Origin of the sequence: Pigmentiphaga litoralis (genome assembly GCF_048632615.1) — a bacterium.
GTDB classification, from domain to species: Bacteria; Pseudomonadota; Gammaproteobacteria; order Burkholderiales; family Burkholderiaceae_B; genus Pigmentiphaga; species Pigmentiphaga litoralis_B.
Map to the genome: position 1 here is coordinate 5,454,635 of NZ_CP184479.1, position 56,160 is coordinate 5,510,794.

Consider the following 56,160-nt stretch of genomic DNA (forward strand, 5'->3'; position numbering starts at 1 on the left):
CGCCTTGCTGCTGAACCTGCTCGGGTTCTTTGGCGGGCTGGTGATGTCGGCGATCAAACGGGATCGCGGCGTGAAGGACTGGGGCCACATGATCGAAGGTCACGGCGGCATGCTGGACCGCCTGGACTCAGTGTGTTTTGCCGCCCCGATCTTCTTCAATGTGGTCCGGTACTGGTGGACATGAGGCCGGCTGGCGTGTCTAGGGTGCGGGGATGCACGACGGCGTAACCGCCCAACTGCGTGACATGCGCACGCAGCAGGTCAGTTCGGCGCCATGGTTGCGGACGTGACTGTGTAGCTTGTCGCGGTCGCTTGATCACGTGCGATCGGGCAGTCAGGTGTGGCCGTGAGCATGACCATGATCGGAACCGTGATCATGGTCATGATCGTGATCGTGATCGTGCCCCGCATGATTGCGCTCATGCGCCTCGAACACCAGATGCGCCATGCCGTCCTCGGTCGCGATACCGACGCGTTCGCCCACCGGCAAGGTTGCCTTGGTCTTGACATGCCCGAAAGGCAGGTCGGTCACTACCGGCACCTTGACTTCGCGGCGCAACCACGCGTGTACCGACGCCATGTCGTATCCGCCATCCAGCGGAGACAGCTTGTAGTCGGTAAAGCTGCCCAGCACGATCGCCTTTTGCTTGGCGAGCACGCCGGCCTGATGCAATTGCAGCAGCATCCGTTCGACCCGGTACGGGTGCTCGTTGACGTCTTCCAGGAACAGCACGCCGCCTTTGATCTTGGGCAGGTAAGGCGTGCCGATCAAGGACACCAGCATGGCAAGGTTGCCGCCCCACAGCACACCGCGGGCATCGACCGGATCCGAGTCCGGGCTGTCGAAACTCAGGACTTCCAGTTCGCCGCGCAGGGTTTCGCCGAACAATGCCGCGGTCAGGTCGTCCACGCGCTTGCCGCCAAAGTCGAAGACAGCCATCGGCCCGGCATAACTGACGGCGCCAGTCTTGGCGAGCAAAGCCAGCTGGAAAGCCGTGAAATCGCTGTGCCCGATAAAGGTCTTGCCGCTGTCGGCCATCGCTTTCCAGTCGATCCGGTCCAGCAGCCGCGACATGCCATAACCGCCGCGCGTGGCCATCACGAAGGACGACTTTTGCCTGGCGGCGCGTTGCAACCCAGCCAGGCGCTGCGCGTCGGTGCCCGCGAACCGCTCGTGACGCAGTGATGCGCCACGGTCCATCGATACTGTGAAGCCTTCGGCGGTCAGATGGGTCTTGGCTCGCATGAGCGTGTCCGGATCGAGCACCGCGCCCGATGGCGACACCAGGTAGATGCCAGGCCGGGCAGGCGCACGGCGGCGCGGGGGTCGCAGCGGCGGCGTTGGCGTCGGGGGCATCGCAGAGGGGGCAGACAGGCATGAGGGAGGCGGTCCAAAGGCAGAAAAAGGCAGCCGCATTGTCGCCCGGAACGGCGGCGTGGCCAAACGCGCGCGACGGGCCAGAGCGTCAGGTAACTGAGGGAGTCAGATCATGCATCAGGAACGCCCCGCGGCGGAGACGTCCCGTCCGCACCCGCTTCAGGCAATTGCAGCACCGGAGCACTGCCCTCGCGTTCCGCCAGTCGCCGCGCCTTCACGGCATCCCGCCTTGCCCTGAAGAACGCGCGCAACACCTCCGCGCATTCCGCTGCCAGCACGCCGCCTTCCACCACCGTCTGGTGATTGAGCTGCGTCACGGCAGGCAGGTTGATCGTGCCCCCGCACACCCCCGTCTTGGGATCCGGCGCGCCGAACACGACGCGCGCCAGCCGCGTGTGCAGCATCGCACCCATGCACATCGCGCAAGGTTCCAGCGTCACGTACAGCGTCGCGCCGGGCAGCCGGTAATTGCCCGCGGCGGCGCAGGCGCTGCGCAAGGCAACGATCTCGGCATGGGCAGTGGGGTCACTATTGCCGATCGGACGATTGGACCCTTCGCCCAGCACGCGGCCATCGGCCGCGACCACCACCGCGCCCACGGGCACTTCGCCACGGTCCCATGCCTGCCCGGCCAGCACCAGCGCCCGCGCCATATGATGGCGATCGATGGCGGTGGCATCGCCCGCCAGGCCCGCTGTTCCAGTCTGCGGCCGGGCTTGTGCCCTGACCGCCGAGCCGATCACCGCGTCGCCCCTCTTCTCCTGCCCCGCCACCCCTATTTCTCCACCGGATGCCCGGCGGCGATCCACGCTTCGATGCCGCCTGTCAGCGGACGGACGCGCTGAAAACCCTGTCTGCGCAATTGCGACGCCAGTTGCGCCGCCGAGATCTCGTTCGGACACGCGCAATACACAATTACTTCGTCGTCGGGCCGGCCTTCCAGCACGAAACCTTTCATGCCCTCGATCGGCACCGCGATCGCGCCGGGGATGCGTCCTTGCTGCTGCAGCAGCGGCGTGCGCACGTCCAGCACCGTTGGTGTCAGTCCCTGGTCGTGCAGCGCTTTCCATTCCGCCACCGTCACGCGCGCCATGTGCAGCGACCGCAGCAGGGTGTGCCGCTGCCACAGTTTTTTCCCGATAAAGACGGCGAACAACGCAGCGACCAGCAGAAGGCCCCATTTGCCGAGTTCGGTCAGGGCGATCAGGAGTTCGTCGATGCCGCTGCTGAAGATGGAACCCAGCGCAATGGCCGACCCCGCCCACAGCGCGGCGCCCAGCCCGTCGAACAGCACGAAGGTGCGGCGCGGCGTGCCCACCATGCCGGCCAGGGCGCTGGCGAGGGACGCAAAGCCCGGAATGAACTTGGCGACCAGCAAGGACCACGCGCCCCACCGCGCATACACCGACGCCGTCTGGCGCACACAGGTATCGGGCGAAATGGAAATGCGGCACAGCGTCGACATCACGCGTCCGCCATATCGCTTGCCAGCCTCGTACCACAGGGTGTCCGCAAGCAGGGCCGACACGATCGCCACGCCCAGCAGCAGCGGCGCGGACAGTTCACCCCGCCCCAGCATGGCGCCGGTGATCACAAGCGTCGGATACGCGGGAATAGGCGCGCCGAGCTGTTCCACGAAAACGTTCGCGAACACGATCAGCAGGCCATATTGCTCGATGAGATGGAAAAGGAAGGACATGACGCGGGGATTCCTTGCGCGCGTGCTGGCGCGGTCAGGACCCGGCGGCAGCAGCCGAGGGGCATTCTACTCCTGCCCCCGGCTGCCCGGACCCGCGCAATCAGCGTGTGGCGATCATGCCGCCAGATCGAAATACAGCACTTCGGCGTTCTGGCCGCCTTCGAACACGACTTCGCGTTCGTCGGCCACCTTCAGGGCATCGCCGGCCTTGAGCGCGTGTCCGTTCACCGTCAGGGCGCCGCGCGCCACATGCACGTAGCCCTTGCGGCTTGGGTCGATGGCCTGGACCACCCGTTCACTGCCATCCAGCAGGCCGGCATACAACGTTGCGTCCTGGTTCACCGTCAGCGAACCGTCACGGCCATCGGGCGACACCACCACACGCAGACGCCCCCGCTTTTCGGCCGCGTCGAATTGGCGTTCCTGATAGCTGGGACGCACGCCCTTGAACTTGGGCAAGATCCAGATCTGCAGAAAGTTGACCGTATCGGTACGCGAATGGTTGAACTCGCTGTGCCGCACCCCGGTGCCGGCGCTCATGAGCTGCACGTCTCCCGGCCGGATCACCGACCCGGTGCCCATCGAGTCCTTGTGTTCCAGCGCGCCGTCCAGCACGTAGGAAATGATTTCCATGTCGCGATGGCCGTGTTCGCCAAAGCCTTGCCCCGGCGCCACCGTGTCGTCATTGATCACGCGCAGGTCGCTCCAGCCCATTTCCTTGGGGTTGTGGTATTCGGCGAAGGAAAACGTGTGATGGCTGTTCAGCCATCCGTGTGCGGCGTGACCCCGATCTTCAGCTTTGCGTACAAGGTTCATGATGTGGCTCCTGTCAGGACCGTGTCGGTCGTTGTTGGCATGGAGTGAACTTTACGCCGTGTTTATCCGATCGATAAGCGCAAAGATCTGGCTGATTTGATCGGATAATCCGATATATTGTCGGCATTACTGTCAGCAAGCTCACCCACTCCAATGCGCATCCCCCGAACGACTCTTGAACAGTGGGCCGTGCTGCAGGCCATCGTCGATCACGGCGGTTTTGCCCAGGCGGCCGAACATCTGCATCGCAGCCAGTCATCGGTCAGCTACATGGTGTCGCGCCTGCAGGAACAGGTAGGCGTCGACTTGCTGGTCATGGTTGGACGCAAAGCGCAATTGACCGACCATGGCAAGGCCTTGCTGCGCAGCGCGTCCGAACTGCTTGCGGGTGCGCACCGGCTGGAGCACACGGCAGCCAGCCTGCGGCAAGGCTGGGAATCCGAGATCGGACTGGCGGTGGACGTGGCCTTTCCCAAACCCTTGCTGCTTCGCGCGCTGGCGCGTTTTACCCAATCGGTCACGCAGACCCGCGTGCAGTTGCGCGAGGTGGTGCTGTCGGGCGCGGACGAAGCCCTTCTCGACCAGGGCGCGGATATCGTGATCGGCACCCGCGTGCCGTCGCAGTTCCTGGGCAAGCTGCTGATCGATGTGGAATTCATCGCCGTGGCCCACCCCGACCACGCCCTCTTCCACTTGGGGCGCGCGCTGACCATGGACGATCTGCGCCTGGAATTGCAGATCGTGGCTCGCGATTCCGGTACCAGCAAGCCACGCGATGATGGGTGGCTGGGCGCCGCGCAGCGCTGGACGGTAACGAGCATGGAAACATCGGCAGACATGGTGGCCAGCGGGCTGGGATTTGCGTGGCTGCCCCGTCATGTGATCCAGCCCATGCTGGACACCGGCCGCGTGGCGCCGCTGCCGCTGACTGAAGGCGGCACTCGGCGCGTGCCGCTGTATCTGGTGTCGGGCAAGCCTGGGCAGATTGGCCCGGCGGCCCGCGAACTGTCGGAAATCCTGCAGGACTGCGTGCGGGGCGTCAGTGTTCCCTATCCCGCCTCAGCAGCGGCGTCTTGATGGCCTGTGCCACCACCACCCCCAGCAAGGTCACCGCGCCGCCGATCACGTCGTACGCATGCAGCGTCTCGCCCAGAAACGCCATGGCAATCGCCACGGTGAACACCGGCAGCAGGTTCATGAGCGCTGTCGCGCGCATGGGTCCCAGGCGGGTGATGCCCAGCATCCAAAGAAACGGCGCCAACACCGAAGCCGGAATGCCGGCATACAGCACCAGAGGCAGGCCCGCTTGCGTGATGGGCGGCGCGCCGTTGAACAGGTAGTAGACGAACAGCACCGGGACCGCGCACCAGGTCTGCACTGTCAGCGATTGCCAGTTGCCCAGGGGCAGCTTCCATTTCTTCAGCAGCACCGCGTAGGCGGCATAGGCCAGGCTGGCGAGCAGCATCAGTCCGTCGCCCAGGCGCACGCCGGCGGTCAGCAGTGCGGCCGGATCGCCATGACTGAGCAGGTACGCCAGGCCGGCCATCGACAGCAGGCCGCCCAGGACGGCGCCTAGGGTAATGACCTCGCGTAATAGCAGCACGCTCAGCACCATCGCCAGCAACGGCATCAGCGAAATGACGATTCCCATATTCGTCGCGGTGGTGGTGCTGGCAGCCAGGTAGGCCAGGCATTGGTACAGCACCATGCCCAGCATGCTCAATACGAACAGCTTGGGCAACAGACCCACGACCCGAGCGCGCACACGCCACACCGAACGGCCGAACACGAGACCGAGCAGGCCTCCGGCCAGCACCCAGCGGTAGAGCGAGATGGCGGCCGGGTCGATCACCCCGGCAGCGAGCTTGCTGACAATCGTGTTGATCGCCCAGATCATCACCGCCAGCAGGGGCGCCAGTACATGCCCGACGGTCATGAACGACGCTCGCTGACGGACACGCGCTGCGATGGCTGGCTGCCAAATGCAATCACGGCCAGAAGGACGACCTGCAACGGCAGACGCCATAGCAAGGCAGCGGGCGGGATCCGCGGAAACAGTTCCGGGTGCAGCCACATGTAGATATTGGCCGGCGTCACGCAGACCGTCAGCGCGATGAGGCCCCAGCCCGCAGCCCGTCGGCTGGGCGGCCACATCAGGCCGACCGCGCCCAGCAGTTCCAAGGCGCCAGTGATATAGACCGCCTGCAGCGCCCAGGGAAGAAACGGCGGAATCGTGGAGGCGAATAGATCGGCCGCCACGAAATGCGCGACGCCGCCAATGCCGAACCAGAGAACGACGACCACCATGGCGGCGGTGCGCCAGAAGCCTGGACCGGTAGAGGGCACGGGTACGGATGACTGAGGCAAGGTTGACGGGGGCAAGGGTGAATGGAGCAAGGTTGAACGGAGCAAGGCTGACTGAGACAGCCACCAAGGGTACGACATATCGCCTGGCGCGGCGGCTGCCCACCTGGCACCCCGGCGCGCTTGTGGCATCATGCCGGCCCCACTGCATCGCCGACCCGCAACTTGGCGGAAACTGCCGCGCTCGGGACCAATCCGGATTGACAACTTGAAATACTGTGAAGCGTCCGAATGGCTGAGTTGCGGTTAAGTTATCGACACTTCATCTGTAAGGAAGAGGCCTACATGGTCGATATCATCATCACTGAAACCCACCCGGTGCTCCAGCGTGGGTTGCAGCAGATTCTCACCGAAGTCGATCCAACCTGGGTGCCTATTCCCCGTTCGACGCACGACCTGCGTCACCCCCAAGCCTACGCAGGCGCCGACATGATCCTGTTCTCGCTTCCGACCGAGACGGATGCGCTTGCCCGCGACGTCGCGATTGCCGCGTCTATCGTGCGTCCCAACATCCTGTTCCTGTCCCCTGATCCGATTGTGGTCACCCCCATGCTGCCCGCGGCGTCCAATGTACGCGGCTGTGTGGACAGTGGCGCCTCGGTAGAGGTGCTGGTGGCGTCGATCCGGCTGGTCCGGGTGGGCGGCCGCTGCTTTCCGGCGGTGCAGCAGCCCGTGTCTCCGGGCCTGACGTCCCGTCTGGTCAAGCCGCTGGATCCGCCCGGTCAGCAGCAGAATGCCGACATGGAATTGCTTGGCATCACTGCCAGACAGTACGAAGTGCTGGTCGCCTTGGCCAGGGGCCACTCGATCCAGGCGGTGGGCGAACTGCTCAACATCTCGATCTCAACCGCCAAATCTCACGCTTACGCACTCTATCGACGGCTTGGCGTGAACAGCAAATCCGAAGCGGTGTATGAAGCGTCCCGGCGCGGCGCCAGCTTCGATTGGGACGCCCCCACTGTGGTAGCGGCGCCCGACGTGTTTCATCATGTATCCCGCTCGACAGTAACCGACACACCTTTCAGTAACGCCGCGCCAGACGACGACTTCGAATTCGATACCGCCCCACCCGACCTGGTCCGGTGGTGGCCCACAGGGAAGTAAGCCTTCCCTGCCCTCAGACCGGGAAGCAGACCTTCCCGACCGCTCGCCGGCAAGTCAGCCTTGGCCGGGAGCTCAGGAAGCCGCCTCCTGCTCCGCGGCTTCCTTGTCCCGCAAAGCCTGCGCCGCCTCCGGGTTCAGCGCCCGCCCCGGCCCCTTGGGTTCGGTCAATGGCGCAGGCATCGGGAACCGCCCGCGGTCCACGCTGCGGCCCGCCAGCAGCCCGCCGGCAATCTGCAGTTCAAGACGCTCTTCATCCCGCCGCCGTACTTCGGTCATCAGCGTGACGACGTCATCGTCCGTCACGCCAAGGCCGCGCAGCGCCGCTTCGCCCATGGCCATGGCGGATTCGAATGTTTCGCGGATCTGGTAGTCGACGCCCTTGCCGATCAACGCCAGGGCGTGACGCCGGTCGTACGAACGCACGTACAGCTGCGAACGGGGAAGTTGTGCTGTACCAGTTCGACGATGCGATCAGTGGTTTTCTCGTCGTCGACGCAGACCAGGATCGCGCGCGCACTGGCCGCACCCGATGTGCGCAGATCTTCGAGCCGCGACCCGTCGCCATAGAACACCTGGAAGCCGAAATTGCCGGCCGACCGGATCATGTCGGGATCGTTTTCGATAATGGTGATGTTGATGCCGCGGGCCAGCAGTGCCTGGCTGGCGACCTGCGAAAAGCGGCCGAAACCGATGATCAGCACTTCGCCCTCGGCGCTGGACGCCCGCTCGATCCCTTCCATCGACACTTCTTTCCGGTTCGGGAACAGCTTGCGCGCGGCGATCAGCGCGAGAGGCGTCAGCGCCATCGACAGGATGACGATGGCCGTGAAGATGGCGCTGGTGTTGACGTCAAGAATGCCCGCGGCGCCCGCGGCCGAATAGAGCACGAAGGCAAATTCGCCGCCTTGGGCGAGCACGGCGGCGCGGCGGATCGCTTCGATGTGCGAGCCCTTGAACGCGCGCGCCACGGCGTAGATGCCGATGGCTTTGAGGGACATGTACCCCGCCACCCCCGCCACGATCACCTGCCATTCGCGGGCAAAGATCGACAGGTCCAGTGACATGCCGACCCCCATGAAGAACAGCCCGAGCAGAATGCCGCGAAACGGTTCGATGTCGGCTTCCAGCTGGTGCCGGAAGCTGGATTCCGACAGCAGCACGCCGGCCACGAAGGCGCCCAGCGCCATCGACAACCCGCCCAGTTCCATGGCCAGCGCGGCGCCCAGCACGACCAGCAAGGCGGCCGCCGTCATGACTTCGCGCGCGCGGGCGCCCGCCAGAATGCGGAACATGGGGTTGAGCAGCCACCGCCCCGCAGCCAGCAAGGCCGCCAGCGATCCGATCGCAATGCCGACCGTCACCCAGCGTGATGCATCGTCACTGTCGGAGGTTGCCGGACCGACGAAGGCGACCAGCGCCAGCAGGGGCACGATCGCCAGGTCTTCCAGCAACAGAATGGACACGATGCGCTGCCCATACGGGGTGGACGTCTTGCCCTGTTCGTCCAGCACCTGTACCGCGATGGCGGTGGATGACAGCACGAAGCCCATGGCGCCGACGAAGGCCACCGCATGCGGCAGCCCGGCCAGGATGCCGACACCCGTCAGTATGGCGCCGCAGACGACGACCTGGGCGACGCCAAGGCCGAAGATCTCCTTGCGCAGGCTCCAGAGATGCGACGGCTGCATCTCGAGCCCGATGACGAACAGGAACATGACCACGCCAAGCTCGGCAATGTGCAGCACCGAGTCGGGATCACCGAACAGGTCGAAGCCAAACGGGCCCATGACCAGCCCGGCTGCCAGGTAGCCCAGCACCGAGCCCAGGCCCAGGCGCTTGAACAAGGGCACCGCCACCACGCCCGCTGCAAGCAGCGCCACCACGGGCACCAGCTCTTTTGCGTATCCTTCCACCGCCATCCGAAATCACCCGTCTTGTAAGTTGGGCATCATTCTGCATGGCGGCGGTCGCGGTGGACAGCTTTTTATGCCTTGCGGCGGCCTGGCGTGGGTCCTGGCGGGCCTAGCGCGTCGCGGGCACCACGGTGCGATGTTCACGGATGACGCCGCCGCCTTCCACGCTCCCGCTGGTGGTGCCCTGCTTCATGCGGGCCACGCATTCCGCCCTGTCATTGGCAGGCAGCGCGTCGCAGCGCGCCAGGGCGTTCTTCTGGTATTGGTCACCGGCCCCATCGGCCAGCCGATTGCGGCGCGCTTCGTCGCGCGCGGCGCCGGCTTCGCGGATGCAGGTGGCGCGGTCCTGGTGGGACGTGCCACTGGTGCACGCCGCCATTTCCTTCTTGTACTGCGCCTCGATGTCGGCCGATGCGCTGGCCGCCAGGGCGGCCGACGACAAAGCCAGCGCGCCCATGACGCCAGCTGCAAGATGGCAAAGGCGCATTGCCGGCAGGTATCGGGTTGAAGAAGACAGGCTCATGGTCAAACTCCCTTTTTATGGTTGTGGGGAACATCGGAAACTGAGGTATCGGGACTGCCGCCGCTGCGCTGCTGCCGCATCGGCATCTGATCGATGGTGCCGAATAGCGTCCGCGCATCGATGACGCCTTCTTCGCGCATCTTGACGCCGCCATCCAGGCCGACCAGCAGCACGGTGGCGGGCGCATCGGCCGCCACGTCCAGGGCGTTGCGGATCGCGCGGGCCTGTTCCGCCGACAGCCACGCGTCGTTGCGCCGGGCGCGGTCGCCCACCACCACGTACAAGACCATCTGGCGTTCATTGAAAGCGGCCTGATTGGCGGGCGTCTGCAGAACGTCCTGCATCTTGACCAGCGTGGGGTCGGTCGCGGACGGCGCGACGATGACAAGCGGACGGGTATTCCACCGCTCCGCCATTAACGGGTTGGCCTCGCTGGCCGGGGTGCCTGCCGGCGCCGCGGCGGCGCTGTGCGGAAGCGCCAGCAACGCGGCGCAGGCCAGGCCCGTGCCAAGCAGTAGGCCCAACAGACCGTGCCGCGACGTGCTCCAGGGCGACCGCCATCCGGTCGTCATGATGTCATCCTTGCAGTCGGGGCAACGCATTCGCTGCATCGACCGGTTCGCGGATATACCGGGATGGGCATGGGCATCGGCATGGACCGTCACGTCTGCGGGGGCTGACCGTTGGACGCCGACAGGCCGCCATCCACCGGCAGGTTCACGCCGGTAATGAAACGGGCGTCGTCGCTGCCCAGGAAGGCAATCACGTCGGCGATGTCCTCGGCTTCGGCCGCCCGGCCTAATGGAATGCGTTCCATGAACTTGGCCATCAGCGCCTGGTTGGCGAACATGTCGTCCGTCATCTCGCTACGGGTCAGGCTGGGGCAGACGGCGTTGACCCGTACCCCGTCGCGGCCATGGTCCATGGCCAGTGCGCGGGTGAAGTTGGTGACGGCGCCCTTGGCCGCGTTGTACACGCTCATGCCCCAGTCGCCGCCCAGGCCGGACACCGACGACGTGTTGACGATGGCTCCCTTGGTCTTGATCAGTTCCGGCAACGCGGCGCGGCATCCATAGAACACGCCGTCCAGATCCGTGGCCATGACCTTGCGCCAGTCATCGGCGGACACTTCGGTGATCTTGCCCTCGACCACGGTGCCGGCATTATTGACCAGCACGTCCAGCCGGCCGAAGCGCGCCACGGCGTCCCGTACCAGGCCTTCCACGTCGGACAGGTCCGCCACGTCGGTCGGGCGCACCAGGACCTTGTCACCGTTGCCCAGTGTCTTGGCGACTTCGTCCAGCTTCTCGCGGGTGCGGCCGGCCAGCACCACGGACGCGCCCTCGTTGGCGAATCGCCGCGCCGTCGCAGCGCCGATACCCGATCCGGCCCCCGTGACGATCACTACCTTGTTCGTATACCGTTCCATCTTCAACTCCTAAAGTGACGCGTTGTGGTCGCAACCTTCGCACGGTGGCCGTGGCGCCTGCTGTCGCGACGGCATTCAGAATGCCTCTTCCTTATGGCACCTGCATCGTTTCATTAGTGCTATAGTCGGTCGCCCCCGCGGGCGCTGTCCCGGCGAAACGCGGCAGCCTTTAGCTAATCAAAGAACGGGTGAACCGGGCAATGGGAGATGCGCAACCAAGCATGACGGATGCATCCACTTCGACCCGGCGGGCGCACGCAGCGGGACGGCCCGCCCGCGATCAAGCCAGCGCGCGCGCCGATCACATCGCCAATGCGGCTCCCTCCTGATCGCCAAAAACGGTTACCAAGCCAACAGCGCCGATGCCACTGATCGCGAAACCGGCATGGCAAGACCGACGCAGCCATGGCGCGACGACAGGCGGGCGCCGGCAACCAGGTCGGCGCAGCGAATCTCGTCGACCTCGGCAAACACTTTCCGCCACGGAAGCGCAGCATGAATGCGCAGCCCTTGCCCCCAGCGGCTTCCATGCCGGACGCCCCGCTCGCCAACAACGCCTTCCTGACCGTCGATACCACGTCGTCACCACCCCGCGTGCGCCTGTCGGGCGACTGGACCCTGGCCCACTATCCCGCACTGCTGCGCCTGGCGCGCCAACACAGCTTTGTCGGCCAGACTGCGCCGCAGCTGGACCTGAGCGGCATCGGCGCGCTGGATACGGCAGGCGCGTCGGCCATCGTGGAACTGCTCGGTCCGCATCTGCTCGACCTGGTGTCGCGGCCTGACACGCTGGCCGCCCAGGGCCTTGCCCCCAACCGCCAGGCCTTGCTGCGCACGGTGGCCGACGCGATGTGCACCCGTTGCCGCGCCGCGCCGGTGCCGCCCACGTCGGCGCTGATGGACGTGATCGAACACATCGGCAGGGCCATGGCCCGCTGCTGGCAACTTGCCACCTATCTGTTCGGCTTCATTGGACTGACGCTGGAAGCCCTGGCTCGCAATCTGTTCCGGCCGCGCCGCTGGCGTGTCACCGCGGTCGTCGCGCAGATCGAGCAGACCGGCCTGGACGCCGTTCCCATCGTGGCGCTGCTCACCTTCATGGTCGGCGCCGTGATCGCGTTCCTGGGCGCCACCGTGCTGGATGCCTTCGGCGCCAGCATCTACACCGTGGACCTGGTGGCTTTTGCCTTCCTGCGCGAATTCGCCGTGCTGCTGACCGCCATCCTGATGGCCGGCCGAACCGCCAGCGCGTTTACCGCGCAGATCGGGTCCATGAAGGCGAACGAAGAAATCGATGCCATCCGCGCCCTCGGCATGAACCCGGTCGACCTGCTGGTGCTGCCTCGGGTGCTGGCCCTGCTGATCTCATTGCCGGCCCTGACCTTCATTGCCATGATCGCCGGCATTACGGGCGGCGCCATCGTGTGCGCGCTCAGCCTGGACATTTCGCCCAGCATGTTCCTGTCCATCCTCCACCAGAACCTGGAGGCGCGGCATTTCCTGCTGGGCATGGCCAAGGCGCCCGTCTTCGCATTCCTGATCGCTATCGTCGGCTGCCTGGAAGGCTTCAAGGTCAGCGGCAGTGCGCAATCGGTGGGCGAGCACACGACGTCGGCCGTCGTGCAATGCATCTTCATCGTGATCCTGATGGATGCGGTCGCGGCCCTGTTCTATATGGAAATGGGATGGTGACGCCAGCCGACAGCATTATTGCCGTGCGCGGCGTGACCAACCGCTTCGGCGCGCAAACCGTGCACCAGGACCTGGATCTGGACGTGCGGCGCGGCGAAGTGCTGGGCGTGGTAGGCGGGTCCGGCACGGGCAAGTCGGTGCTGCTGCGAACGATCATCGGCCTGCAGCAGCCGGTATCGGGCAGCGTCCATGTACTGGGCGGCGACCTGATGACACTGGACGCCGACGCACGCTCGCGCATCGAACGACGCTTTGGCGTGCTGTTCCAGCGGGGGCGCTGTTCTCGTCGCTGACCGTGGCCGAGAACGTGGCCCTGCCCCTGATCGAATATGCCGGGCTATCGCGCAATGACGCCGAGCACCTGGCCGAGGTCAAGCTCGCCCTGGCTGGCCTGCCACCCGAGGCGGGCGCCAAGATGCCGGCGGAACTGTCCGGCGGGATGGTCAAACGCGCCGCCCTGGCGCGCGCGCTGGCGCTGGACCCGGACATTCTTTTTCTGGATGAACCGACGGCGGGCCTGGACCCGATCGGCGCGGCCGCCTTCGACCGGCTGATCGCGACCCTGCGCGACGCGCTTGGCCTGACCGTATTCCTGGTCACGCATGACCTGGACACCCTGTACGCGATCTGCGACCGCGTGGCCGTGCTGTCCAACCGGAAAGTGCTGGTGAACGATCGCATCGATGCCGTGGCGGCAACCGCCGACGCCTGGATCCAGGCCTACTTCCATGGCCCTCGCGGCCGGGCTGCGCGCCCCCTTCCCCACCCGCCGACCCTTCGGAGCAACGCTGATGGAAACCCGAGCGCACCACGTGCTGATCGGCTTCTTTACCGTGGCCGTCGCCGCCGCCGCCCTGGCCTTTGGACTGTGGCTGAGCAAGTCCCACCGGGATCGCGAGATCCACTACTACAGCATCGTGTTCAACGAAGCGGTCAATGGCCTGACGCGCGGCAGTTCGGTGCTGTATAGCGGCATCACCATCGGCGACGTGGTCCGGCTGACGCTGGATCCCAAGCGATCCGCGCCGCGTGCTGGCTCGCGTGCGCATTGAAGGCGACGTGCCGATCAAGCAGGACACCCGGGCGCGTCTGGCGCTGACTGGCATTACCGGCACGTCGGTGATCCAGCTGAGCAATGGATCGCCTGAAAGCCCGCGCCTGGAAGGCACGGATGGCGAAGACCCGATCATCGTTGCCGTTCCCTCGCCCATCAACCAGTTCCTGACCAGCGGCGAAGACCTGTTGATCAGCGTGAACGAACTGCTGGCCAGCGCCCAGACCCTGCTGTCCGAAGAAAACGGCAGGCGGGTCAGCCACATCCTGGAAAACATCGACAAGGCGTCCAACACCATGACGGCGCAAGGCGACAGCCTGCGCGAGCTGGTGGAGCAAATGACTCTGGCCAGCCGCCAGGCCACCGCTTCGCTGGCGCAAGCCGGCACCCTGGTCAACAACGCCAACACACTGGTGACGCAGGACGGCGCGCGCACCTTGGGCAGTGCGGAAAAGGCCATGCAGTCGTTGGAACGCACCGGCGCCACGCTGGAGCACCTGTTGACGCAAAACCGCGACGCGCTGACCGGCGGCGCGCAAGGCCTGGCCGAACTGGGGCCGGCCATTGCGGAACTGCGCACGACGCTGGCCTCGCTGCGCGGAATTTCGCGCCGGCTTGAAGACAACCCCGCAAACTACTTGCTGGGCCGCGAAAACATTCGGGAGTTCCAACCATGAGGATGGCGATGAGCGGCGTGTCGGCACTGGCGACAGCGTTTCAGCGGATGGCGTCTCGATCCACGTCGGGCGGGTCGTCGTCGGCTGGGCGGGCAGCCCGTTCCGGCTTTTTGGGAGCGATGGTGGTGGCCGTGCTGGGCGCGTGTTCCGTGCTGCCCGATGCCGAGCCGGTCACGATGTACCAGTTGCCGACAGCGCGGCCGTCAATCCCGGCGGGTACAGGCCCGGATGCGGCGAGCACCGCCCGCAGCCGCGCGGACTGGTCGCTGCGCGTGGTCAAGCCCGCCAGCAGCGCCGTGACCGACAGCCCCCGCATTCTGGTGCTGCGCGAGTCAAATCAGGTGAACGCCTACCAGGCCGTGCGCTGGAGCGATCCGGCTCCCGCCCTGTGGCGCAACCGGCTCACGGCTGCCTTTGTCGATGACGGGCGCATCGGCGCCCTGAGCACGGACGACGCGCCTGCCCATGCAGACCTGGAACTGGCCGGCGACCTGCGCTCGTTCCAGGTGGAATACCAGGGCGCGCAACCCGTCGTGGCCTTGCGGCTGGATGCACGCCTGGTGCGCACGGGCACCCGGCGCATCGTCGCATCGCGCAGCTTCATGGTCATGCAGCCAGTCAGTGGCAGCAAGGTGCCGGAGGTAGTGACCGCCTTCGGCCAGGCGGCTGACGCCCTGTCGGCACAAGTCGTGGACTGGACGCTGACCCAGGCCCCGGTGCGGTAGGTCCGGCGAGCCGCTTACGGCTTGAAGAACGGCGCCTGCGTCATCAGGCGGTTTTCCTGCGAGATCAGATAGCCAGCCTCGCCACTCTTTTCCTGGTAGGCATGCCAGGCCGGATCGGCCTGCATCGCGGCGCGGCGTGCGGCGCGGTCGGCGGCGTCCAGGTACACCCAGATGTGCAGGAAGCTGTTCACATTGCCGGTCTCGGTGACCGCGTACAGCAGCGGCTGGCCAAGGTGCTTGCTCTGCACGGGAAAGCCCAGGCTTTCATACAGGGCCAGATGCTTCTTGATGGTGCCGGGTTTGCAGGTGTAGGTGCGAACGTCGTAGAGCATGAAGAGTCCTTGTTTGGGTGAGTGGCGGCCGGTGGACGCGGGAGGGAATCGGTACAAGCGGGTACAGGCGGGTGCAAGCCGGTGCAAGCGGCGCCGACGGATGCGGGCTATTGCGTAAGCAGCACGCCAGCCGGCATCCTACAGCACGATCAGAAAGACCAACGCGCCCAGGCCCAGCAGCACGAGAGGATTGAGCCGGGTCAGCATCAGGGCCAGGGTGGACCCGCCCGCCACCGCCCAGGCCCACGCGCCCCCTTCGGCCGCGCGTAGCACGGTGCACGACGCCGCGAGCACCATGCCAGCGGCAACCGGCACCAGCCCCGCTTCGATCGCCCGTATCCAGGGCCGGCCAGCGTGCCGCGTCCATACGTGCGCCAGGCCGTAAACGAGCACGGACGACGGCACGAAGATCGCGAGCGAGGCCACCAAGGCACCGGCCAGTCCGGACACTTGCCACCCCACCAGGGTCACCAGCAGCGAACCCGGTCCGGGTGCGAGCCGCGACAGCGCAAACAGGTCCAGGAATTGCGCGTTGCTCATCCACCCGTACACGTCAACGGACTGCCGGTGAATGTCGGCAACGACGCTTTGACCGCCGCCAACGGTCAGGAACGACAGCGGCAGGAACACGCGGAGCAGTTCAAGAAGGGCGCGGCCCATTACGGACCGGCCTTGCCACGCAGCCGCAGATAGGCCGTGGCGATGGATACCGGTGCAAGCGCGCCCACGACCCACAACAGGGGCAGGCGTAGTACGAAGATCGCCAGGAAGGTCGCAACCATGAACATAAGCGGCAACACGCCACGCGCCGCGCGCGCGCCGCCCGCAGGCCGGTTTGCAAGGACAGGCCGACTGCGGCCGCCGCAATGCCGGCCAGCGCCACATGTACCGCATGGACGTGCGTGACCTGGGCAAACACACCCGCCAGCACCAGCACCACCGCCATCGGCGGAACCACCAGACCCAGCGCCGCCGCCAGTGCGCCCTGCCCGCCCTTCAGCCGAAAGCCAAGCCAGATCGCCAGATTGACAACGTTGACACCCGGGAAGGCCTGCGCCAGGGCCAGGCCGCTCAAAAAGTCGGCTTCGGTCAGCCAGCCGCGGCGCTGGACGATTTCGCGCATCATCCAGCCGCTCAGCCCGCCCCCGAAGCTGGTGAGTCCTATCAAGGCAAACACCTTGAACAGGTCGCGGGCGCCAGGCGGACCCTCGGGCGGCGTGTCGGCAGGGCGGTCCATGAACGGCTGGTCAGATTGCGGTATCGCTTTCCGTCGCCTTCAGTTGCGCCTGCAGGTAGTTTTCCAGGCCGATCATATCGATCTGGCGCAGCTGCTGCTCCAGCCAGTACGCATGGTCTTCTTCGGTATCGCCCAGCTGCGCGAGCAGGATGTCACGTGTCACGAAGTCGCGCACGCGTTCGCAGATCACGATGCCTTCGCGCAAGGCGGTGCGCACCTCTTCTTCCACATCCAGATCAAAGCGCAGCATTTCCGGCACCGTCTTGCCGACGCGCACCGCGGCCACCCGCATATCCGGCGTGCCATCGAGCATCAGAATGCGGCGGATCAGGGCATCCGCATGCATCGTCTCGTCGGCCATCTCGTGATTGATGCGCTCGTACAGCTTCTTGTACGACCATTCGTCGTACATGCGCGAGTGGATGAAATATTGGTCCCGCGCGCCCAGCTCACCCGCCAGCAGCGTATTCAGATAGTCGATGACTTCGGTATTGCCCAGCATGGCCTACATCCTTCAAGAGCGCCGCGGAACCATCCGCGAATCGGCCATTGTACGGGCTGCGGTCAGCCAGGCGTGGCGAGCGAGGGGTCTCAAGTGCCGCCAAGGCCAACCAGATCTCGACACGCCGATGTGTCAATGACAGCTGACGTTTATGATGGCTCGCACAGCCCAATGCTTCCGCTGTCCGACGTCCCGGCTTCCACGATTAATGCAGGCAGCATCCCGAGCAGTTCAGGCAATGCTTTATGCACGCTTTCCCACACAATATCCAGGTTGGTGTCGAAGTAGGCGTGAGCAATGCGGTTGCGCATGCCGCGCATATTCTTCCATGGCACTTGGCCATGTGCAGCAATGAAATTGGGATAACGATCCACAAGCTTCGTCGCCGATTCACCAATGATAAAGAGACTCATCAGAACGGCTTGCTGAGTTCGCTTGTCTTCGAAGAACTGCTCTTTGACCATACCCGCGACGAACTCGCATGCATCCGAAGCCGCTTGTTCCATGTGCTCGAGGTAGTCCGCCAGGCGATAGCCGCTCACAAAGGCTGCGCCTCGGCAAGGACCTTCGCCCGAAACTTGATCGGCAAGTCGCCCGGAGTCAGCACATCGACATGGATCCCCAAAAGTGACTCCAGTTCGTCCTGGAGACCTCCCAAGTCGAATAGCGTCGCTCCAGGCAAAGCGTCTACCAAGAGATCGACGTCACTGCCGTCGCGATCGGTGCCATGCAGCACTGAACCAAACACACGGGGGTTGGTGGTTCGAAAGCGAGCAACGGCCTCACGTACAACGCTTCGTTTCATATCGAGCACAATGGACGGTCGCATAGGGATCCTTTGGGGACTGACGTGGCGGCAGGCTGAGCAATCCGCACGACTGACTCGGCCATCCAACGCGTAAGCCCATTATCACCTAGTCAAGCACGCCTGCACCACCGCTCCTGTCCGCAGCCAGGACGAACTCGTCCTAGGGCTTGAAGAACGGCGTGGGCGTCATCAGGCGGTTTTCCTGCGAAATGAGCCAGCCGGCTTCGGCGCTCTTGGCCATATAGGCATGCCAGGCCGGGTCGGCTTGCAACGCGGCGCGGCGCGTGGCGCGGTCGGCGGCGTCTTTGTAGACCCAGATGTGCAGGTAGCTGTTCACGTTGCCTGTTTCGGTCTGCGCGTAGACCACCGGGTCGCCCAGATGCTTGCGCTGCGTGTCAAAGCCGTGTTCGGCGTACATGGCCAGGTGCTTCTTGATGGTGCCCGGATGGCAGGTATAGGTGCGGACGTCATAGAACATGGGAATCCCTTGCTGAAGAAGGTGTTGGAAATCGGAAAGCGGAAACAGGGAAAGCCTTACTCCGCCGACGCGCCGGACTTCTCGACCAGCCCGCCCCAGCGCGTGACCTCCTGCGCCACATAGGCCTGGAAGGCGTCGTGCTTGTCGCCGATGGGCTCGGCGCCCAGTTCCTTCAGGCGCGCCTGCACGGCCGGGTCGCGCACCGACGCGGCGATTTCGTTGGACAGCAGCGCCACGATGGCGGGCGGCGTCGAGGCAGGCGCGAACAGGCCGAACCACGATTTGGCGTCCAGCGCCGGATAGCCGGTCTGGGCAAACGTGGGCACGTCGGGCAGGCTGGCGTGGCGTGTGGCGCCCGTCAACGCCAGGGGCGCAGCCGGCCGGCGCTGACCTGGGGAAGCACTTCGGGCAGATTGGCGAACATGGCCTGGACCTGACCGCCGATCAGGTCGTTCTGGGCCTGGGAACCGCCTTTGTAAGGCACATGCGCCATCTTGACGCCGGCCAGGGTGTTGAACTGTTCACCGGCCAGGTGGGCCGCCGTGCCCGTACCCCCTGATGCAAAATTGACCTGGGCGCCCGGGCGCTGCGCAAACGCGGCAAGCTCTTTGGGCGTCTTGGCCGGCACGGTGGGATTGACCACCAGCAGCAGCGGCACCGATGCCAGGTTGGACAAGGCGGCAAAGTCGGTAATGCGGTAGTCCAGCTTGCGATACAGGGTCTGGTTAATGGCGTGTGCCGACGTGGCCATCAGCAGGGTGTAGCCGTCGGCTTCTGAGCGCGCGACCTGCGCGGCGCCGATGTTGCCGTTCGCACCTGCCTTGTTTTCCACGACCACGGCCTGCCCCATCCGCTCGGCCATCTTCTGGGCCACGGTGCGGGCAATGATGTCGGTGGCGCCGCCCGGCGCGAAGGGCACGACGATGCGCAGCGGGCGGTTCGGGAAGTCGCCGCGGCCTTGTTGAGCGTGGCTGGCCGCGATCGGCAGCGCGCACAGCGACGTCAGCAGCGCCGCGCACACGGCCCGGCGTGTCATCCCGCCGCGGGTGGACGTCAGGTCGGCACACGAAGCCGTGGCGAAAGAAGCAAGGGCGCGGGCGCGCGGGAGGTGGGGCATGTCTCGTCTCCGGTCTTGGAAGTCCGGCGCTGCGGCGGGCCGCGCGTCGGTGTGTGCCCAGACTGTACGAAATCCCGACGCACGGGCGTTAGGACGAAAACGAGAATGTTCGGTACTTTTCCACGAAGGTGGATCGACGCGGCGCGGGAGCCCGTGAAAGCGAACAGGCGCGCTGCCTTCGCAGGGAAGCCTCCAACAGCGATACCGCCGCAGTGCTTAAGCCGCCCCGGCGTCCACCGGCCGGGCATGCCGCTTACGAAAGTCCCCGGGCGTCGTCTGCGTGTGCCGCTTGAAGAAGCGGCAGAAATACGCCAGGTCGTCGTAGCCCAGCTGATAGGCCACCTCGGCGATGCCCATGTCCGTGAGCGACAGCAGCCGCTTGGCTTCCAGCAGCACCCGCTGCTGAATGACCTGCCCCGCCGTCTTGCCGGTGGCGCGTTTGACGGCGTCGTTCAATTGCCTTTCCGTCACATGCAATTGGCCGGCATAGGCCGGCACGGGCAGGCATTCCAGGAAGTGCTGTTCCACCCGCTGCCGGAACCGCCGCGCCAGGTGGACGCCTTGCGCGGACACGCCGTCCTGGCTCGCGGGGGCGGCGCCAGGCGGCGCAACCGGGTCAGCAGAATCAGAAGATAGGCGCGGACGATATCCAGGCGGCCGTCGCCCGTCCCCAAATATTCCGCTTCGATCGCCTCGACCAGGGGCAGCAGTTCGTCATGCTGGGCCGCCGTCAGATACAGCGCAGGCTGGCCGCTGCCTACATCGAAGAAGGGAAACTGCGCGGCCAGATCGGCGCGCGGGAACATCTGCAGGAACAGGTCGGCGCTGATGTTCATGACGAAGCCGCGCGGCGGCACGGACGACGTCCACGAATGGATCTGGGCCGGGCTGACGAAAAATACCGTGCACGGCTGCACCGGATGCGGCACGAAGTCGAGCAGATGCACACCCTGCGCCTGCGTCATCCACAACAGGTGATAGTAGTTGTGCCGGTGGGCGAACGCGCGCGGGATGTCGGCACGGTCCTGCAGACGGACCATGTCGAAGTAGAACGAAGCGTCGTCACCCCCGAACGCCGACGTATCGAAGGTCGGCAGGTCCGGGACGGCCGCGGCCACCATGGCGCGCCCTGCCGTTGTCAGTCGATGCCGTGGAACGGCGCGTCATCGACGCCCACGTACGTCGGCGGGCGCCAGCTGGCGTCGCGCATCGAATGCTGCAGCTGGTTCTCGACACCCAGCAGCACCGCAAAGATCGCCATCCGCACCGGAATGCCGTTATCGGTCTGGCGGAAGATGGCCAGACGCGAATCCTGGTTCAGGTCGGTGCTCAAGTCGTTGGCGCCTTCGCGGCTGTCGCGGGGCAAGGGGTGCATGACCAGCGTGTCGGGTCCGCACACCGTCTCGACCAAGGCCTGGTTGATCTGAAAGTCCGGCTTGTAGCCTTCGAACGATTCATTCACGAAGCGTTCTTTCTGGATGCGCGTCGCGTAGACCACGTCCGCGCCCTTCAGCCCTTGCGTCAGCGAGTCGGTCTGCTCGATCACGTGACCGTTGCGGGAAATCTGATCGATGATGTAGCTCGGCATTTCGAGTGCAGCCGGGGCGATCAGCGTCAGTTTCAGGCCGCGATAGAGCGCCAGCAGCTTAACCAGCGAATGCACGGTGCGGCCGTATTTCAGGTCGCCGACCAGGGCGATGTGCGCGCCATCCACGATCTTGCCGAGGCGCGCGAATTCTTTCTGGATGGTGTACAGGTCAAGCAGCGCCTGGCTGGGATGTTCGCCCGGCCCGTCGCCGCCGTTGATCACCGGGATATTGGTGGCGCGGGCGAATTCGGCCACCGATCCCTGGTCCGGATGCCGCACGACCATGGCGTCGACATAACCCGCCATGACGCGGCTGGTGTCGTAGATCGACTCGCCCTTGGCCATGGACGAAAAGGTAAAGCCCGTGGTGTCGCACACCGAGCCACCCAGGCGGCAGAAGGCGGCGCCAAAGCTGACCCGGGTCCGCGTGCTGGCTTCGAAAAACAGGTTGCCCAACACGGCGCCCTCCAGCACCCGCGACACCTTCTGGCGACGAGCGATGGGCTGGACCACGTCAGCCACCCGGAACAGTCCTTCGACCGATTCCCGGGTGAATTGATCGACGGACAGCAGCTGTGGCCGGCCTTCGAACAGCATGCGGTCCCGCAACGCGCCGGTATGTACGCTAGGCGTAGAGTCGGCGGACAACTCGGCACTGCTCAGGATCTCGGCCGTGAAGCGCTGCACGATCTCGGGCATCTGACGGCTTTCCTGCGAATCCTCGGGCAGCAGCCAGGTGTCGAGCGCCCGGCGGCTGACGCCGATCCGGGTGGCGAACGCGTCGCGCGTCATGTTGAGGCGACGCATCGCGTCACGCAGGAAGGTCTGCTGTTGGAGATCCATGGGGCACCCGGAAGAATGTACGCAGTGCGCAGATTCTATAGGAAGCGCTGACGCTTTGCACAACGGTTTATTGCCCGTCGGCCCAGCTTGCGTGTGCCGGCCTTTCCTCTTGCTTGTAAGGGGCCACCGTTCTTCAGACGGCAGCGCGCCATTGGTCTTAAGCACATAACGCGAGAGGCACTGGCTAGATCCGCCGCCTGCCACGCACGAACAACAGCAACCCGGCCACGAAGGCAATTGCGCCATAGACCGCCCACTGCATCTGGCCGGTCATGAAACTACCGGGCAGCACATTGATGCCCTGCAGGAACCAGATCAGGCCCAGCGCCATCAGCACCACACCGGCGACCACCAATACGATACGCATTAACCCGACTCCATCAAAAGCAAGGACCGGCACGGCCCCTGCGCTGAACTGCTAAAAGTTGGACTGCGCAACTGTTGAAGTGCGCAACTGTTGAATGGCACAACTACGCGACCACAGGCGCTGCCTGCCGACCGCGCCGCCGCCACAACTGCCAGGCCAGGAACACAACCACCACGACGTTGAACGCCAGCACGACAAAGTTGATGACGGACGGATGGGCGATGAAGTGCCGGAGTTCAAACGGCACGTAGATCCCGCCAGACACGGCGCCCAGCCATTCGGCCCAGGCCCGGTCTCGCCACAACCCGAAGGCTTCCACGAAGCGGATCAGGATGTACGCGGCGACGATCGCCATGACGGTGCGAAGGTTGGCGTCTTCCAGCACGTCGGCATAGTGAAGGAAGATGGCCGGATAGCGCCCCGCCGGATTCCAGCCGAAGTGGCCGACCAGTTCATTCGCCAGATGGCGGACGTCGTAGTGGACCAGACTGAGCAGGCCCAGGCCGCCCGCGAACGCGGCTGCGCCCTTGGCCGCTTCGAACAGCGCGATGGCACGCCGCGCGCGGCGTTCGCCGGAGCGTGTGTCGTCATGCGGCGGCGCAGCCCCTGCCCGGCGGCCGCACCGGCGGCAGTCGGCTCACCGCGCGGCGTCGCCGTACCGGTATTCATGGGTGATGTCATCGAGCCGCGCTTTCAGCGCCGGGTCCAGCGTCATGTCGGCCGCGGCAAGGGTGGCGTCCAATTGTTCTGGCCGGCTCGCGCCAAGGATCGCCGACGTGATGGTGGGATTGGCCAGCACCCAGGCCACCGAGGCCGTCGTCAACGACACGCCGGCGTCGGCCGCGGCATCGCTCAGCTTGCCCACGGTCTCGAATTCTTTCTCGTGCCAGTAGCGTTCCTGATAGCGCTCGGCCGCGGTACCCAGCGTAAAGCGGCTGCCTTCGGTCGGGCCGGTGTCGAAGCGGTGCTTGCCCGTCAGCAGGCCGCCGGCCAGCGGGTTGTACGACAGCACGCCCAGCTTTTCTTCGGCGCACAGCGGCAGCAGTTCACGTTCGATTTCACGGAACAGCAGGCTGTAGCGCGGTTGCACGGACACGAAGCGCGTCAGCCATTTCACGTCGGCTCGTCCCAATGCGCGCGCCAGACGGTAGGCCAGGAAGTTGGACACGCCGATGTAGCGGGCCTTGCCGTGCTTGACGATGATGTCGAGCGCTTCCAGGGTTTCGTCCAGCGGCGTGTCGGCATCGTCCGAATGCAATTGATAGAGATCGACGTAATCGGTGTTCAGGCGGCGCAGCGAATCGTTGATGGCGTCAAGCAAGTGCTTGCGGGACGCACCTTGTTGCCATGGCGCGGCGCCCATCTTGCCCACCGCCTTGGTCGCGACGATGAACTGGTCGCGGCGCCCTTCCAGCCATTGGCCCACGATCTCTTCGGTCTTTCCGACGGTGCGCAGTCCCCCGCCCAGCGGATACACGTCGGCGGTGTCAATGAAATTGACCCCCGCCCCGGCAGCCTTGTCGAGGATCGAATGGGCAACGGCGGCTTCGGTCTGAAGGCCGAAGGTCATGGTGCCCAGGCACAGGCGCGAGACGGTCAGACCGGTCGCGCCGAGTCGGGTGGTTTGCATGGTGGGAGCGCTCCGAGTGGCATGAGAAGACTAGCCCCGTACGTTAAATCAGTGCGCCGCGTATTGGGAAGAGCGGCCATGCGTGCTTACACCTGGCCGCATCGTGGCGCCGGTCAGGCCTGCGAGCCGCCCGCAATGCCGTTCAGCTCGTCGACAGCATCGGCCGGCAACACCAGGCGACCGGCCTTCAGGTTGTCGTGCAGGTGCGCCACGGACGACGTGCCGGGAATCAGCAGGATGTTCGGCGACCGTTGCAGCAGCCACGCCAGCGCGACCTGCAAGGGCGACGCGCCCACGCGTTCCGCTACCGCACTCAACGTGCCGGACTGCAGCGGCGAAAATCCGCCCAGCGGAAAGAACGGCACGTAGGCGATCCCGTCGGCAGCCAGCGCATCGATCATGGCGTCGTCATTGCGATGCGCCAGGTTGTAGTGATTCTGCACGCAGACGATGTTGCAGATGCCGCGGCCCTCGGTCAGTTGCGCCGGCGTGATGTTGCTCAGGCCGATGTGCCTGACCAAGCCCTGGCGTTGCAGTTCGGCCAGCGCGGTCAGCGGTGCTTCGATCGATCCTTCCGCCGGGCCGTGCGTGTCGAACATGATGCGCAGGTTGACCACTTCCATGGTGTCCAGCCCCAGGTTCCGCAGGTTGTCATGAACGGCGGCGGTCAGCGCTTCGGGCGAATACGCAGGCAGCCAGGCGCCCTTGTCATCGCGGCGCGCGCCGATCTTGGTCACGATGACAAGGTCATCCGGATAAGGATGGAGGGCTTCGCGAATCAGTTGATTGGTGATGTGCGGGCCATAGAAATCGCTGGTGTCGATATGGTTCACCCCTTGCGCAATGGCCTCGCGCAGCACGGCAAGGGCCGCCGCGCGATCGCGAGGCGGGCCGAACACACCCGGCCCGGCCAGTTGCATGGCGCCGTACCCAACACGGCCGACCAGGCGGCCACCCAAAGAAAATTGCGACGCGTTCGAAACAGAAAACGAGGACGTGGATGTCATGGCGCACTCCAGAAAGGGGCAAGCGGTTCGGTTGGTTGTCGGGCGAAAGCCAGGCAGGACCAAACGATAGCGGCGCACGCGCCGTTTGATAATCCAACACAGTCCGCACGGGCTGTGCGATATTCCGGACAATGAAAATCGACCTGAACGATCTGGCCGCCCTGGCCGCCGTCGCACGCGCCGGCGGCTTTCGCGAAGCGGCGCGCACGCTCAATACCAGCGCGTCGGCATTGAGCGATGCGGTGCGCCGGCTCGAAGAACGTCTTGGCGTGCGCCTGCTGAATCGCACTACCCGCAGCGTGGCCCCTACCGAAAGCGGCGCGGCGCTGATCGGGCGGCTCGGTCCGGCATTGTCCGAACTCGAAGCCGCGGTCGATGCGGTCAAGGAGCTTCAAGGCCGTCCCGCTGGCACCTTGCGCCTGAACGTGCCGATCAGCGCCGCGCGGCTTGTGCTGCCCGCCATCGTGCCGCGCTTTCTGGCCGCCTACCCCGCGGTCAAGCTCGATGTGGTGGTCGATGACAGCTTCGTCGACCTGCTGCAGGAAGGGTGCGATGCCGGCATCCGCTACGACGAAAGCCTGGCGCAGGACATGATTGCCGTGCCGATCGGACCGCGAGTGCAGAAACTGGCCACGGCCGCGTCCCCGGCATATCTGGACCGTCGCGGCCGGCCCGGGCATCCCCATGACCTGATGCGGCACGATTGCCTGCTCGGCCGATTTCCGAGCGGGTCCATGCCGGCCTGGCAATTCGAGAAAGACGGCAAGGTCGTGCGAGTTCAACCGACCGGGCCGCTGACCGTGCGCATCGGCGCGGCCGTGGATCTGGCGGTCGATGCCGCGATCGCGGGCAGCGGCATCGTGTATCTGTTCGAAGACTGGCTGCGGCCGCACATCGACAGCGGCGCGCTGGAACCGGTGCTCGAGCACTGGTGGCAGCCGTTTTCCGGGCCCTTCCTGTACTACCCCGGACGACGATTGGTGCCCGCTCCGTTGCGCGCCTTCATCGACTTCATCAAGGCCGAGCCAGACCCGTTAACAAAATAAACCTTTTGAGTTGCATACGATTTAGGCGCAGGATTTCGTAGTCAGTCTGCCTTCCCTATTCCCTTTTCAAGGTCATGGTCATGTGGATACTGCTTCTCCTTCCGTTCATCGGTCTGCTATGGGTGCCCTTTTATAACCACGAGCTGCCCACCCTATTCGGCTTCCCTTTCTTCTATTGGTACCAATTGGCGTGGGTGCCCATTACCGCATTCATCACCTGGCTGCTGTATCGCCGCCATATCCAGAAGGAAGGTGAATGATGGACGCCCAGATCAATTGGACTGCGCTGTGGGTCTTCCTGTTTTTTTCGTGCTGGTGACCGTGCTGGGTTTTGGCGCATCGCGGTGGCAACGAGGCACGAACTCCCATCAGCATCTCGATGAATGGGGCCTGGGCGGCCGGCGCTTCGGCACCTGGATCACCTGGTTCCTGGTGGGGGGCGATTTCTATACGGCCTATACCGTCATCGCCGTGCCTGCCCTGGTCTATGCGGTCGGGGCGTATGGCTTCTTTGCCCTGCCCTATACGATTCTGGTCTATCCGATCGTGTTCCTGATCATGCCGCGGCTCTGGACCGTCGCGCAGAAAGCCGGGCATGTGACCGCGGCCGACGTGGTGTACGGCAAGTTCAAGTCGCGCCCGCTGGAACTGGCCATTGCGGTGACCGGCGTGGTCGCCACCATGCCCTACATTGCGCTGCAGCTGGTCGGCATGGAAGTGGTGATCAAGGCGTTGGGGCTGACTGGCGAATTCCCGCTGGCCGCGGCCTTCGTGATCCTGGCGCTGTACACCTATTCCGCCGGCCTGCGCGCGCCCGCGCTGATTGCGTTCGTCAAAGACCTGATGATCTACATCGTGGTGCTGGTGGCAATCGTGCTGGTGCCTGCCAAGCTGGGGGGTTACGGCGCCGTATTCTCATCCGCCAGCAACGCCTTTGCCGCCAAGGGCGGCGCGACCGGCCTCTTCCTGCAGCCACAACAGTTCCTGCCATACGCCACCCTGGCGTTGGGCTCGGCATTGGCCGCGTTCATGTACCCGCACACGCTGACCGGCATTTTTGCCGCAAAAAGCGCGAACACGATCCGCAAGAACGCCGTCTTCCTGCCTGCGTACACGTTGCTGCTGGGCCTGATCGCGTTGCTGGGCTACATGGCGCACGCCGCGAACCTGAAGGTTCAGACCAACAACGACGTGGTGCCGGCGCTGTTCAACGCGCTGTTCCCGCCGTGGTTCGCGGGCTTTGCGTTTGCCGCCATCGCCATCGGCGCACTGGTGCCCGCTGCCGTGATGTCCATCGGTGCGGCCAACCTGTTCACCCGCAACTTCTGGAAAGCCTACGTCAATCCGCAGGTGACACCCGAAGGAGAAGCCAAGGTGGCCAAGCTGGTGTCGCTGGTCGTCAAAGTGGGGGCGCTGGTCTTCATCCTGTTCCTGCCGACGCAGTTCGCGCTGGACCTGCAACTGCTGGGCGGCTTGTGGATCCTGCAGACCTTCCCGTCCGTGGTGCTCGGTCTGTTCATGAACCGCTTCCGCAGCACGGCATTGCTGTGCGGGTGGATCGTAGGCCTGGCGGGCGGCAGCTGGCTGGTGTTCAAGGATGGCATCAAGCCCGTACACACGTTCGTGATCGGCGGCGATCCGTACACGATGTACACGGGGCTGCTCGCGCTGATCGTCAACCTGATCGTCGTGGTGATCGTGCAGTTCATTCATGATCGCGTGTCACCGGTCAAGGTGACGGCGCCGATCGGAACCTGATTTCCGTCATCTGACCCCGTCGATCGGTGAACGATGGGCGGGTAAAAACACAACGGGGACAGGCCTGATGGGCTGTCCCCGTTGTGTTCGCTGCGGACCGGTAGGCGAAGTGGAAACTCCTCCGTCACGCTGTTCCGGACATCAAGCTTTCGACAACTTGATCGCCGACGGCGCCGCCGTCAGGTAACCCACCGCACTGCCGAAACGGTCCTTGTAGTTTGCACGGACCAAGGGATCCAGCGTCGGCTTGACCTTGTCATGCAGGCCCGCTTCCCAATCGCCTACGTGCTGGAAGTTGCTCATGATGTAGGTAAAGCCGTTGATCGAATCCACCGCGTGCAGGCCCGTCGACTCCGCGCCCGACGGGCAGGACAGCACTCGCGCCAGCACCTTGGTGTCCACGTTGTAGGCCCACAGGAAGTTGTTCACGTGCATGCTGCTGTCCTCGCCGATGAACAGCGTGCGCAGCGTTTCCGAGAACTTCAGGTTGTCCGGATTGCCCAGCTTGTCGGGATTGGCCAAGTTGCCGAGTGCATCCGCGGCAGCCAGGTCTTCGCCGACCAGTGCGGCTGGGGCGGCCATGTCCACCGGCACCCAGGCGCTGTCGATCGCGGCGCCGACCGTGTCCTTCTGGCCCGACGTCATGTTCAACGCATACACCGCGCCGGCGCTGATCGCCTTGTCCACCGCCACGTCCGTCGACGCCGCATTGCCTTTCACCATCGACTTTTCCACGCGCGACATGGCCGAGTACAGCACCTTGTCCTTGATGTTCACCGTCGTGCCTTCCAGCTTCGTGAAGCCCATGCTGCCGCCGGCCAAGGCCGCGTAGCGATGCGTCTCCAGGTAAGCCGCGGCCTTCGTCATGCCCGGCTTGATCCGGATCCAGTTGAAGGTACCGTTGAAGTTGATCTTGGTGAACGTCGTGTCGGCCGGATCCGCCGTGCGGATGTCCATGATGTCTGTCGACTTCAGGCTCTTGGCCATGGCTTCGATCTCGGCACTCGTGGCGTTGCCAAGCTTGATCCAGCTCAGTCTGGCCGACCCGGCGCCCGCCGACGACGTCTGCGTCCACTTCGCGACATACAGCGCGCCCGACGACAGATCGGCCGCCTTGTCGGCGATGAACATGAACAGGCCGCCATTGGTGGCATCGTCGCCCATCAGCACGGTGCGCTGGTCAGGCATGACCTGCACCAGTTCGTGCGAGATACGGCCCAGGCAATAGTGCTTCTTGATCGTACCGGTGCCGTCGGGGTTCACCGTCACTTCCGGAAGATGGCCATAGTTGTAGGGATTGGCCGTCGTCTCATTGCCATACAGGCTCTTGCTGAACGCCTTGAACTGCGCGTTCGTCGCGATCGTGCTGGCGTCAGGTTCGTACTCTTCGCTGGAAAGATGCGTGTTCCATGGCGACAGGCTGGCGCCACAGGTAATCCACAGACCGTTGACCTTGGATGTGTCGACATTGTGGTACTTGACCAGCGTCAGCGCGCCGGTGGTCTTGTCCTGGTCCAGCGTCAGCACCGCGATCGGCGACGGCAATTGACCATAGACCGAGGCCAGGCTCTGGTCCCGCGTCGTGTACTCGAACTGCACCACCGCGAACACCGTGTTGCCCTTCACGCCCGGCACGGCCGGGTTGGCCAGCGTCAGCAGCGAACTGCCATCGGGCGAGTCCGAAAAGAACTGGCGTTCCTTGCCGGCCACCGAGCGGTCGATGATCGGCTGGTTGTTGATGTCCACATACCCGCCGCTCAGGATCGTGCCGCCCGCGCCGTTGGGCACCAGGTCACCGGTCACGAAGAAGGGCTGATAGGACAGCGCATAGGTCTGCGACGTGCCGTCGCTGTACGTGACCTTGAGGCTCGAGCCCACGGTCGTCGTGGCCATTTGCGCGGCATTGGCCAGCGACGGCGCCGCCATGGGCGTGAATGCGGCGGACTGGAACGTCACGCCCGGCGCCGGGGTGAAGTCATTGTCATCGCCGCCCCCACAGGCAGCCAGCAGCGACGCCGCCGACACGGAGCCGGCCAGCGGCAAGACGGGCGCACCGGCCAGGGCCTTGAGCAGATTGCGGCGGGAAAGATTCAGGGTATCGACCATCGTTACGTTCCTTGGTGAAAGCGGAAGGCTTTGAACGGAACGAAGTCTATGGAGCCCGTATGACAGTTTTGGGAATATGAGACGTCGCACAAAATTCACTTGAAATTTGCGCGAAACCGACATTCAGGTAGTCGTCAGATTGTGTTCAGGACGCTGTCAGTGGGGTAGCGGTAGGTAGGCCATACCCGCCCCCTCACCCCTCCGGCAACGACCACCCTCCCCCCAGCGCCCGAATCAGGTCCACGGCGGACCGTGCCCGCTCCCCATCCAGCTGCGCCGACGTGCGACGCTGCAGCAGCACCGTTCGATCCGCGTCGATCACGTCCAGGTAGCTGACCGACCCTTCCCGGTACTGCAGCTGCGCCAGCCGGGCCGCGCGGGTCGACCCTTCCACGGCCGCATCCTGCTCGCGCGTCTGCTGCGCCAGCAGGCGCAGGTTGGCCAGGTTGTCCTCCACTTCGCGAAAGGCGTTCAGCACCGTCTGGCGATACTTGGCGACGTCTTCTTCGTACATCGCACGGGCATTGGCCAGGCCGGCTTCGCGGCGGCCGCCGTCGAAGATCGGGATCGACAACGCGGTGCCGACCAGCGGGCCGAGCAGGAAGGCGCGGCTGGACCACTGGAACAGGTCGCCGAGTTGCGCCGATTCGTAGCCCAGGGCGCCCGTCAGGTTCAGGCGCGGGAAGAACGCGGCGCGGGCGGCCCCGATGCGGGCATTGGCGGCCGCCATGGCGCGTTCGGCGGCGGCGATGTCGGGCCGGCGTTCGAGCAGGGACGACGGCAGGCCGGCGGGTACGCCCACCGAGACGCGCGTCAGCGGCTGCGGCGCCAAGGTGAATTCGGCGGGTGTCTTGCCCAGCAGGATCGCCAGCGCATGTTCGGACGAAGCGCGCAGCCGTTCGATGCCAAGCGCGTCGGCGCGGGCCGATGCCAGCTCGCTGCGGGCGCGGGCCAGGTCCAGTTCGCTGATGTCGCCTTCGTCGTACCGGCGCTGGATCAGTTTCAGGCTCTGTTCGCGCAAGGCCACCGTGCCCGCGTACAGCGCCTGTTCGGCGTCGCGCTCGCGGATCTGGAAGTAGGCTTGGGCCACGTCGGCCTGCAGCACCAGCCGCACCGACTGGAACAGGGCTTCGCTTTGTTGCGCGTCAGCGGTGGCCGCATTGACGTTCGATGCAACGCGGCCGAACAGGTCGGCTTCGTACGCGACGCTTGCCTGCGCCCGCCACAAGGTGGTGGCGCGGGTGTCGGCATCTTCGCCCAGGCCGCGCGAAGCGGGCGACGGCCGCTGACGCGTCGGGCCGAAGCCGGCGTCGACCGACGGCAGGCGGTCGGCCTGGGCATTGCGCTGCAGCGCCCTGGCCTGCTCGAGCCGCGCGGCGGCGGCTTGCAGGTCCTGGTTGGCGGCCAGCGCGTCGGCTTCCAGGGCGTTGAGCACGGGGTCGTTGAATACCGTCCACCATTCGCCGCGCGCCACCGCTTCGGACGGCTCGGCGGGCTTCCACTGGTCCCCGGCGGGCGGCGGGGCTTCCTTGAAGGCGGCGGGGGTCGAGACCTCGGGCCGTTCATATACGGGCGCCACACTGCACCCGGCCAGGATCAGCAGCGAAGCCAGCAGCGCCGATCCGGTCTTGAGAGTCGAAATCATGATGCGTCTATCCTTGGGTTCAATGGCCGGGAGCAGCGGCGGGGGTGGCACCGTGCGGACCTGACTGGGGCGCACCGTGGGGTGCCACATGCGGCGCCGCATGCGGCGCGGCGGACGTCAGCGTGCGGCCGCTCATCTTGCGCAGAAGCACATAGAACACCGGCGTCAGGAACAAGCCGAACAGCGTCACACCCAACATTCCGAAGAACACGGCAATGCCCATGGCATGGCGCATTTCCGATCCGGCGCCGGTCGACAGCACCAGGGGCACGACACCCATGATGAAGGCGATGGACGTCATCAGGATGGGACGCAGGCGCAGGCGGCTGGCTTCAATGGCGGCGTCAACGATCTTGGCGCCCTGCAGTTCCAGTTCGCGGGCGAACTCCACGATCAGGATCGCGTTCTTGCATGCCAGTCCCACCAGCACCATCAACCCGATCTGCGTAAAGATGTTGTTGTCGCCGTTGGTCAGCCAGACCCCGGTCAACGCCGCCAGCAGACCCATGGGCACGATCAGGATCACGGCCAGCGGCAGGGTCAGGCTTTCATACAGCGCGGCCAGCACCAGGAACACCAGCAGCACGCTGATCGGGAACACCCACATGCCGGCGTTGCCCGCCAGGATCTGCTGGTACGTCAGATCCGTCCATTCGAACTTCACGCCGGCGGGCAAGGTTTCTGCCGCCACCCGTTCGATCGCGGCTTGCGCCTGATTGGTCGAATACCCGGGCGCCGGGCCGCCGTTGATGTCGGCGGCGGTGTAGCCGTTGTAGCGCACCACCATTTCCGGACCAAAGGTGTCGGTGACCTTGACCAGCGATGACAGCGGCACCATGTCACCCGACCGGTTGCGGGTCTTGAGCTGCAAGATATCGTCAGCGGTGGCGCGGAACGGTGCATCGGCCTGGGCGCGCACCTGGTACACACGACCGAACCGGTTGAAGTCGTTCACATACAGCGACCCCAGATAGATCTGCATGGTGTCGAACACGTCGGTCACCGGCACGCCTTGCTGCTTGGCTTTCACACGATCCAGGTCCACGTCCAGCTGCGGCACGTTGATCTGGTAGCTGGAAAAGCCGGGCCCCAGTTCAGGCGCCTTGGCGGCCGCCTTCAGGAAGTTTTGCGCGGCCTCATCCAGCTTCGCGTAGCCCACCGCGCCCCGATCCTCCAGTTGCAGCTTGAAGCCCCCCATCGTGCCCAGGCCCATGACAGGCGGCGGCGGGAACACCGCGATGAAGGAATCGCCGATCGCGCCGTACTGCTTGTTCAAGGATGCCGTGATGGCGTCAGCCGTCAGCCCGGCCTTGTGGCGTTCGTCGAAATCCGTCAGGGTCACGAACACAATGCCGGCGCTCGAACTGTTGGTAAAGCCGTTGATCGACAGGCCCGGGAAGGCAATGGCGTTGGATACGCCCGGCTCTTTCAGCGCGATGTCGGTCATGCGGCGGATCACCGCGTCGGTCCGGTCCAGCGACGCGCCGTTGGGCAACTGCGCGAAGCTGATGAGGTACTGCTTGTCCTGCGCCGGCACGAAGCCGCCGGGCACGATGTACGAGATGCCGACCGTAGCCGCAAGCAGCACGGCGTACACCACCATCGATGCGCCCTTGCGCGTGATCGCCCCCTTCACACCCGTTGCATACCGATCCGACGCGCGCCCGAAGAAGCGGTTGAACCCGGCAAAGAAGCGGCCCAGCACCTTGTTGATGCCGCGGGTCAGCCAATCGGGCTTGTCATGGTGGCTGCGCAGCAGCAAGGCGGCCAGCGCGGGCGACAGGGTCAGCGAATTGAAGGCCGAGATCACGGTGGAAATCGCGATCGTCATGGCGAACTGCTTATAGAACTGGCCGGTCAGGCCGGTCATGAAGGCCAGCGGCACGAACACGGCTACCAGCGTCAGCGAGATGGCCACGATGGGCCCGCTCACTTCACGCATCGCCTGATAGGTAGCTTCGCGGGGCGACAGTCCGTCGGCAATATTCCGCTCCACGTTTTCGACCACCACGATGGCGTCATCGACCACGATCCCGATCGCCAGCACCATGCCGAACAAGGACAGCGCGTTGATCGAATAGCCGAACGCCAGCATCAATGCGAAGGTGCCCACGATCGACACCGGGACGGCCACCAGCGGGATGATGGACGCGCGCCAGGTCTGCAGGAACAGGATCACGACCAGCACCACCAGCAGGATGGCTTCGATCAGGGTGTGCACCACCGCTTTGATACTGGCGCGCACGAACTGCGTAGGGTCGTACATGATGCTGTATTCGACCGACTCGGGAAATTCGGCCGACAGTTCTTTCATCGTCTGGCGCACCTGGTCGGACACGGCCAGCGCGTTGGCGCCGGGCGCTTGCAAGATCGCGATGGCAACGGCACTCTTGTTGTCGAGCAATGCGCGCAAGCCGTATTCCGACGCGGCGAGTTCGACACGCGCGACGTCAGCCAGGCGCGTGACGCTGCCATTGTCGGAGGTCTTGAGGACGATGTCGGCAAACTCTTCCTCGGTCGTCAAACGGCCTTGCGTGTTCACCGACAGTTGAAGGGGCTGACCCGGCAGGCTGGGCGATGCGCCGATCACACCGGCCGCCACCTGCACGTTCTGCTCGCGGATGGCGGCAATGACCTCAGGGGCCGTCAGGCCGCGCTGCGCAACCCTGGCCGGATCCAGCCACACGCGCATGGCGTAATTGCCCGAGCCCCACAGCACGACTTCACCCACGCCCTGGATGCGTGCAAGCCGGTCCTTGACGTTGATGACCGCGTAGTTGCGCAGGTAGGTGTTGTCGTAGCGGTCATCGGGGGATATCAAGTGCACCACCATGGTCAGCGTCGGCGAGCTCTTGACGGTCGTGACGCCCAGGCGCTGCACGTCTTCGGGCAGACGCGGCAAGGCCTGCGACACCCGGTTCTGCACCAGTTGCTGCGCCTTGTCGGGATCGATGCCCAGCTTGAAGTTGACGGTGATGGCCAGGTTGCCGTCGCTATTGGCCTGCGACTGCATGTACAGCATGTCTTCCACGCCGTTGATGGACTCTTCCAGCGGCGACGCCACGGTCTCGGCAATCACTTTCGGGTTGGCGCCCGGATACTGCGCGCGCACCACGACGGAAGGCGGCACCACTTCGGGATATTCCGAAATCGGCAGCTGGAACACGGCCAGCAGGCCCGCCAGCAGGATCAGCACGGATAGCACACCCGCGAAGATCGGCCGGTCGATAAAGAATCGGGAAATGTTCATGATGACTTTTTTCTGAGGTTCACACGCGCTTGCGAGCCACGTCGCCGGCGACTGGTGCACTGGGGTTGGCGGCCATGGGCACGACACGCGGAGTGATGGCGTCACCTGGGCGCACGCGTTGCAGCCCGTTGACGACGATGCGATCGCCGGCCTTCAGACCGGATTCGACGATGCGCAGGCCGGACTGGTTGGCGCCCACCTTGATCTCGCGATAGGCGGTGCGGTTCTTTTCGTCCACGACCAGCACGAAGCGCTTGTCCTGGTCGGTGCCGATCGCCTTTTCGTCGATCAGCAGCCCGTCACGCGGCGAGCTGCCCCCCAGCTGGATGCGGGCATACAGGCCCGGCAGCAGGCTGCCATCGGCGTTGTCGAACACGGCCCGCACGCGGATCGTGCCGGACGACGTATCCAGGCGGTTGTCGACCGACGCCACGCGGCCTTCCCTTGAATAGCCGGTTTCGTTGGCCAGGCCCAGATGCACCGGGATCACGCTTTTCGACGCGCTGCGCGAGGGGTTGATGTACTTGAGGAAACTCTGTTCATCGACATCGAACGACGCGTACAGCTTGGACACCGACATCAAGGTGGTCAGCGGCTGCGATGCGGCGCCCGCGGCCACCACGTTGCCCAGCGTCACTTCGGCGCGCGACACGCGGCCGGCCACCGGCGCGGTAATGCGTGTGTATTCCAGGTTCAGGCGGGCGGCTTCCAGTGCGGCCTGCGCCGCTTGCAGATTGGCGGCGGCTTCGCGCGAGGCGTTCTGCTTTTCCTCGTAGTCGCGGCGAGCCACGGCGTTGTCGGCCAGCAGTCGTTCGGCGCGCGCCATGTCATTGCCGGTCCACGAGGCCCGGGCTTGCGCGGCGGTGACCTGCGCCTGGGCGCGCGACACTTCGGCGGCATACGGACGCGGGTCGATCGTGAACAGCGGATCGCCCTTCTTCACCAGGCTGCCGTCCTCGAAATGGACCTGCACGATGCGGCCGGACACCAGAGGCCGGATGTCGACGCGGTCGATGGCTTCCAGGCGTCCGGAATAGTTTTGCCAGTCCACGATACGGCGGGCCACGACTTCGGCCACGTCAACCTGCGGCGCCGCCGGGGCCGCCGGGGCCGTTACCGGAGCGGGAGTGTCTTCGGCCACCGCGTAAACGCAGAAGGCGGTCAGCCCGCCGGCGGCGATGAGCGCTGCGACGGCACTGGCCGTGGCGCGTTGCTTGAGCTTGATCATACGGATTCCTTGGGTGGGGGTTCGGGAAGGAAAGGGGGCGCGGGCAGCACCAGCTGTCGCCGCAGAAAATGAACGATGTCCTCAAGCGCCGGCAGATGACTGCGCAGGGCCGCATGCGTGACGTCGGCGAAGCGGGCGACTTGGGTGCGGACACCGACAGCAATCAGCTCGGCGGCATACCGTTCGGCCTCTACGTGCAGCACGTCGCATTCGGCCGTGGCGATACAGGCCGGCGGCAGACCGCGCAGTCGGCGTGATTCCAAGGGCGCGGCGTAGGGATGGATACGCTGCATCAGTTGCGGCAGATACTGGCGATAGCAGTCGGCGCAGTCCGCGGCGGTCAGGTCCGACCGCAGCCGGGTGGCGTCGCCCAGGCGGGTCATGCTGGGGTCCAGCATCGGGCCGATCAGCGCCTGGGCCGACACGGCGACGACGCCGCGGTCCCGTGCGATCAAGGCCAGGCAGGCGGCGATATTGCCGCCGGCGTCGTCGCCGGCCACCGCCAACCGCAACGGATCGGCGCCAAAATCCGGTGCATGGGCCACGGTCCACAGGGCGGCGGCATAGGCATCTTCCGGCGCGGCGGGAAACGGACGCTGGGGCGCCAGGGCATAGCCCACCGCCAGCACGGCGGCCGGGCAGGCCTGGGCAATGAAGCGCGCCGGCACGTCGGCGTCATCCAGACCGCCGCCCACGAAACCGCCGCCGTGGAAATACAGCACGGTCGGCAGCAGCTCGGCCCCGGCCGGGCGATACAGGCGCATCGGGATAATGCCGGCCGGACCGGGAATCGCGAAGGAATGCACCGTTACCGAGCCGGTCGGGCCGGCATTGCGAGCAGGAAACGCCGTCAGGGGGTTCATTGCGGAAGGCGGAAATCGCCAGCAAGTTGGGATGGACGGATTCTGGGTGTTTCACCTTGCCGGATAAACACCTATAATTCGGCAACACTATTCGTCCTGAGCAAACAATCTTTCTGATTGTGTGGATGATCCCGTTGGGCGCGCCCTGTGTGCCCGCGTCTGCCCAGGACCTCTATGCCTACGGAGTCCGCCATGGATCGCTTTCAGGCCATGCAGGTGTTCACGCGTGTCGTGGATGCCAACAGCTTTACCCAGGCCGCCGAGTCTCTCGGCCTGCCCCGTACCACCGTCACCACCACGATCCAGAACCTGGAAAAGCTGCTGCAGGTGCGGCTGTTGAACCGAACCACGCGCAGGCTGAGCCTGACGCCCGACGGCGCGGCGTACTACGAACGGTGTGCACGGATCCTGGCGGACGTTGAAGACACCGAAGCATCCTTTCGCGACGTGGCGCGTGGTCCCAAGGGACGCTTGCGGGTGGACGTACCCAGTTCGATCGGGCGCAAGATCCTGATTCCGGCGCTGTCGGAATTCCGTACGCGGTATCCCGATCTGGAACTGGTCATCGGCATGACCGACCGGCCGGTCGACCTGGTGCAGGAGGCCGTCGACTGCGCGGTGCGGGCCGGCAACCTGGCCGATTCCACCATGGTGGCGCGTCGTATCGGCAACTTCCATGGGGTGACCTGCGCGTCGCCGGATTACCTGGAACGCTTCGGGACGCCCACGACACTGGAAGACCTGGCCCAGCACCAGGCCGTTCACTACTTTTCCAGCCGCACCGGCCGCACCATCGACTGGGACTTCATCGTGGATGGCGAAGTGCGCGAGATGAAGGTGGAAGGCGGCGTATCGGTCAACGACAGCGATGCCTACGTCGACTGCGCGCTGCAAGGCATGGGCATGATCCAGTCGCCACGTTTTCTGGTGCTGCCCTATCTGCAGTCGGGCGAACTGCGCGAAGTGCTGTCCCAATGGCAACCTGCCCCATTGCCCATTTCGGTCGTATATCTGCACAACCGGCACCTGTCGCCCAAGGTACGGGCGTTCGTGGACTGGGTGGCGGATCTGTTCGGCGGATGCCCCCTGCTCAGCGGCGAACCCTTCGATGCGAATCAGGAATGCTCATTCGGCAAAATGGAACCGGCGACGACGCTGCGGGCGGTGCTGGAACAGAACAGCGTGGTGGACAGCGTGTTTTAAGGCTGGCCTTTTGGGTCTGCAGGTCTAAGGCCGCTCATCTGAGTCAGCACGTCTGAGGCCGCCCATCTGACTTTGCACGTCTGGGTCTGTACGTCTGAGGCCATCCTTCGAAGCCTGCCTTGTACGCCATTCTTTTAGGCCATCCCTTTAAGCCTGCCTTTTCACACCGCCCTTGCTTTTGATGATGACCGTCATTTAACATCCTGGCATTCCTTCGCCGCTCAGGATCGTCATGTTCGCCCTGCCCCTGTCCCGCTGGCTTGCCCGTCGCCGGTTCCACTACGCCTGGGTCATCGCGGGCGTGGCTTTCCTCACCATGTTGACCACCTCGGCGGCACTGGGTCTGCCGGGCGCGATGCTGTTGCCGCTCAGCGGCGAATTCGGCTGGGACACCGACCAGATTTCCTCGGCCCTGGCGCTGCGCTTCGCGCTGTTTGGCTTGGTGGGGCCGTTCGCCGCAGTGTTCATGGAACGTTACGGGTTGCGCGCGGTGCTCGCCACGGCGTTGTCGCTCGTGGCGGGCGGCCTGGTGTTGTCCACGGTCATGTCCCACTTCTGGCAGCTGGTGACCCTGTGGGGCGTGGTCCTGGGCGTGGGGTCGGGCATGACCGCGCTGGTGTTGGGCGCAGTCGTGGCCAACCGATGGTTCGACAGGCATCGCGGCCTGGTGATCGGGGTGCTGACCGCCAGTTCGGCCACCGGCCAACTGGCCTTCCTGCCGCTGGCAGCGTGGCTGATCCAGCATCACGGCTGGCGATCGGCAGTGATCCCGACCGTGATCGTCGGCACGATCGTGGCGGTGCTTGCCGTGGCGCTGCTGCGCAGCCACCCGCGGGATCTCGGGCTGGCGCCTTATGGGGCCGAAGAAGGGACCGCGGCGGACCTCCCGGCATCCACGGCGGCACCTTCGACATCAGGCGCTCAGGCATCCACAGCGGCACCTCTGGCAACAGGCAATCCGGCAGCGACCGCGGCCAACACCTCACCGGCCCCGTCCCCCCGTCCGTCCTTTCTTGCCCCCTTCATCGTGCTGCGCAGCGTCTCGGGCAATCGCACTTTCTGGGTGCTGGCCGGCACCTTCTTCATATGTGGTCTCAGTACGAACGGCCTGATCCAGACCCACTTCATTACCCTGTGCGGTGACTTCGGCCTGGCGGCGGTGCCCGCCGCGAGCGTGCTCGCCATGATGGGCGCGTTCGACTTCGTCGGCACGATCCTGTCCGGTTGGCTGTCCGACCGGTACGATAGCCGCAAGCTGCTCTGCTGGTACTACGGCCTGCGTGCGCTGTCCTTGTTCTGGCTCCCGCATTCCACCTTCACCTTGTACGGCCTGTCCTTGTTTGCGATGTTCTACGGGCTGGACTGGATCGCCACGGTGCCGCCCACGGTCAAACTGGCCGCGGCGGGATTTGGGCGGGAGCGCGCCGGCGTCGTGTTCGGTTGGATCTTTGCCGCGCACCAACTGGGCGCAGCGACGGCGGCATACGGCGCAGGCCTGACGCGGACGCTCCTCATGACCTACACGCCTGCGCTGTACGCCGCTGGCCTGGCATGCTTGCTGGCCGCCGCGCTTGCGTTGACCCTCCGGCGCTCGTCGAAGACTCCCGCCCCGCCCACCCCGGCGGCCGTTAATGGTCTGGCTCATCCGTAAGAACGACGGTCAGGGCGCCGGGGGTGACGTATGCTCGTGGGCCGATGCACCTAGGCGGGGTTTGCGCCACAAGCTCCAAGGGCCTTGGTTGCAAGGCGTCATGCGGTCGGCGATACTCACCGGCGTCGTGCCGCTTACGTGCTTCGCCGTAGGCCAATGCCTCCGCCCTGAGCCCATCCGCCTTACAGAATCTTTTCTATGTCTCACTGCGGTGCCCCGATTCCCGAGGGCGACCAGGCGCGCGTTGATGCCCTGCATCGGCTCGATGTCCTGGATACCTTGCCCGAACCCGCTTACGACGACATCGTGGCGCTTGCCAGTCACATCTGCGGCACGCCCATCGCGCTGGTGTCGCTGGTCGATACCGAACGGCAATGGTTCAAGGCCAAGGTCGGCCTGGAAGCGCAGGAGACCCATCGGGATCTGGCCTTCTGCGGTCACGCCCTGCTCTCCCCCATGGACGTCACAGTGGTGGAAGACGCCACGCTGGATCCTCGCTTTCGCGAAAGCCAGCTCGTGCTGGGTCCGCCCTACATCCGCTTCTACGCGGGCGCGCCCATTGTCACCAGCGACGGTCACGTCCTGGGGACGGTATGTGTCATCGACACCGTGCCGCGACTGCTGAAGGCGGAACAGTACGCAGCACTGCGCGCTTTGGCCCGACAGGCGGCCCTGTTCCTGCAAACCCGGGAGGCGGCCAAGGTCAGTCAGCAGATGGCGATCGACTTGGCGGCGACGGTGCGCGAACGCGATGCCGCGCTGGAGCATGCGGCGATCATGGCGCGCGAAGTCGACCATCGCGTCATGAACAGTCTGCAGATGATCTCGGCATTGCTGGAGATGCAGAGCGGGCAGCAGAAGGACACCGATGCCGGCGCCGCGCTACGCCGCGCCGTGGGCAGCGTGCAAGCCATCGCGCGCGTCCACCAGCACATACATCTGGCGGACTCGGGCGAACGGCCCGACGCCACCGCCTACCTGACCCGACTGTGCGAGGAATGCTCTCGGGTGTTCGACCACGGCGCCCCGGTAACGGTCGACGGTCCGGTCGTCCATGTGGAGACCGATGATCTGGTCTCGCTGGGCTTGATCGTGAACGAGCTGGTCACCAACGCGTTCAAACAGGGCGCCGGCCGAGTCGGCGTCAAGCTCAGCGTCCATGAGGGGCGTATCGATCGCCTGGTCGTGACGGATGATGGCCCCGGCCCGCCCGATGACTTTTCGCTTCAGGGCGGCCGTGGGTTGGGCATGCGGGTGGTGCGATCCCTGGCCCGCAAACTGGGGGCCGACATCAGCCTGTGTCGCGGGCCGACGGGACGCGGCGCGGTGGCGACGCTGCAGATGCACCCTGTCGCGGCGTAAGCGCCAGCTTGCGCCGGCGCCGCCACGCGGCTGCCTCGAATCCCAATTCGCTGGCCAGCGCCATTGCCGCCGCGGGCAAGGCCCCGGCCAACAACAGGTCGTGATCGTTCAAGGCCAGACCCGTCACGATCCGCTCTCCGAATCCGCCCGCGCCAATGAACGCCGCAATCGTGGCCGTGCCGATCGCGATCGATGTGGCGGTGCGGATGCCGCTCAGGATGGTCGGACGCGCCAGCGGCAGGTCGATCAGCCGCAGGCCCTGCGCCGGTGTCAGCCCCAAGGCCAGCGCGGCGGACCTCAGCCCGGCCGGCACTTCGGCGAGCCCTGTGCACGTGTTGCGCAAGATGGGCAGCAAGGCGTAGAGCGTCAAGGCGACGAGTGCTGGCAGGACGCCGATCCGCCCGGTCATTGAAATCAACACGGCCAGCAGCGCCAATGACGGCACGGTTTGCAACAGACTGGCCACGCCCAGCACGATCGTGCGAGACCGGGGGCGGGACGCTACCGCCACCCCCGCCGGAATCGCCACCGCGCAGGCCACCAGCACCGACACGCCAACCAGCAGCAAATGCTGCAGCGTCAGCCGCAGCAGGTCCGGCCCGAACAGCTTGCCCATCAAGCCAGGCGCGCCCGATGCGGCGTCCACCGTCTGCCCGCGCAGGTGGTCGCCGGCGATCCGATCGAACGGCACGCCATGCAGTTCGGCGCGGGCGTTCATGCGGATCATCTCGGCTTCGTCAATCGACCCCGATAGCGCGCGGATGGCCGCCCAGGCAGCGGGAAAGCGCTGTGGAACATCCAGCCGGTGCAGCAGCACCGCGTCGTAGCGCGGAAAATAGTTGCGATCGTCCACCAGCACGCGCAGGTCCAGCGCTTCGATCTTGGCGTCGGTGGTGTAGATGTCGATCACGTCCGTGCGGCCTTGCGCCAGGGCGTCATAGGCCAGACCGTGGTCAAGCCCGGTCGGCGCCTGCGGCAGGCCGTAACATGCCGCCAGGCCACGCCAGCCGTCGGCCCGCCCGATGAACTCGTTGGACAGGCCGAAGCGCAGGTGCGGATGCGCGGCCAGGTCACTGAGCTTGTCGATGCCCAGCCGCGCCGCATCGGCTTGACGCATGGTCAGCGCGTAGCCATCGTTGAAGCCAAGCGGCACGTCCACCCCCAGGCCCAGGGGCGCCAGCTGGTCACGCAGCTGCGGCAGCGTCAATGTCCGCTGCGACTTCAGGATTTCCTGCGCGATGGTGCCGACGTATTCGGCATACACGTCGATACTGCCGGCACGCAGTGCCTCGAACACGATGGCGGTATTGCCCAGCCCCTGCAGGACGCGGGGCGGCTCGCGCGTGGCCGGCGCCGCCGTCTGCGCAAGGATTTCGGCAAGAATGTAGGACTCGGTGAAACGTTTGGATCCGATGCGCAGCGTGCCCGGATCCTTGGCGGGCGCGGCGTGAACCAGGCCCGTCATGGCGATCACGGTCAGCGCCACCAACCACATGCGTAACCCGGCGCGCCACGCGTACGTCGCCGCACTAGGCGTCCGCATCGCTCATTCCGTGCGCCCGCCCGCCCGCACCGGTCTGCCCGCGATGCAGATTCAGCGCGGTATTGATGATGCCGATGTGGCTGAACGCCTGCGGGAAGTTGCCCAGCATGCGTTTGGCCTTGGGTTCCCACTGTTCCGCCAGCAGGCCCACGTCGTTGCATAAATCGAGCAGCCGTTCGAACAAGGCCAGCGCGTCATCGCGCCGTCCCATCATCACATAGACATCCGCCAGCCAGAACGAGCAGACCAGGAAGGTCCCTTCGCCCGGCGGCAGACCATCCGTGCCGCTTTCCGACGCATAACGCTGCACAAAGCCGTCGCGCATCAGCGTCGATTCAATCGCGTCCACGGTCCGTACGATGCGCGGATCGTCGGCAGGCAGGAAGCCGGTCAGCACCAATTGCAGCAGACTGGCGTCCAGCTCGCGCGACCCATAGGACTGCACGAAGTACCCCAGCTCGGCGTGGTAGCCCTCGCGGCAGACCTCGGCATGGATCCGGTCGGCCGTGGCGCGGCAGCGCGCCCGCCAGGCCAGGTCATCAGCGTTCGATCCATCGACGTGCTGCTCATCGACTCCGCGACCAGAAACGCGTTGGCTGTCGACGCTGTGGGTAGGCACGCCTTGCGGAACCCCGACGTGGCCATCGACACGTTGCCTAATGGAGCCTGGTCCATCGACTTCACCAACGTCGGGCGCGTCGGCGCCTGCACCACCCGCTTCGCCATCATCCATGTCCCCCTCGGGCCCCCGCGCCAGCCGGTCGAACGCCACCCAGGCCATGACCTTGGAATGCGTAAAGTGCCGAGGCTCGCCGCGAATTTCCCAGATACCCCGGTCCTTGCCCTGCCATGCCTTTTCAAGAAACGGCACCATGACCTTCGCAATGGCCGCGCTGCGCCGGTGGCGTGGCAACCCGCCGCGCAGGGCCTGCATCATGGCGTCGGTGACTTCACCATAGATATCCAGCTGCGTCTGCGTGGCCGCTTCGTTGCCGATGCGCACCGGGCGCGAGCCTTCATAGCCATCCAGCCAGGGCAGTTCCTGCTCGGGCAGGCGGCGCTCGCCCCCCAGGCCGTACATGATCTGCATCTGTTCGGGGTTGCCGGCCACCGACCGCAGCAACCATTCGCGCCAGGCGCCAGCTTCTTCGAAGTAGCCCAGGTTCATGAAGGCATACAGCGTCATGGTGGCGTCGCGCAGCCAGCAATACCGGTAGTCCCAATTGCGTTCACTGCCGATGCATTCAGGCAAGGAGGTGGTGGCCGCGGCCACGATGCCGCCAGTGGGGCCGTAGGTAAGCGCCTTGAGGGTGACCAGCGATCGTTTGACTGCCGCGCTCCACCGGCCGACGTCGGGGCAGCGGCTGGAAAAGCGTTCCCACCAGGCTTTCGTACGTGCCAGTTCGGCGGCAGCGTCCAATGGCGCACGCAAGGGTTCGTTGGATGGCTGGTGCGACAGCACGAACACCACCCTGTCGCCCGGGCCCACGTCGAAACCGCTGCCGGTGTGATGGTCGTGCGGCACCAGAGGCGCGTCGGTGCGCAGCACCAGCATGTCGGGCCCGGCCACCGCTGTCAGGGTGTGTGCGTCGGCCTTTTCGACCCACGGCACGGCGCTGCCATAGTCGAAACGCATGACCAGATCCATGTCGAACGGGACGGTGCCCGACACCCCTTCGACGATCCGCACAATGCTGGAGGTGGCATTGCCGTGCGGCATGAAATCGGTCACACAGGCCTCCCCTGCGTCGGTAACATACCGGGTCTGCAGGACCATCGTGCCGTCCACGTACCGCCGGTCCACACGACGGGCCGGCGTGGCGGGCGCAATCTTCCAGCACCCGTTCTCGACATTGCCAAGCAGCGCCGCGAAACACGCCGGGGCGTCGAAGCGCGGCACGCACAGCCAATCGATGGACCCGTCGCGCGACACCAGGGCCGCGGTCAGGGTATCGCCCAGCAAGGCGTAGTCTTCAATCCTCGCGCTCATAGCCCGGGCGCCGCGCTGCGATCCAGATACCAGATCACCTCTCCGTCGGCGTGCACGCGCGCGGCGGGCAAGGCACTGTCGCCCGCGAACACCCGTGTCAACGCCGGCTGCTTGGCCGCGCCCTCGACCATGAAGAGCACCGTGCGGGCGCTGGCCAGCGCCGGATAGGTCAAGGTGATGCGTGTCTCGGGCTTTTGGTTGCGCACGGCAACGACCCATGCAGATGCTTCGTCCAGCTGCGGCGCGCCCGGGAACAAGGACGCGGTGTGGCCATCGTCCCCCATGCCCAGCAAGTTCACGTCGAACAGCGGCCGCGACGGGTCCAGCGTCGATGCGCCGTAAAAATCTTGCAGGGTGCGCTGATACGCAGCCGCCGCCGCTTCCGGCTCCCCTTCCGTTGGAATGGCGTGGATGTTGGCGGGCGGGATGGGCACGTGAGACAGCAGCGCTTCACGCGCCATTCGTGCATTGTTATCGGGGTGGTCCGCGGGGACGCAGCGTTCATCGCCCCAGAATACATGCACGCGATCCCAGGGGATCCGCCGCGAGATGTCTGGCGTCGCAAGGAGCGCGTAAAGCGGTTTGGGCGTTGAACCGCCCGACAGCGCAATCGCAAAGCGCCCTGGCGTCTGCGCAATACGATTCACGAGCCACGCAGCGCATGCCTCGACCATCTGCTGGCGGTTATCGAAGATCCTGGTAGTGGGTGATGCCATGGCTTTCCTGAATGCTGGGGAGTCAGTCGTTGCGTGAGATGCCGGGCGTGGCGGATTCGGGCGGGGCCCGTGTGCCAGCGGCAGTCGCGCCGAGCACGTAGCGGTAGATCGCCAGCGCCACGCCGTCGTCACGATTGCTTGCGGTGACCACATCGGCTCGCGCCTGCACTGCCGCCTCTCCTTGGCCCATCGCAATCGCCCATCCGGCCTGACCAAACATCGGCACGTCGTTGTCCGCGTCGCCAATGACGGCCACCCGCGCCATGTCCACGCCGATCAGCGTCGCGAGCGCCACCACCGCATGGCCTTTGTTGGCCTGCGGCGCGGTCAGGTCAAGGTAGTAAGGCTGGGAACGGGCAGCAGTGGCGCGGTCGGCCAGTTGCGCCGCCAAGGTCTTTTCCAGCTGCGCCAGCAAGGCGTGGTCGTCGCTGGCGCCGACCATCTTGTCGACGCGATCGAGGTACGGCGTAAAGTCGTCAATCCGGGTCGGGCCGTAGCCCAGGGTCATGGCTTCCTTGTCGACCAGCCTTCCGCTGTCTTTCAGCACCAGCCACAGGTCGTCGGCAAACACCCACGCGTCAACGCCGTGCGCCGTCAGCACATCGATGGCCTCGCGGGCCGCATCCGCCGGAATTCGGTGCGACACGGCGACCGAGCCGTCGGCATGCAGCACCGTGCCACCGTTATAGGCGGCATAGGGCAAGTCCACCTGCAAGGCCTTGCGCACGCCAGCCATGCCGCGCGGCGGCCGGCTGCTCACCAACGTGAATGCCACACCTGCGTCGCGCAGCGCGGCCACCGCGGCAACGTTGGCGTCGCTCAAGGACTTGTCGGGCCGCACAAGCGTGCCGTCCACGTCCGAGATCAGCAGTGCGATCGACGGCAGTTGGCGGCCGGTCATGCGAGCGAATGCCAGCTGCGGCCATCGCGGCCCAGCAAGTCGTCGGCCGCGGTCGGGCCGTCCTTGCCCGCGGCATAGGGTTCCACCGTGCCCCCGCCTGCCCACGCGTCCAGGAAGGGTTGCACCGCCGCCCAGCCATTTTCGATGTTGTCGGCGCGCTGGAACAGCGTCTGGTCGCCGATCAGGCAGTCATAGATCAGCGTTTCATACCCGGTGGACGACTGCATTTCGAACACGTCGGCGTACGAAAATCCCAGCTGCACGGTTTCCATTTCCAGGGTCGGTCCGGGACGCTTGGCCTGGATGGCCAGCCACATGCCTTCATCGGGCTGGATCTGGATGACCAGGTAGTTCGGCATCATCCGGTCGATACCCAGATTGCGGAACTGCGCATACGGCGCCGGCTTGAAGTAGATGACGATTTCCGTGTCGCGCACGCTCATCCGCTTACCGGTTCGCAGGTAGAACGGCACGCCGGCCCACCGCCAGTTGTCGACCATCACTTTCAAAGCCACATAGGTTTCGGTCGTACTGGTTCGCGCCACGCGCGGCTCGGACCGGTATCCAGGAACCTTTTCGCCATTGACCGTGCCGGCCCGGTATTGCCCTCGAACGGAATTGGCTCTGGCCTGGGCCGGCGTGGGGGCCGGATCGCGCCGATCACCTTGGCTTTTTCGCCCCGCACGGCGTCCGCGCCAAACGCCGCCGGCGGTTCCATCGCCACCATGGCCAGCAACTGGAACAGGTGATTCGGGACCATGTCGCGCAGTGCGCCGGTGGTCTCGTAGAAACTGCCCCGGTCTTCAACGCCCACGGTTTCAGCCGCCGTGATCTGCACGTGATCAATGTAGTGGTTGTTCCAGAACGACTCGAACAAGGCATTGGAGAACCGGCTGACCAGGATATTCTGGACCGTCTCTTTTCCAAGATAGTGGTCGATGCGGAAGATCTGCCGCTCGTTCATCACCGCCAGGATCTGCGCATTCAGGTCACGCGCCGACGCCAGATCATGCCCGAACGGCTTTTCGATCACGACTCGCCGGAAGCTGCCGCCGGTCTCCTTCAACAGCCCGGACTTGCCCAGGCGTTCCACCACCACGCTGAAAAAGCGCGGCGATGTGGCAAGGTAGAACACGGCATTGCCGGTGCCCGACTCGCGAATCCGTTCGGCCACGGCTTCGTAGGTGGCGTCTTCGAGAAAGTCGCCTTCGATGTACGAAATGCGCTTGGCCAGCTTTTGCCACAATGCTTCGTCCAGCGGTTGACTGTCGCTCTTGGCAGCCTTCTTGGCCGCCTGTGCCCGCACGAAGTTGGCGAGCTTGTCGCGGAACGCGTCGTCCGTCACGCTGTTGTGGTCGACGCCCACGATCTTCAGGTCGGCGCCGACCAGCCCGTCGCGGGTCAGGTTGTACAACGCCGGCGTCAGCAGGCGCTGCACCAGGTCGCCGTGGGCGCCGAACAGGAACAGCGTGGCGGCGGGCGCCTTGGTGGCAGTGCTTCGGGTCTTGGTCGCTTTCGGCTTCGCCATTACTGGGGCACCTCGACGTGGCCGCCAAAGCCGTAACGCATTGCAGACAGCATGCGGTCGCCGTAGGTGTGTTCCTGGCGCGAGCGAAAGCGCGCAAACAGCGCGCTGGCCAGCACCGGCGTGGGCACGGCCTCTTCGATGGCGGCCTGGATCGTCCAGCGCCCCTCCCCGCTGTCGGACACCGCACCCGTGTACCGCGCCAGTTCTTGATCTTCGGCCAGCGCGCTGGCCGTCAGGTCCAGCAGCCACGACGAAATCACGCTGCCGCGCCGCCAGACCTCGGCCACATCGGCCAGGTTCAGGTCGAAACGCTGTTCTTCGGGCAGATGTGGCGACGCCTTCATTTTCAGGATATCGAAGCCCTCGGCGTAGGCCTGCATCATTCCGTATTCGATGCCGTTGTGGACCATCTTCACGAAATGGCCCGAACCAGCCGGCCCGGTGTAGATATAACCCCGCTCGGACCGGTCATCGGCAACCTGACGATTTGGCGTTCGGGAAATCGTGCCATAGCCCGGAGCCAGCGCATCGAACAGCGGCTCGAGCCGGTTGAAGGCGTCGGCGGCGCCGCCAATCATCATGCAGTAGCCGCGTTCCAGACCCCACACGCCGCCCGACGTGCCGACGTCGATATAGTCGATGCCCTTCTTGGCCAGGCCCATCGCGCGCCGGATGTCGTCCTTATAGAAGCTGTTGCCGCCATCGATGATGGTGTCGCCGGCTTCCAGCAGGTCCGCCAGGGCGGCCACGGTTTGTTCAGTGGGGTCGCCAGCGGGCAGCATGACCCACACCGCGCGCGGCTTGGTCAGTGCCGCCACGACCGCCGCCAGGTCGCTTGCGCCTGTCGACCCGTCTTTGGCCAGTTCCTGCACGGCGTCGGGGTTGTGGTCGTAGACCACCGTCTCATGACCATGACGTTGCAGCCGGCGCGCGATATTGCCGCCCATGCGGCCCAATCCGATGATTCCAAGTTGCATGAAGGTATCCCAGAAAAAGTGGAAGTCAGGCCAACGCGGCGGACACGGCGTCCGCAAGCTGGGCCAGTCCGGCATCGACGTCGCCGCCGACGATATGCACGCGCAAGGTGCGGCGGCCGCGCTCGACCAGCACCTGCAGATCACCCTGTGCCTGCGCCGCGATCACCACACCAAAGGTGATACGACGGCCAGGGATGGGCAGGTCCATGGCCGGGTCCGCAGTGATCTGCAGAAACACGCCCGAATTGGGGCCGCCCTTGTACGCTTGTCCGGTCGAATGCAGGAAACGCGGCCCGAAGCCGCCAACCGTGGCGCAGCCGCTGGTTTCGCGAATGGCTTTGCGGATACGCGTCAGCGCGGCTTCGTGCGCGGCGTTGCGTTCCACATAGGCCAGGACCGCCGCGTAGTCGTCTTTGGACAGCCGGCCCAGATGCGCCGCCAGAATACCCGCCGCCGTTCCATCGGCTTTCAACGACATGTCGCCATAAAAGGCCAGATGGCCGTCGGTCGCCAGCGGCGTGGCCTCGCCCAGCGATCCGCGGGTCTCGAACGCGTCGGTCAGCGCCCGCGTTTTGACCTTACTCGCTTCGACATCGGGTTGGTCGAAAGGATCGATGCCAATCACGGCCCCGGCAATGGCGGTAGCAACCTCCCAGCGGAAGAATTCCTGCCCGATCAGTTCTGGGCGAGCCAGCGTGATTCGCACGACCGGGTGCCCGGCCGCGGCCAGCGCATCGACCTTGGCGTCCAGGTCCGGCGCGTCATCGCCCGCCAGGCGCAGATAGGCAAACATGCGGTCATTGCCGTAGCTATCGGGGCCGGCCAGCGGCTCGCCGTCCACGGGAATCACGCCTTTGCCTTCCTTGCCGGTCGATTCGGCCAGCAACTGTTCCAGCCACGAACCGATACTCTCGATCCGGGGTGATGCAATGATGGTGAGCTTGTCGCGGCCGGCCTTGACCGACTCCCCAATCACCACGCCCAATTGCACGCCCGGATTGGAGGCCGGCGGCGCGCCGGGTCCGCAGGCGCGGACCATGGCCTGCGTGTCGGCAAAGAACCCTTCGATATCATGGCCGGCAATCCCGAAAGGCACGATGCCAAACACGGACAGCACCGAGTACCGCCCGCCGATGGTCGCGTCGCCATGGAAGATGGCGCGGTAGCCATCTGCCTTGGCCGACGCTTCCAGCCGAGAACCGGGATCGGTCACCGCTACGAACTGCTGGCCGTTGCGGCCGGCCTGTTCGAAAAAGTATGCAGCCAGGATCTCGGGCTCCAGCGTCGATCCCGACTTGCTGGAAACGATGAATAGCGTCTTTTCGATATCGATCAGCGACTGGACGCTGCGGATCTGCGCGGGGTCGGTCGAATCCAGTACGTGCAGTTCAGCCCCAACCTGGCAGCCCAACGTGCGCGCCAGCACTTCCGGCCCCAGGCTGGATCCACCCATGCCCAACAGCACGGCGTGATGAAAGCCCTCGCGCCTGACCGCCTCCGCCAAGGCACGCACCGCGGCCGCGTCGACCTGCCTGCCCTGCGCAGCAGCGAGCCAGCCCTGCCACTGGGCTTCGTCGGTATTCGTCCACAGCGTCGCGTCCCCTTGCCACATGCGGCGCGTCCACCCTTCACGCGTCGCGCGCGCCAAGGTGCCGTCGACCGCTTTCTGCAGGGCGTCCGGCAACTGCAGCGTTGCCGCGTTCAACGCATTGCCAAGAAACGCAGCGCGCTTGCCCGCCACGCCCGCCAGCAAGGCATCGGCCGCGTCCGAGAATTGCTGTGCGCCATCTTCAACCAGGGCTGCGGTGATGCCGGGCAGGTCGAGCCCCAGCCGGTCCACGTCGGCCAGCACCTGGCGCGCCGCGCCGATATCGGCGTCTATGGTCCGCGCCACCTTGCCGTGATCGCGAAACGCGTCCATTGTCTTGGGCGGCATGGTGTTGACGGTGTCCGGGCCGACCAAAGTGTCGACGTACAAGGTGTCGGGATAGTCCGGGTTCTTCACGCCGGTCGATGCCCACAACAGCCGCTGCGGTGCTGCGCCCTTGGCCTCCAAGGCATGCCAGCGGTCGCTTCGCATCAGTTCCAGAGTAATGCTGATAGGCAACCTTTGCATTCGCGATCGCCACCTTGCCTTTCAGCGTCTTGAGCGCGGCGGAAGCGGGGTCGCCGTCTGCCAGACGCTTGTCGATCTTTTTGTCGATCTGCGCGTCGATCCGGCTGACGAAAAAGCTTGCCACGCTGGCAATGCCACGGACTGGCTTGCCCGCTGCCGCGCGCGCTTCCAGGCCCGCCACGTAGGCCTCGGCCACGGCCAGATAGGCATCGACCGAAAACAGCAAGGTCACGTTGACGTTGATGCCTTCTTCGATCAGCGCGCGGATCGCCGGCACACCGGCTTCGGTGCCGGGCACCTTGACCATCAGGTTGGGCCGGTCCACCGCCGCCCATAACCGCCGGGCCTCTTCCAATGTGTCCTGGGTGTTCATCGCCAGATACGGCGACACTTCCAGGCTGACGTAGCCGTCCAGGCCGTCCAGACGGTCATACACCGGACGCAGGATATCGGCGGCGGCGCGGATGTCTTCGATGGCCAGGTGCTCGTACACGTCCACGACGTCGGCATCGGATTGCTTCAGAAAGGCCTGCAGGCTGTTGTCGTAGGCCGTCCCCTGCCCCATCGCCTTTTCGAAAATCGACGGGTTGGACGTCACGCCGGTCAGGCCGTCTTCACGGACAAGTTTTTCCAGGCCGCCGTCTTGCAGGAAGTCCCGACTGACGAAGTCCAGCCAGACGGCCTGGCCGGCGTCGCCCAGCTGGGTCAATGGATTGCTCATTCCGACCTCCTCAACGCGATCTGCTCGCGCGCCAGCTTGACCAGATTGTCGACCGTGAAGCCGTACTTGGCCTGCAACTGGCCGATTGGGGCCGAGGCGCCAAAGCTGTTCATGACCAGCTTGGCGCCCTTCATGCCGACGTAGCGATCCCAGCCCATCGGCCCGGCCTGTTCCACCGCCACGCGCGCCAGTTGATCAGGCGGCAGGACGTCGTTGCGATAGGCCTCGTCCTGCAGCTCGAACAGTTCCCAGCTGGGCATGGACACCACGCGGGCGCGCACGCCGTCTTTCCTGAGCGCTTCGTAAGCCTGCAGACATAAGGACACTTCGCTGCCGGTACCCACCAGTATGACCTCGGGCGCGCCGCCTTCGGCGTCGGCCAGCACATAGGCTCCCCTTGCCAGGCCGCTGGCGGGCGCGTACTTGCTGCGATCCACGGTCGGCAAAGGCTGCCGGGAAAGCACGATGGAGGACGGCCGGTCGCTTTGGGACAGCGCCACCTTCCAGGCCTCGGCCGTTTCGTTGGCATCGGCGGGACGCAGCGTCGTCATCCCCGGTATGCCGCGCAGTTGCGCCAGTTGCTCGATCGGCTGGTGCGTCGGGCCATCTTCGCCCACACCGATCGAATCGTGCGTGAAGACGAACACCACCGGCAATTCCATGATCGCGGCGAGACGCAGCGGCGGCTTCATGTAATCGCTGAACACCATGAAGGTGGCCGTGTACGGCCGCAAATAGCACAGCGCCATGCCGTTCGCGATCGCCCCCATGGCATGTTCGCGAATGCCGAAATGCACATTGCGACCGGCAGGGTCCTGCGCCGAAAAACTGCCAGCGCCGTCAAAATTGAGTTTGGTCTTGGTCGACGGCGCCAGGTCAGCCGCGCCGCCCAACAACCACGGCACCTTTGCCGCGAGCGCATTCAGTACCTTGCCGCCGGCATCGCGCGACGCGATGCCCTTGGCGTCGGCATCGAACGACGGCACGGCCGCATCCCAGCCGTCGGGCATCTTGCCACGGCGCATGCGGTGCAGTTCATCGATCTTTGCAGGGTCGGCTTCCTGGGCCTTGGCCAGCGCCGCTTCCCATGCGTCATAGTCCGGCGCGACTCGCGCAATCATCAGGTCACGCAAATGATCGCGGGCTTCGTCCGGCACCAGGAAAGTCGCGTCTTCGGGCCAGCCGTACGCGCGCTTGGTCAGCTTGATTTCCTCGGCGCCCAAAGGCTCGCCGTGGGCCGCGGCGGTGTTGTGCTTGTTGGGCGATCCATAGCCGATCACGCTGTCGACCACGATCAGCGTCGGCTTGTCGGTCGTGTCCTTGAAGGTTTGCAAGGCGGCTGCAATCGCGGCCGTGTCGTTGGCGTCGGCCACGTGCAGCGTGTTCCAGCCGTAGCCACGGAACCGTTCCGCCACGTTCTCGCTGAACGCCAGGTCGGTGTGCCCTTCGATGCTGATCGTGTTGTTGTCATACAGCCAGCACAGGTTGGCCAGCTTCAGGTGCCCCGCCATCGAGGCCGCTTCACCCGAGACGCCTTCCATCATGTCGCCGTCGCCGCACAGCACATACACGTCATAGTCGAACAGCGGCGTGTCGCCACCATTGAAGCGGTCACCCAGCCAGCAGCCCGCCATGGCCATGCCGACACTGTTGGCGCAGCCCTGACCCAGCGGGCCTGTCGTCGTTTCCACGCCGGTGGTCATGCGGTACTCGGGGTGCCCTGGCGTGCGGGAATCCATCTGCCGGAACTGCTTGATGTCGTCGAGGCTGACCGCCGGGCGGCCCGTGCGGTGGCCGTCGGCATCGATCTCGACCACGCCCGCCAGATGCAGCAATCCATACAGCAGCATGGACGCGTGGCCGACGGACAGCACGAAACGGTCGCGATTGGGCCAGTCGGGTTGTTCGGGGTGGAAGCGCAGAAAGTCGCGCCAGAGTGTATAGCCCACGGGGGCCAGCGCCATCGGTGTGCCGGGGTGGCCCGAATTGGCCTGCTGGACGGCGTCCATGGCCAATGTGCGGATCGTGTTGATCGCGAGCGTGTCGGTTCCGGACGGAGCCGCGCCCGACGGGATCGTCGAGGCCAATGCTGGGGAAGTGCCCATAGTTCTCGCTCCTGGTTGTGCAAGGCGGATGCTGCACGGCAGCAAGAACCGCGCCCATCTTGCCCAGTCAGGGCACCGCCAGGATGGACGATGCCCGATGCCTTGGATGGACTGGCCGGTCCAGGTGAAGTTCGGCCGCGATTGTCACCAAGCGCGAGCGCCTATCTTGTTCCCGGTACGTCAGGTGCACCGTCAACGCCTTACCGCGTCGGCATCTTCTGCCGATGAGCCGCCAGTTTTACCCATGTGAGGTTTCAGCATGTCGTCAGGCAACCCCGCCGCCCTGGACACGCGCCAGAAGGTCCAGGGCGTTGGGGACGGCTTCGCCCTGCGCCGTGTTGTCGAATACCACCCATGCCGTCTGCCCGTGCCGGACCGACTGGCGCAGCGCCTCGGCTTCCGCATCGAGCACCTCGTCAGGATACGCCGACCGGTAGAGCACGGGGGACCCATGCAGCCGCACATAGGTCATTTCTGTCCCACCCGCTGGCGGCGGGATTCCAACGGGATTGGGATCGGCACGTACGAAGCTCACCCCATGCGATGCCATGACGACCGACGCGGCCTCGGTAAACCAGGTGCGGTGACGCGGCTCGCAGGCCAGGGACGCCCCCGTCGCCTGGCGCAGCGTGGCGAAAAATGCCATCGCCACGGCGTCGTCAAAGGCCAGGGACGGAGGCAGTTGCACCAGCAGGCAGCCCAGTTTGGGACCGAGCGCGTGCACGGCGTCCAGAAAATCGGTCAGCAGCCCGTCGATGCCGGCCAGCCTCTGTTCATGGGTGATGGTGCGCGGCAGCTTGACCGCAAAGCGGAAGTCGTCGGGCACCGATTCGCGCCATCGCGCGTACGTGGCCGCGCGATGCGGTCGGTAGAAAGACGTATCGATCTCGACGCCGTTGAAGACCCGGGCATACCGTTCCAGATGGCTTCCACTGCCCGGAAAGCGATCCGCGACTCGCGATGACAGGCTCCAACCGGCGCAGCCGATGCGCATCGTTCCCCTGCCTGCGCCACCGCCCGTGGCCTCGACAGCCGGCGCGCTGCCTTGCGCCCCTGGACCGTCAGCGCTCACCTGAAACCCTTCTCGTTTGCGCATGAATGACCCTAAGTACCTGTAAGAACTGACAGGGCGGCAAGCCGCGTGCCCAATCGCCGGACCTACAATCGGTCTTGGCTTGTTCGATGCGCGCGTTCGCATCGCCGCGCCAACCTTTTTGCCCCTGGATGACCTAGCGCCAGGCGCCGACCGGGCCTTCCTTGACCTTCGTGAGTGTCGGCATGCCGTACAGAATTCTTGCGCTTTCCCCACATCAACGCTCGGCGCTTTCCGACCTGGAACGGTTCCAATCCTATTCGACGGAAATCCTGCGTCCGCATGCGGTGGCGATGATGATCCTGTCTATCGTCGGGCTCGGCGTGTTCGCCACGGTGTTTCCGCAACCACCGTCCATCGATGCCGCGTTGCCCCGCATGACCATCCTGTGCGGCCTTGCCTTCCTGGTGTACTTCTGTTCCCAGCAGCCGACCTACCGGGGATTCGTGGTCTTCAAGGTCCTGTACGTGACCGCGTACAGCCTCGCGCTGCGCGCGTATCTGGCGGGCGAACTGGCGCACGACCTGTGGAATCTGGCCCTGTGCTGCACGATGCTGGTGGTGATCGCGCCATTGATGCAGTCGCGCCTGGAATGTGCGTTCAGCATGGCGGCCGTCTTGTGCATCCTGACCCCCATCGACCGCGTGCCGGACACACTGACCGGCACCGAAGCAGGCATCCTGGTCGTGACCGCCAGCGTCATGGTGTGCGGCATCATCAGCTACAGAGCCTCGGCCGCGCAGCGCGCCTGACCTTCCAGCGCGCGGAACAACTCGCCAATTTTGCATTTGCCGACCCGCTCACCCTGCTGCCGAATCGCAGGTCCTTCCTGCTCCACGCGCCGGAATTTGTGCGCGGGCTGCCCCGGCCAGGCCTGGCCGCCGCCGTCATGATGCTGGACGTGGACGATTTCAAGCAGGTGAACGATACGTTCGGCCATGATGCGGGCGATCAGGCCTTGTGTGCCATCGCAAACGTGCTGGCCGACCTTGGCAGGGATCACCTGGTCGCGCGATGGGGCGGGGAAGAGTTCGTGGTGCTGGCGCGCGCGGGCTCGGCGGCTGACCTGAATGCG

53 protein-coding genes and 5 pseudogenes (2 of these 58 only partly in view) are annotated in these 56,160 nt (G+C 65.2%); 17 read left to right on the plus strand and 41 right to left on the minus strand.

Features of this window, described 5'->3' with window-relative positions; genetic code table 11:
• Positions 1–184, plus strand: partial view of a phosphatidate cytidylyltransferase gene (locus ACNANG_RS25260; protein WP_420225365.1) — the end only. It extends 761 nt beyond the left edge of the window; the window shows 184 of its 945 coding nt (coding positions 762–945); its start codon lies beyond the left edge, outside the window; its stop codon occupies positions 182–184.
• Positions 185–334: 150 nt separating this feature from the next.
• Here ACNANG_RS25260 and ACNANG_RS25265 read toward each other — a convergent pair whose 3' ends face one another.
• The 4 genes from ACNANG_RS25265 to ACNANG_RS25280 all read right to left on the minus strand — a co-directional run bounded on the left by ACNANG_RS25265 (position 335) and on the right by ACNANG_RS25280 (position 3,893).
• A complete protein-coding gene (locus ACNANG_RS25265; protein WP_420225366.1) occupies positions 335–1,357 on the minus strand; it encodes an LD-carboxypeptidase in 1,023 nt (340 codons plus the stop codon).
• Between the two features lie 131 nt (positions 1,358–1,488).
• A complete protein-coding gene (tadA, locus tag ACNANG_RS25270; RefSeq protein WP_420227662.1) occupies positions 1,489–2,031 on the minus strand; it encodes a tRNA adenosine(34) deaminase TadA in 543 nt (180 codons plus the stop codon).
• Between the two features lie 122 nt (positions 2,032–2,153).
• Positions 2,154–3,077: a rhodanese-like domain-containing protein gene (locus ACNANG_RS25275; protein ID WP_420225367.1), complete on the minus strand. Its 924-nt coding sequence runs from the start codon at positions 3,075–3,077 to the stop codon at positions 2,154–2,156.
• Positions 3,078–3,191: 114 nt separating this feature from the next.
• Entirely contained in the window at positions 3,192–3,893 is a 702-nt protein-coding gene (locus tag ACNANG_RS25280) for a pirin family protein (RefSeq protein WP_420225368.1), read from the minus strand.
• Positions 3,894–4,046: 153 nt separating this feature from the next.
• On the opposite strand from ACNANG_RS25280, the gene ACNANG_RS25285 reads away from it, so the two are divergent.
• Positions 4,047–4,970 (plus strand): LysR family transcriptional regulator, encoded by a 924-nt coding sequence (locus tag ACNANG_RS25285; RefSeq protein WP_420225369.1) that lies wholly within the window; start codon positions 4,047–4,049, stop codon positions 4,968–4,970.
• On the opposite strand, the gene ACNANG_RS25290 is transcribed toward ACNANG_RS25285, so the two are convergent.
• Together ACNANG_RS25290 and ACNANG_RS25295 are read right to left on the minus strand one after the other, a co-directional pair.
• Entirely contained in the window at positions 4,933–5,829 is an 897-nt protein-coding gene (locus ACNANG_RS25290; RefSeq protein ID WP_420225370.1) for a DMT family transporter, read from the minus strand. The genes ACNANG_RS25285 and ACNANG_RS25290 overlap by 38 nt on opposite strands.
• Positions 5,826–6,239 (minus strand): hypothetical protein, encoded by a 414-nt coding sequence (locus ACNANG_RS25295; RefSeq protein WP_420225371.1) that lies wholly within the window; start codon positions 6,237–6,239, stop codon positions 5,826–5,828. Before ACNANG_RS25295 ends, ACNANG_RS25290 begins: the two co-directional genes overlap by 4 nt.
• An 8-nt stretch (positions 6,240–6,247) precedes the next feature.
• Between ACNANG_RS25295 and ACNANG_RS25300 the strand changes: the two genes are divergently transcribed.
• Positions 6,248–6,469, plus strand: coding sequence for a pentapeptide repeat-containing protein (locus ACNANG_RS25300; RefSeq protein WP_420225372.1), 222 nt, complete (start codon positions 6,248–6,250; stop codon positions 6,467–6,469).
• A 73-nt stretch (positions 6,470–6,542) separates the two neighbouring features.
• Positions 6,543–7,361 carry a response regulator transcription factor gene (locus tag ACNANG_RS25305; protein ID WP_420225373.1) on the plus strand — a complete coding sequence of 273 codons (819 nt, stop codon included), beginning with the start codon at positions 6,543–6,545 and terminating at the stop codon, positions 7,359–7,361.
• A 72-nt stretch (positions 7,362–7,433) separates the two neighbouring features.
• Here ACNANG_RS25305 and ACNANG_RS25310 read toward each other — a convergent pair.
• The 4 genes and pseudogenes from ACNANG_RS25310 to ACNANG_RS25325 all read right to left on the minus strand — a co-directional run bounded on the left by ACNANG_RS25310 (position 7,434) and on the right by ACNANG_RS25325 (position 11,226).
• Positions 7,434–9,280: pseudogene (locus ACNANG_RS25310) on the minus strand (monovalent cation:proton antiporter-2 (CPA2) family protein).
• A gap of 103 nt (positions 9,281–9,383) precedes the next feature.
• Positions 9,384–9,797 (minus strand): hypothetical protein, encoded by a 414-nt coding sequence (locus ACNANG_RS25315; RefSeq protein WP_420225374.1) that lies wholly within the window; start codon positions 9,795–9,797, stop codon positions 9,384–9,386.
• A 2-nt stretch (positions 9,798–9,799) separates the two neighbouring features.
• Positions 9,800–10,369: a DUF4174 domain-containing protein gene (locus tag ACNANG_RS25320; protein ID WP_420225375.1), complete on the minus strand. Its 570-nt coding sequence runs from the start codon at positions 10,367–10,369 to the stop codon at positions 9,800–9,802.
• A gap of 89 nt (positions 10,370–10,458) precedes the next feature.
• Positions 10,459–11,226: an SDR family NAD(P)-dependent oxidoreductase gene (locus ACNANG_RS25325; protein ID WP_420225376.1), complete on the minus strand. Its 768-nt coding sequence runs from the start codon at positions 11,224–11,226 to the stop codon at positions 10,459–10,461.
• A 528-nt stretch (positions 11,227–11,754) separates the two neighbouring features.
• On the opposite strand from ACNANG_RS25325, the gene ACNANG_RS25330 reads away from it, so the two are divergent.
• From ACNANG_RS25330 to ACNANG_RS25350, 5 genes and pseudogenes are all read left to right on the plus strand, one after another.
• Positions 11,755–12,918, plus strand: coding sequence for an MlaE family lipid ABC transporter permease subunit (locus tag ACNANG_RS25330; RefSeq protein ID WP_420227663.1), 1,164 nt, complete (start codon positions 11,755–11,757; stop codon positions 12,916–12,918).
• A pseudogene (locus tag ACNANG_RS25335) lies at positions 12,912–13,669 on the plus strand (ABC transporter ATP-binding protein); the annotation flags it as partial. The gene ACNANG_RS25330 and the pseudogene ACNANG_RS25335, both read left to right, overlap by 7 nt.
• Positions 13,670–13,709: 40 nt before the next feature.
• Positions 13,710–13,970 carry an MlaD family protein gene (locus ACNANG_RS25340; protein WP_420225377.1) on the plus strand — a complete coding sequence of 87 codons (261 nt, stop codon included), beginning with the start codon at positions 13,710–13,712 and terminating at the stop codon, positions 13,968–13,970.
• Positions 13,948–14,649, plus strand: coding sequence for an MlaD family protein (locus tag ACNANG_RS25345; protein WP_420225378.1), 702 nt, complete (start codon positions 13,948–13,950; stop codon positions 14,647–14,649). Before ACNANG_RS25340 ends, ACNANG_RS25345 begins: the two co-directional genes overlap by 23 nt.
• A gap of 8 nt (positions 14,650–14,657) precedes the next feature.
• A complete protein-coding gene (locus ACNANG_RS25350) occupies positions 14,658–15,374 on the plus strand; it encodes an ABC-type transport auxiliary lipoprotein family protein (RefSeq protein WP_420225379.1) in 717 nt (238 codons plus the stop codon).
• Positions 15,375–15,388: 14 nt separating this feature from the next.
• Here ACNANG_RS25350 and ACNANG_RS25355 read toward each other — a convergent pair whose 3' ends face one another.
• The 16 genes from ACNANG_RS25355 to ACNANG_RS25430 form a co-directional block, all read right to left on the minus strand.
• Positions 15,389–15,706: an NIPSNAP family protein gene (locus ACNANG_RS25355; RefSeq protein ID WP_420225380.1), complete on the minus strand. Its 318-nt coding sequence runs from the start codon at positions 15,704–15,706 to the stop codon at positions 15,389–15,391.
• Positions 15,707–15,844: 138 nt separating this feature from the next.
• Positions 15,845–16,366, minus strand: a complete 522-nt coding sequence (locus tag ACNANG_RS25360) for a chromate transporter (protein ID WP_420225381.1) — start codon at positions 16,364–16,366, stop codon at positions 15,845–15,847.
• Positions 16,347–16,943 (minus strand): chromate transporter, encoded by a 597-nt coding sequence (locus ACNANG_RS25365; protein ID WP_420225382.1) that lies wholly within the window; start codon positions 16,941–16,943, stop codon positions 16,347–16,349. The genes ACNANG_RS25360 and ACNANG_RS25365 overlap by 20 nt, the downstream gene beginning before the upstream one ends.
• 10 nt (positions 16,944–16,953) lie before the next feature.
• Positions 16,954–17,445: a bacterioferritin gene (gene bfr, locus ACNANG_RS25370; protein ID WP_420225383.1), complete on the minus strand. Its 492-nt coding sequence runs from the start codon at positions 17,443–17,445 to the stop codon at positions 16,954–16,956.
• 149 nt (positions 17,446–17,594) lie between these two features.
• Entirely contained in the window at positions 17,595–17,987 is a 393-nt protein-coding gene (locus ACNANG_RS25375) for a DUF86 domain-containing protein (RefSeq protein WP_420225384.1), read from the minus strand.
• A complete protein-coding gene (locus ACNANG_RS25380) occupies positions 17,984–18,274 on the minus strand; it encodes a nucleotidyltransferase family protein (RefSeq protein WP_420225385.1) in 291 nt (96 codons plus the stop codon). Before ACNANG_RS25380 ends, ACNANG_RS25375 begins: the two co-directional genes overlap by 4 nt.
• 139 nt (positions 18,275–18,413) lie before the next feature.
• Positions 18,414–18,731: an NIPSNAP family protein gene (locus ACNANG_RS25385; protein ID WP_420225386.1), complete on the minus strand. Its 318-nt coding sequence runs from the start codon at positions 18,729–18,731 to the stop codon at positions 18,414–18,416.
• Between the two features lie 56 nt (positions 18,732–18,787).
• Complete coding sequence (locus tag ACNANG_RS25390) at positions 18,788–19,093, minus strand: Bug family tripartite tricarboxylate transporter substrate binding protein (RefSeq protein ID WP_420225387.1); 306 nt, start codon at positions 19,091–19,093, stop codon at positions 18,788–18,790.
• Positions 19,090–19,848: a Bug family tripartite tricarboxylate transporter substrate binding protein gene (locus ACNANG_RS25395; protein WP_420225388.1), complete on the minus strand. Its 759-nt coding sequence runs from the start codon at positions 19,846–19,848 to the stop codon at positions 19,090–19,092. The genes ACNANG_RS25390 and ACNANG_RS25395 overlap by 4 nt, the downstream gene beginning before the upstream one ends.
• A 216-nt stretch (positions 19,849–20,064) precedes the next feature.
• Complete coding sequence (locus tag ACNANG_RS25400; protein WP_420225389.1) at positions 20,065–20,304, minus strand: helix-turn-helix domain-containing protein; 240 nt, start codon at positions 20,302–20,304, stop codon at positions 20,065–20,067.
• A gap of 11 nt (positions 20,305–20,315) precedes the next feature.
• Entirely contained in the window at positions 20,316–20,969 is a 654-nt protein-coding gene (locus ACNANG_RS25405) for a hypothetical protein (protein ID WP_420225390.1), read from the minus strand.
• Positions 20,970–20,986: 17 nt separating this feature from the next.
• On the minus strand, positions 20,987–22,279 hold the full coding sequence (locus ACNANG_RS25410) for an aspartate carbamoyltransferase (protein WP_420225391.1): 1,293 nt from the start codon (positions 22,277–22,279) through the stop codon (positions 20,987–20,989).
• A 184-nt stretch (positions 22,280–22,463) separates the two neighbouring features.
• Complete coding sequence (locus tag ACNANG_RS25415) at positions 22,464–22,646, minus strand: hypothetical protein (protein ID WP_420225392.1); 183 nt, start codon at positions 22,644–22,646, stop codon at positions 22,464–22,466.
• A gap of 103 nt (positions 22,647–22,749) precedes the next feature.
• A complete protein-coding gene (locus tag ACNANG_RS25420; protein WP_420227664.1) occupies positions 22,750–23,196 on the minus strand; it encodes a DUF2127 domain-containing protein in 447 nt (148 codons plus the stop codon).
• A gap of 87 nt (positions 23,197–23,283) precedes the next feature.
• Positions 23,284–24,276 carry an aldo/keto reductase gene (locus ACNANG_RS25425; RefSeq protein ID WP_420225393.1) on the minus strand — a complete coding sequence of 331 codons (993 nt, stop codon included), beginning with the start codon at positions 24,274–24,276 and terminating at the stop codon, positions 23,284–23,286.
• Positions 24,277–24,389: 113 nt separating this feature from the next.
• Positions 24,390–25,283 (minus strand): aldo/keto reductase family oxidoreductase, encoded by an 894-nt coding sequence (locus ACNANG_RS25430; RefSeq protein ID WP_420225394.1) that lies wholly within the window; start codon positions 25,281–25,283, stop codon positions 24,390–24,392.
• A 131-nt stretch (positions 25,284–25,414) separates the two neighbouring features.
• On the opposite strand from ACNANG_RS25430, the gene ACNANG_RS25435 reads away from it, so the two are divergent.
• The 3 genes and pseudogenes from ACNANG_RS25435 to mctP all read left to right on the plus strand — a co-directional run bounded on the left by ACNANG_RS25435 (position 25,415) and on the right by mctP (position 28,087).
• A complete protein-coding gene (locus ACNANG_RS25435; protein WP_420225395.1) occupies positions 25,415–26,329 on the plus strand; it encodes a LysR substrate-binding domain-containing protein in 915 nt (304 codons plus the stop codon).
• An 80-nt stretch (positions 26,330–26,409) separates the two neighbouring features.
• On the plus strand, positions 26,410–26,589 hold the full coding sequence (locus ACNANG_RS25440; protein ID WP_420225396.1) for a DUF3311 domain-containing protein: 180 nt from the start codon (positions 26,410–26,412) through the stop codon (positions 26,587–26,589).
• A pseudogene (mctP, locus tag ACNANG_RS25445) lies at positions 26,589–28,087 on the plus strand (monocarboxylate uptake permease MctP). The gene ACNANG_RS25440 and the pseudogene mctP overlap by 1 nt, the downstream one beginning before the upstream one ends.
• A 141-nt stretch (positions 28,088–28,228) precedes the next feature.
• On the opposite strand, the gene ACNANG_RS25450 reads toward mctP, so the two are convergent.
• The 5 genes from ACNANG_RS25450 to ACNANG_RS25470 all read right to left on the minus strand — a co-directional run bounded on the left by ACNANG_RS25450 (position 28,229) and on the right by ACNANG_RS25470 (position 37,179).
• Positions 28,229–30,193 (minus strand): PhoX family protein, encoded by a 1,965-nt coding sequence (locus tag ACNANG_RS25450; protein WP_420225397.1) that lies wholly within the window; start codon positions 30,191–30,193, stop codon positions 28,229–28,231.
• A 193-nt stretch (positions 30,194–30,386) separates the two neighbouring features.
• On the minus strand, positions 30,387–31,838 hold the full coding sequence (locus ACNANG_RS25455) for an efflux transporter outer membrane subunit (RefSeq protein WP_420225398.1): 1,452 nt from the start codon (positions 31,836–31,838) through the stop codon (positions 30,387–30,389).
• A gap of 19 nt (positions 31,839–31,857) precedes the next feature.
• Positions 31,858–35,088, minus strand: coding sequence for an efflux RND transporter permease subunit (locus ACNANG_RS25460; RefSeq protein WP_420225399.1), 3,231 nt, complete (start codon positions 35,086–35,088; stop codon positions 31,858–31,860).
• A gap of 19 nt (positions 35,089–35,107) precedes the next feature.
• Positions 35,108–36,316, minus strand: coding sequence for an efflux RND transporter periplasmic adaptor subunit (locus ACNANG_RS25465; protein ID WP_420225400.1), 1,209 nt, complete (start codon positions 36,314–36,316; stop codon positions 35,108–35,110).
• Positions 36,313–37,179, minus strand: a complete 867-nt coding sequence (locus tag ACNANG_RS25470) for an alpha/beta hydrolase (protein ID WP_420225401.1) — start codon at positions 37,177–37,179, stop codon at positions 36,313–36,315. The genes ACNANG_RS25465 and ACNANG_RS25470 overlap by 4 nt, the downstream gene beginning before the upstream one ends.
• A gap of 192 nt (positions 37,180–37,371) precedes the next feature.
• Here ACNANG_RS25470 and ACNANG_RS25475 point away from each other — a divergent pair, with 192 nt between their 5' ends.
• The 3 genes from ACNANG_RS25475 (at position 37,372) to ACNANG_RS25485 (ending at position 41,395) form a co-directional block, all read left to right on the plus strand.
• The gene (locus ACNANG_RS25475; protein WP_420225402.1) at positions 37,372–38,382 is read left to right on the plus strand and encodes a LysR family transcriptional regulator; all 1,011 of its coding nucleotides are present in this window, start codon (positions 37,372–37,374) and stop codon (positions 38,380–38,382) included.
• 232 nt (positions 38,383–38,614) lie between these two features.
• Complete coding sequence (locus tag ACNANG_RS25480) at positions 38,615–40,033, plus strand: MFS transporter (RefSeq protein WP_420225403.1); 1,419 nt, start codon at positions 38,615–38,617, stop codon at positions 40,031–40,033.
• A gap of 198 nt (positions 40,034–40,231) precedes the next feature.
• On the plus strand, positions 40,232–41,395 hold the full coding sequence (locus ACNANG_RS25485) for a histidine kinase dimerization/phosphoacceptor domain -containing protein (RefSeq protein WP_420225404.1): 1,164 nt from the start codon (positions 40,232–40,234) through the stop codon (positions 41,393–41,395).
• Here the strand turns inward: ACNANG_RS25485 and ACNANG_RS25490 are convergent.
• From ACNANG_RS25490 to ACNANG_RS25535, 10 genes and pseudogenes are all read right to left on the minus strand, one after another.
• Positions 41,325–42,890 (minus strand): glycine betaine ABC transporter substrate-binding protein, encoded by a 1,566-nt coding sequence (locus tag ACNANG_RS25490; RefSeq protein ID WP_420227665.1) that lies wholly within the window; start codon positions 42,888–42,890, stop codon positions 41,325–41,327. The genes ACNANG_RS25485 and ACNANG_RS25490 overlap by 71 nt on opposite strands.
• Positions 42,891–42,924: 34 nt before the next feature.
• Entirely contained in the window at positions 42,925–44,928 is a 2,004-nt protein-coding gene (locus ACNANG_RS25495) for a glycoside hydrolase family 15 protein (protein WP_420225405.1), read from the minus strand.
• A complete protein-coding gene (gene pgl / locus ACNANG_RS25500; RefSeq protein WP_420225406.1) occupies positions 44,925–45,644 on the minus strand; it encodes a 6-phosphogluconolactonase in 720 nt (239 codons plus the stop codon). Before pgl ends, ACNANG_RS25495 begins: the two co-directional genes overlap by 4 nt.
• Before the next feature lie 22 nt (positions 45,645–45,666).
• Entirely contained in the window at positions 45,667–46,545 is an 879-nt protein-coding gene (locus ACNANG_RS25505; protein ID WP_420225407.1) for an HAD family hydrolase, read from the minus strand.
• Positions 46,542–48,073 (minus strand): annotated as a pseudogene (zwf, locus tag ACNANG_RS25510) (glucose-6-phosphate dehydrogenase). Before zwf ends, ACNANG_RS25505 begins: the two are co-directional and overlap by 4 nt.
• Entirely contained in the window at positions 48,073–49,050 is a 978-nt protein-coding gene (gene gnd, locus ACNANG_RS25515; protein ID WP_420225408.1) for a phosphogluconate dehydrogenase (NAD(+)-dependent, decarboxylating), read from the minus strand. The pseudogene zwf and the gene gnd overlap by 1 nt, the downstream one beginning before the upstream one ends.
• A gap of 25 nt (positions 49,051–49,075) precedes the next feature.
• Positions 49,076–51,166 (minus strand): bifunctional transaldolase/phosoglucose isomerase, encoded by a 2,091-nt coding sequence (locus ACNANG_RS25520; RefSeq protein ID WP_420225409.1) that lies wholly within the window; start codon positions 51,164–51,166, stop codon positions 49,076–49,078.
• 28 nt (positions 51,167–51,194) lie between these two features.
• Positions 51,195–51,887 (minus strand): annotated as a pseudogene (gene tal, locus ACNANG_RS25525) (transaldolase); the annotation flags it as partial.
• Positions 51,884–53,992: a transketolase gene (gene tkt / locus ACNANG_RS25530; RefSeq protein ID WP_420225410.1), complete on the minus strand. Its 2,109-nt coding sequence runs from the start codon at positions 53,990–53,992 to the stop codon at positions 51,884–51,886. The gene tkt and the pseudogene tal, both read right to left, overlap by 4 nt.
• Positions 53,993–54,257: 265 nt before the next feature.
• Positions 54,258–55,088: a DUF72 domain-containing protein gene (locus tag ACNANG_RS25535; RefSeq protein WP_420225411.1), complete on the minus strand. Its 831-nt coding sequence runs from the start codon at positions 55,086–55,088 to the stop codon at positions 54,258–54,260.
• A 161-nt stretch (positions 55,089–55,249) separates the two neighbouring features.
• On the opposite strand from ACNANG_RS25535, the gene ACNANG_RS25540 reads away from it, so the two are divergent.
• Together ACNANG_RS25540 and ACNANG_RS25545 are read left to right on the plus strand one after the other, a co-directional pair.
• Positions 55,250–55,837, plus strand: coding sequence for a hypothetical protein (locus tag ACNANG_RS25540; RefSeq protein ID WP_420225412.1), 588 nt, complete (start codon positions 55,250–55,252; stop codon positions 55,835–55,837).
• A protein-coding gene (locus ACNANG_RS25545; RefSeq protein WP_420225413.1) for a GGDEF domain-containing protein crosses the window boundary here: on the plus strand, positions 55,792–56,160 show its 5' portion. Its footprint extends 192 nt past the window's final position; the window shows 369 of its 561 coding nt (coding positions 1–369); its start codon is at positions 55,792–55,794; the stop codon falls past the right edge of the window. The genes ACNANG_RS25540 and ACNANG_RS25545 overlap by 46 nt, the downstream gene beginning before the upstream one ends.

Coding starts and splice junctions, on each gene's coding strand:
- ACNANG_RS25490 (WP_420227665.1), bottom strand. CDS start 42,890: ATGTGGTTGGTGGCGCTGACCGTGATCGCCATGACGGGCCTGGTTCAC.
- ACNANG_RS25385 (WP_420225386.1), bottom strand. CDS start 18,731: ATGTTCTATGACGTCCGCACCTATACCTGCCATCCGGGCACCATCAAG.
- ACNANG_RS25320 (WP_420225375.1), bottom strand. CDS start 10,369: ATGACGACCGGATGGCGGTCGCCCTGGAGCACGTCGCGGCACGGTCTG.
- ACNANG_RS25325 (WP_420225376.1), bottom strand. CDS start 11,226: ATGGAACGGTATACGAACAAGGTAGTGATCGTCACGGGGGCCGGATCG.
- ACNANG_RS25315 (WP_420225374.1), bottom strand. CDS start 9,797: ATGAGCCTGTCTTCTTCAACCCGATACCTGCCGGCAATGCGCCTTTGC.
- ACNANG_RS25425 (WP_420225393.1), bottom strand. CDS start 24,276: ATGCAAACCACCCGACTCGGCGCGACCGGTCTGACCGTCTCGCGCCTG.
- ACNANG_RS25520 (WP_420225409.1), bottom strand. CDS start 51,166: ATGCAAAGGTTGCCTATCAGCATTACTCTGGAACTGATGCGAAGCGAC.
- tadA (WP_420227662.1), bottom strand. CDS start 2,031: ATGGCGCGGGCGCTGGTGCTGGCCGGGCAGGCATGGGACCGTGGCGAA.
- ACNANG_RS25280 (WP_420225368.1), bottom strand. CDS start 3,893: ATGAACCTTGTACGCAAAGCTGAAGATCGGGGTCACGCCGCACACGGA.
- ACNANG_RS25300 (WP_420225372.1), top strand. CDS start 6,248: ATGACTGAGGCAAGGTTGACGGGGGCAAGGGTGAATGGAGCAAGGTTG.
- ACNANG_RS25350 (WP_420225379.1), top strand. CDS start 14,658: ATGAGCGGCGTGTCGGCACTGGCGACAGCGTTTCAGCGGATGGCGTCT.
- ACNANG_RS25265 (WP_420225366.1), bottom strand. CDS start 1,357: ATGCCCCCGACGCCAACGCCGCCGCTGCGACCCCCGCGCCGCCGTGCG.
- ACNANG_RS25535 (WP_420225411.1), bottom strand. CDS start 55,088: ATGCGCAAACGAGAAGGGTTTCAGGTGAGCGCTGACGGTCCAGGGGCG.
- ACNANG_RS25460 (WP_420225399.1), bottom strand. CDS start 35,088: ATGAACATTTCCCGATTCTTTATCGACCGGCCGATCTTCGCGGGTGTG.
- ACNANG_RS25355 (WP_420225380.1), bottom strand. CDS start 15,706: ATGCTCTACGACGTTCGCACCTACACCTGCAAACCCGGCACCATCAAG.
- ACNANG_RS25380 (WP_420225385.1), bottom strand. CDS start 18,274: ATGCGACCGTCCATTGTGCTCGATATGAAACGAAGCGTTGTACGTGAG.
- ACNANG_RS25275 (WP_420225367.1), bottom strand. CDS start 3,077: ATGTCCTTCCTTTTCCATCTCATCGAGCAATATGGCCTGCTGATCGTG.
- ACNANG_RS25495 (WP_420225405.1), bottom strand. CDS start 44,928: ATGAGCGCGAGGATTGAAGACTACGCCTTGCTGGGCGATACCCTGACC.
- ACNANG_RS25305 (WP_420225373.1), top strand. CDS start 6,543: ATGGTCGATATCATCATCACTGAAACCCACCCGGTGCTCCAGCGTGGG.
- gnd (WP_420225408.1), bottom strand. CDS start 49,050: ATGCAACTTGGAATCATCGGATTGGGCCGCATGGGCGGCAATATCGCG.
- ACNANG_RS25360 (WP_420225381.1), bottom strand. CDS start 16,366: ATGGGCCGCGCCCTTCTTGAACTGCTCCGCGTGTTCCTGCCGCTGTCG.
- ACNANG_RS25450 (WP_420225397.1), bottom strand. CDS start 30,193: ATGGTCGATACCCTGAATCTTTCCCGCCGCAATCTGCTCAAGGCCCTG.
- ACNANG_RS25410 (WP_420225391.1), bottom strand. CDS start 22,279: ATGGATCTCCAACAGCAGACCTTCCTGCGTGACGCGATGCGTCGCCTC.
- ACNANG_RS25465 (WP_420225400.1), bottom strand. CDS start 36,316: ATGATCAAGCTCAAGCAACGCGCCACGGCCAGTGCCGTCGCAGCGCTC.
- bfr (WP_420225383.1), bottom strand. CDS start 17,445: ATGCTGGGCAATACCGAAGTCATCGACTATCTGAATACGCTGCTGGCG.
- tkt (WP_420225410.1), bottom strand. CDS start 53,992: ATGGGCACTTCCCCAGCATTGGCCTCGACGATCCCGTCGGGCGCGGCT.
- ACNANG_RS25480 (WP_420225403.1), top strand. CDS start 38,615: ATGTTCGCCCTGCCCCTGTCCCGCTGGCTTGCCCGTCGCCGGTTCCAC.
- ACNANG_RS25365 (WP_420225382.1), bottom strand. CDS start 16,943: ATGGACCGCCCTGCCGACACGCCGCCCGAGGGTCCGCCTGGCGCCCGC.
- ACNANG_RS25435 (WP_420225395.1), top strand. CDS start 25,415: ATGAAAATCGACCTGAACGATCTGGCCGCCCTGGCCGCCGTCGCACGC.
- ACNANG_RS25330 (WP_420227663.1), top strand. CDS start 11,755: ATGCCGGACGCCCCGCTCGCCAACAACGCCTTCCTGACCGTCGATACC.
- pgl (WP_420225406.1), bottom strand. CDS start 45,644: ATGGCATCACCCACTACCAGGATCTTCGATAACCGCCAGCAGATGGTC.
- ACNANG_RS25430 (WP_420225394.1), bottom strand. CDS start 25,283: ATGACATCCACGTCCTCGTTTTCTGTTTCGAACGCGTCGCAATTTTCT.
- ACNANG_RS25505 (WP_420225407.1), bottom strand. CDS start 46,545: ATGACCGGCCGCCAACTGCCGTCGATCGCACTGCTGATCTCGGACGTG.
- ACNANG_RS25405 (WP_420225390.1), bottom strand. CDS start 20,969: ATGGTGGCCGCGGCCGTCCCGGACCTGCCGACCTTCGATACGTCGGCG.
- ACNANG_RS25475 (WP_420225402.1), top strand. CDS start 37,372: ATGGATCGCTTTCAGGCCATGCAGGTGTTCACGCGTGTCGTGGATGCC.
- ACNANG_RS25285 (WP_420225369.1), top strand. CDS start 4,047: ATGCGCATCCCCCGAACGACTCTTGAACAGTGGGCCGTGCTGCAGGCC.
- ACNANG_RS25470 (WP_420225401.1), bottom strand. CDS start 37,179: ATGAACCCCCTGACGGCGTTTCCTGCTCGCAATGCCGGCCCGACCGGC.
- ACNANG_RS25415 (WP_420225392.1), bottom strand. CDS start 22,646: ATGCGTATCGTATTGGTGGTCGCCGGTGTGGTGCTGATGGCGCTGGGC.
- ACNANG_RS25340 (WP_420225377.1), top strand. CDS start 13,710: ATGGAAACCCGAGCGCACCACGTGCTGATCGGCTTCTTTACCGTGGCC.
- ACNANG_RS25440 (WP_420225396.1), top strand. CDS start 26,410: ATGTGGATACTGCTTCTCCTTCCGTTCATCGGTCTGCTATGGGTGCCC.
- ACNANG_RS25485 (WP_420225404.1), top strand. CDS start 40,232: ATGTCTCACTGCGGTGCCCCGATTCCCGAGGGCGACCAGGCGCGCGTT.
- ACNANG_RS25395 (WP_420225388.1), bottom strand. CDS start 19,848: ATGCCCCACCTCCCGCGCGCCCGCGCCCTTGCTTCTTTCGCCACGGCT.
- ACNANG_RS25290 (WP_420225370.1), bottom strand. CDS start 5,829: ATGACCGTCGGGCATGTACTGGCGCCCCTGCTGGCGGTGATGATCTGG.
- ACNANG_RS25455 (WP_420225398.1), bottom strand. CDS start 31,838: ATGATTTCGACTCTCAAGACCGGATCGGCGCTGCTGGCTTCGCTGCTG.